A 55,423-nucleotide genomic window follows, 5' to 3' on the forward strand; every position below is an offset into this window, starting at 1 on the left:
GCAAAAAAATACAAGGTAGTAACGCAAATGGGGAATCAAGGGGCGTCCAATGATGGCCCTCGTGAGATAAAGGAATGGTATGAAGCGGGTTTGATTGGTGATGTACATACGGTTTATTGTTGGACAGACCGTCCGGTATGGCCTTCAGGTATTCCATGGCCGAAACAAACGGCCGAGGTGCCAAAAGAACTGGATTGGGATTTGTGGTTGGGAACAGCTCCGAACAAAGATTATATCGAGAAATTAGTGCCTTTTAACTGGCGTGGATGGTGGGATTATGGTACAGGAGCATTAGGAGATATGGGGTGTCACTTACTGGAAGTACCATTTAGTACGTTAGGCCTGAAGTATCTACAGGACGTGCAAGCAAGTGTAGGAACGGTGTATGCAGATGAGTTCAAACGTGCTTATTATCCGGAAAGCTGTCCGCCATCGAGCCACGTAACAATGACATTTCCTAAGACGCCAAAAACACAAGGACCAGTAACACTTCATTGGATGGATGGTGGTATTCAGCCTGCAAGACCAGATGAGTTAGAACCAAATGAAGTGTTTGGCGATGGTGGAAATGGTATTTTGTTAATTGGTACGAAGGGCAAGATTCTTGCGGATACCTACGGCGATAATGCACGTCTGTTACCTACGAGCCGTAAAGCAAATGTCGCACAGAAATATGCACGCGTAGAAGGCAAAGCAAATGGACATTATGGACAGTGGGTGGAAGCTGCGATCGCTGGTTATGGTAAAAAAGAGGTGAGTGCACCTTTTGAAATATCTGGACCGTTGACGGAGGCTCTATTAATGGCTAATTTAGCTATTCGCGGTGCTGATTTACGTATCGATGGTAAGTATCCTGGACGAAATCTTAAATTGTTATGGGATAATAACCAGATGAAAGTGACTAACTTTGATATAGTCAACCAATTTGTGAAACGCCAGTACCGTAGTGGCTGGGAGGTTAATTATACGATTTAAAAGTATTTAAAATGAATAGAAGAGAAGCAATTCAACGTGTCGCCATGCTTGTTGGTGGTTCGGTAATCGGTGCAAACTTGTTTCTAGAAGGATGTACACGATCGGCATCTAAAGATGTAGCGGCGTTGTTTGATAAGACAAATACAGACTTATTGGGAGATCTAGCAGAGGCTATTTTACCTAAAACGTCGACTCCAGGAGCAAAAGAAGCAGGTGTTGGTGAATTTATACCAGTGATGATTCGCGATTGTTATACGCCACAAGATCAGAAAGCTTTCTTAGAAGGTTTTGCCGGTTTGGATGAACGCGCGAAGAAAGAGTTTGGAAAGAAATTTCAAGAATTATCGAAAGATGAAAAACTGAAATTTGTGAATGCTTACGATAAAGAAGCGAAAGAGTTTCAAAAGACACGTGGTGAGAAACAAGATGCACTTTATGCTGAGGCTGAAAAAGCTGGAAAGAAAAAAGAAGATGTTGAGCAATTGCCAAATCACTTTTTCCAGATGTTTAAGCAACTTACCCTTACGGGCTTCTTTACTTCCGAAGTTGGTATGACACAAGCTTTACGGTATGTAAAGATTCCTGGCAGATACGATGGTAATTTCCCGTATAAAAAAGGTGATCGTGCTTTCGCATAAGCTTTACATGATGTAAATATTAAAAAAGGAGGCCTCTAGGCCTCCTTTTTTAATAAAGTCTATCGCTCTATTTCCATTAGAAAAACGGTTCGATCTTCTTTTGTAATGGCAAAATTAATTATGCTATCACTTATATGTTGTCTGATTTGAACAGCTTGTCCCAAACGCAATTCTTTAATATAATTGACATTGATCGCGTGAAATGGTTTCTCCAGTACCATCTCGCTATCTAGTGTGTCTAAGCACCAGTCCGTGTATTTTACATTATTTACGTGGTTTACAATATCTAAATCCGATAGCTTAGTTTCATAGGCGAAACTGTGGTCGTAATGTGTGGTGGCGTCAATACGTTTGTAGGGGAGACGTGTAGCTGTTTTTTCTTTTAGGACAATGTCTGGATCGATCTCCTTGTTCAGCTGTTCGGATTTTCGCTCTTTGGTGTTAAAGACGGCCCAAAAGCTTGTTACACCAATCATCTTTTTTCCGTTTACCGATACTTCGAATTCACGTGTGGATCGGTTACCCTGAAAATCATGTATCCATGTCTGCACCTCTATTTTACTTAAAAAGCGGGGTAATTTTTCGATTTCAAATCTGATTCGACTGAGTACCCAGGATTGGTGTGCTTTTGCCATTTCTAAGTAACCAAAGCCCAACTCTTCTGCATGATCGGCAGCCGTAAGTTGAAGCATGTTGCTTAAAGCACTATATTTTAGTAGTCCATTGGCGTAGCAGTGTGTGAAGTCGAGCGTAAATGATTTCGTATATATTGCTTGCTGCATAGTTTCTATCTTAAAGATTATGGTTCTCTATTTATTTTGTTTGATACTGGACATTCTGATTCTATTCTGTGAATATAACAGTATTGTAAATAATTTGTTGTTATCTATGAAAATTCAGTAACTAAATTTATATTTAACTATCGATGATTCGAGATATAGTATTTGAACGTCAACTTAAATTTACGCACTATGATAGGACAGATTATTGAGAAGGAGCATATCCAGGATTTTAAAATTATTCCAGCAGATGTAGATCGGTCATTGGTACTGCATGACATCCTTACCGCAGCACAACGTCTTGGAAATGAGTTTAAGTCAAAAACGACGATTGTCTTCCAGACGGAAGATGGACCAAAAAGGGTAGAGACCACGGTTTGGTCATTAACAGAAAACTACGTACAGATTAAAAATGGCGTATTGATTCCCTTAAAGGCAATAATTGAAGTGTCACTATAGAGAATTTTAGTATTAATGTGAAGGTAGGAATAGAAATATTTCTACCTTTTTTTGTGAGATCGAGGTCTACTTTTCCTTTTTTTAAGGATTTTCTGTTACAAATTAGGCTACAAAATACCTAGCCTACGTTAAATAAAACGTAGGTGCCGTGTTTTTTTTCCAAAAAAGCGAGAAATATCGGTTCGTACCGTTAACTTCGCTTAAATTTGAGAAATAGCCTTTTGATAGAGTGCCATACCAAACCAAAAATGCTTTCACTTGTTACGTCACTCGCCAAAGAAGGGGGCAAGAGCTCGTATACGCTAACGCCAAAATAATCGGCTATTTTGTACACTTGATCGACCTTAACCTTGGTTTCGTTTCGTTCGATTTTCGAATAAGCAGCTTGCGACATATCGAGCATAAAGGCTACCGCCTCTTGCGAAATTCTCAAACTTTCTCTTTTCTGTCTGATGTAAATACCAATTTCTGCCTGTGCCATTTGTAATAAAGTAACTTAGTCGGATAATACAAAGCTAAGAATATTACCTGAAGTTATAAAATATATGAGCAATAATACTATAAGTTTTACTATACAACTTTTAGTTGTACCCCTAGTTTGCTATTATATCGTTTTTTGTGGTGTACTATTAAAGATAAAACATCATGGAAAAGAAATTTGAAAACGTAGAATTAACAGCATTGACAATCGAAGAGCAAACGCAGATCAATGGTGGTGGCGAAGTAAGAGAAAATGAAAAACAAAAAAATCTAGTTGATTTTATTTGGTCATTGGTTACAGGTTAAATAAAAAGCGATAATACTTCCTTAAAGGAATTTGGACGTACAATAAACGCTAGAAGGCCGCCGAATAAAAAGGCGTACAGGTGAAGATATACGTTTTGACTGGTTGTTTTACGAACGCGAGTTAGTAGAAACAGTATAAGAAGTAGGGAGAGCCAGTTGAAGAAAAAATTGCCTACGAATGGAAGTACAAAGCTGCTTACAGTTTCTGTAGGAAAAAAAAGACCTGAAAATCCGTAAAGTCCAAATGATAAACCTGATGCACCCATGGTCGTAAAAAGAAAGTTTTCTTTTTTACGAAGGGTTTGAAGAATATTTGGAATGGTAATTAACACGATATAAATTATCGGGCTTAGACATATTGATACATTCTTGCCATAAATTTGTTTTACACATTCATAGGCATCATACGTCAGTACGTAAATAGCTAATAAATTAAACAACAAATGCCACCAATTACGATGCACGAATGCAGAGGTTAACAGTGTATGCCAACGTTTACCTCTGCAAACTTCGTAAGGATGCAGTACAAGCTTGTAAAAATAGGGTTTGTAGTAGAAGCCAATTATACTACTTACAAAGATTAAAGGTACGATTATGTACGTCCAAGGCGATTCTTGGAAAGTCGGTAGAACATCAAATATTGACATGCCTATTTATTGTTGTTTTTCATCGAATTAAGATAAGTTGAAGTTTTTAAAAAACCAACCTATAGTATCTGTAGGCTGTTTTTTTGTCTTCATACTTAATCAATTTAACCCTTGTTTTTTAGTTTTTGTTTTTCAAAAAATCACAAAAGGTGAAAATGAGACAAGGGGATCATATTTCATTATTGTAATCGGTATTACAGTAATAACGCTCCTTTTATATTTATCGCTACACGGCAAGAAAAATAAAAATTAATTCATCCAGAATTCACCGGACTACCCTCGATTTTTACTACTTTTAAGGCTTTTCACGTAAACAAATTAACCTTCTCCATGAGAGCGTCAACGCTATATATATGTTTATTGTTATTGGTGGTTGCAGTCTTTGTATCGTTACCGCTTATAAAGGTACCCATTACAACAGCTGCGCGCGGCAGTATACGAGCAGCAGATGAAAATACGGCCGTTATCTCTTTAGTAGCGGGGCGAGTCGTAAAGAGTAATTTAAGCCGTAATAATCAACTTGTACAACAAGGGGATACGCTGCTTGTCGTTACCACAGAAGGTCTTCAGAACAAACAAAGCAATCAAAATCAATTATTGGGAGAAATAAAAGCACAAGTTTCAGACCTAAACCATTTGTTGGCTGGTAGGTATAATCAGATAAGTACGGGACAGTATCGGCAGGAGCTATATGCTATGCAAGGTAAAATGGCAGAAGTAGAGACGCAACTTAATCTTTCCGAACGAGAGCGGGACCGTAACAAACAGCTTTTTGAGCGAAGGGTGATCTCGCAAGCCGAATATGACAAAAGTCATTATGCGTATGAGCAAATCCGTAAACAATTCCAATCAATCCCTATACAACAAGCTGCTATTTGGCAGGGAAAGAAACAAGAACTTGAGCAACGGCTCACAACGATGCAGGGAGATATACAAGACCTCTCCATAGAAAGCCAGAACTATGTCGTGACGGCGGCGGCAACAGGACGTCTAACTAATTTTAAAGGGTTACAGGCGGGTGGTCAGGTTGTTCAAGGTCAGCATTTAGGCGATCTATCGCCGGATCATGATTTAATTGCCGAATGTTTGGTCTTACCCAAGGATATTGGTTTTATTCACCCGGGACAAGCAGTGCGCTTGCAAATGGATACCTATAATTACAATCAGTGGGGGATGGTGGAGGCCGTTGTGCTAGATATTGACCCCAACGTTTCAGTAGCCGATCAGGCGGAACCTTTCTTCAAGGTTCGTTGTCAGCTGAAACAGGATGTATTGACCCTGCGTAATGGCTATCAAGCAAAAATTGGTAAAGGAAATAGTTTTGTAGCGCGTTTTTACCTATTAGATCGTACGCTGTGGCAACTTCTGTTTGATCGCGTGGACGATTGGTTTAATCCTGCACTTGGTAATACATCAAGCAATAAATAACTCTTAAGCTAACGAACGGAATGGGCAAAAGAAATTATGCAAAGGTAAAGCAACATGACGTACGCGATTGTGGAGCCGCTTGTTTATCGTCAGTAGCCGCTTTCTATGGCCTACAGATGCCTATCGCTAAAATTAGGCAGTTATGCCATACAGACACGCGTGGAACAAATGTATTGGGAATGATCCAAGGATTAACCGCGATGGGGTTTGTGGCAAAAGGGGTAAAAGGAGGGATTACAGCTTTGAAAAGTATACCTTTACCTGCCATAGCGCACGTCGAGTTTAAAGAGAATGTTCCTCATTATGTTGTTCTTTACAACGTAGATAAACGTCAGGTGACCTATATGGATCCGGCTACCGGAAAAATAGAAAAGCTATCGATAGAAAGGTTTGATAAAGCATGGTCCGGGGCCCTGATATTGATGGAACCCAATGTATACTTTGAACAAAGGAACGAAAAGACACAGGTTTATCAACGCTTTTGGAACCTGATAAAACCACACCGATCGATCGCTTTTCAAGCACTAATCGGTGCCATATTCTATACATTGCTCGGGCTTTCGACTTCTATTTACATGGAAAAGGTAACCGATTATGTTTTGGTGGATGGCAATTTGAGATTGTTAAATCTTCTCTCTGTGATTATGATCGTTATTTTACTTTTCCAACTGTTTATAGGAGGAATGAAAAGCGTGATGGTATTGCAAACGGGGCAGCAGATTGATCGGTATTTGATTTTGGGGTATTATAAACACTTACTGAGTCTTCCTCAACGTTTTTTCGATACCATGAAGGTTGGAGAGATCATTTCTCGTGTAAATGACGCGGTAAAGATACGGGCATTCATCAACGATGCAGCAATCCAGATTGTGGTAAATATCTTTATTGTCTTTTTTTCCTTTGCTTTAATGTTTTCCTATTACTGGAAGCTAGCTTTGATAATTGCGCTGGTCATACCACTTTACTTTTTAGTGTATTGGGTAACGAACAAACTCAATAAAAAGGTAGAAAGACGAATGATGGAAGAAGGAGCTGAATTGGAGTCCCATCTTGTGGAGTCTCTGCACGCGGTGCGCACAATTAAACAATTTGGTATCGAGCAATTTGCGAATGATAAGACCGATAGTAAATTTTCCTTACTCTTAAAGACCATATACAGGTCCGTGATGAATAGTTTGTTCTCGACATCGTCTTCTGATTTTTTATCTCGTATTTTCACGATAGTTTTGATTTGGGTAGGCGCACGGTATGTTATAGATCGTATTATTACGCCGGGTGAGTTGCTTTCTTTTTATGCATTGATCGGATATTTTACAGGGCCTGTCACTCAGCTCATTGGGATGAATAAGACCGTTCAAAATGCGATGATAGCTTCGGATCGTTTGTTTGAGATTATGGATCTGGAGCGGGAAGAATCAACAAACAAACTAGATCTTACGCCCGAAGGGATGGGCGATATCGTATTTAACCAAGTTTCTTTTAGTTACGGCTCCCGTATTGAAGTTTTTAAAGCATTTTCTTGTACGTTTGAAAAGGGGAAAACAACAGCGATTGTCGGAGAAAGTGGCTCAGGAAAGACCACAATCTCCGCTTTAATCCAAAATCTCTATCCCCTCAATAGTGGAAAAATAACTATTGGTGATTATGATATCAATTACCTTTCTAATTACTCGTTGCGTAAGCTGGTTTCGGTCGTCCCCCAGCAAATTGATTTATTTTCTGGAAATATTATAGATAACATCGCTTTAGGCGAAGATTTTCCAAATCTACAGCGTATCATCGACATCACCAAAAAATTGGGAATCCTTCCGTTTATTGAAAAGCTACCAAGTGGTTTTCAGACCTACTTAGGGGAGAACGGAGCTTTGCTTTCCGGTGGGCAGAAGCAGCGCATCGCAATTGCAAGAGCTCTATATCGAAATCCTGAAGTACTCATATTGGATGAAGCGACCTCTTCGCTTGATTCTGCATCGGAGGAGGTTATACAACAAACGCTCCAGTCCTTTAGAGATGCGGGCAAAACAATGATCGTTATTGCACATCGGTTGAGCACCGTTGCTCACGCAGATTGCATCATGGTTCTTGATGCGGGCAAGATTGCAGAGCAGGGGACACACAGCGAGTTAATGAAGTATGATTCTTTGTACAAAAAAATGTGGGAGAAGCAGCTGGTAAACCTTGGTGGGTAGGTCGTTATTTCAATTTTTTTTCAAAAAAATGAAAATATAACCTGTAGTTGTGGTGAGAGTTCTGCCGGCTTCGCATCTTTGTAATGTTGAAAGCGCGTATTATAGAAACGCAAGTGTCGAAAAGGTTTGGATCTTAGTGCGTAGATGTAAACATACTCGGCCATCTAGAAGCGATTTCTTTCAAATATGATGTGATTTATTTTTATGGGTAAAAATAATTTACTTTTAAGGAGGTGTCCGTTCAACACCTCCTTTTTTATGACCATTACTGATCAGGGCAAAACGCACACAAAATCAACTAGACTTTGACACTTTTTACTTAATCTTCGCCTTACCGGATTTTTTTCTGCTATATTTTTTGATGTTTTTCTCTTTTACATACTCCAAAGCACCTTCTTTACAGTACGCTGTTAAGTAAACAGAGAATTTGTTACTGTCTTTTTTGTCGATTTCCAACTCTCTTAATACGTCGGAAACACGTTTTGGTGTGTCAAAAAAGTTTGAATATACCAGTTCATCTAGTTTACGGGCTGTCTCATTGCGGTACCCGGCCCCAGGAGGGGCTTCAAAAGGTGGTGTGAGAACAAGATCTTTTACGAAAATATCACGTGGTTGGATACCTAATGCCTGACAAATCAACAAAAAATTGCTCAGCGATGTACCTCGACCCTTTTCAACGGAAAAAATGGTCGTGATGGTTAAGCCGGTCATGGTGGCGACATCGCCTTGTGAGAACGAACGTTCTTCACGATGTTTTTTGAGAAGCTTACCAATACGAAGGAGCGTTTCTTTGTTGTAGTTTGACACAAAGCAAATAAATAGTTTTTTTGCGCAAAAATAGTAAAGGAAAATAATAATATATTAATGTGCAATTAATGTTGTGTTTTATTTTATTTTTATTTGTCTATATGTTTCTAATTGCCTATATTTGAATTAGTGGGCTATCAGAAAGTAACCAAATAATGTGCGTCTGCTATACAATGTCTTTTTACCTACGTTCAATATAATACAGTATTGTAAGCTTGAATGATAACCGATAGGGCGTAGGGGCACAATATAAACAGTGTGGTTAAACAGCTATATATAGGTAGCAGATTAAGCTCTTTGATTTATGGGATGAGTATACGAAGTGATGGAAAGAAATTACCCATGAAAGTTAGATTTATCATTGCGGTACGTGTTATAGTTCCGCTTTGGTAAGTCTTCGTATCCGAAGTCCAAGCGTATTTTAAAATACACAAGCAATACAGGACGTCCGCTGGGGGTCTTTGCTGACAATCTGTATTGTCTTGTGTTATACATGAAGGGAGTTCCTTTTTTTTGTAGTTTTTGATTTACGACTTACCCAAGCCCGGTTTCCATAAAAATCCGTCAAGAGCCCCGGGGACTATATTTTATTATACCACAAATAAATGAAGTTTACTAAAAGTCGCTTTAAATATGAATAAACAAAGAAAGCTAAAAATATTAGTATGTTTTAGTATATTTGTGATTGATAAAATCGTGACCAAAATCGTGACCAATGTCTAAGAGAAAAAAGATAACAAAAGGTACTGTTAGTTTCATTTTGAAGTCTAATAGGCTTAGTAAAGAAGGTTATGCTCCGATCTACTTGAGGTATTCCTATAAAGGTGCGCCAGCTGAATATTTTACAGGGAAATCGATATTGCCCGACAACTGGGACGATGATGATAAGCAGCCAATTTTCTTAAGTAAAGCAATTGCGAAAAAGGTTAATCCCAATATCAAGTACACTTCTTTTTGCTCAACGAATGAAGTTGTTGAAATATTATCTCTTATGAACGAGCTAGAGCTGGAGATTAAAGACATCGAATCTAAGTTAGAAGTGTTTACTAGTAAGGATATTATTAAGGGGCTTAGGCATGATCCTACGCAAGTTCAGAGTAATGATAAACCGATGCTTGTTGGCTTTATAAATGACCACCTGGAAAACCACAAAGGTAAAACGAAAAATAGTACTTTGGATGTGTATACGACAGTGAAAAATATGATTGCTGATTATGAATTATCAATAAACAGAAGCTTTAAAATAAGCGAAATTGATTACGGATACATGAAGGGTGTGGCTGAGTACATGAATAGCTTAGGATTGTTCAATTCAACAATAAACAGAAGAATAAAGCACATAAGGGGATTTATATCCAAAGCAAGGAAAATGGGCTATGATGTTAATCCTAGTTATCAAGACTTCGGATGGTCTGCGGAGGAAACTGAAGTGATGGCCCTGACCATGGATGAGCTTAAAAAAATAGAATCTTTAGACCTTTCTGGAAACAGATTATATGATCTTGTTCGTGATGTGTTTTTGTTTGCTTGCTATACTGGGTTAAGGTATTCGGATTTTAGTAAATTAAACAAGACAAACATAAAGGACGGATTCTTGCGGATGACAATAACCAAAACAAAGAATCTACAAACGGTGCCTCTTACTAAAAAAGCAAAGTGTCTGATCAAAAAGTATCATTCTAATAATTCCGATTTTGTATTCCCTATGTGTGGTGCTAGAAAATTCAATGATGTTATAAAAAAGATATGCGAATTAGCTAAGATTGATGAGGTAATCGAAAAGGTGCGTTTTAGTGGAGTAAAGGAGGTCGTAGAATATAGGCCCAAGTATCAAATGATAACTGCACACGTAGCCCGCAAAACCTTTGTAACCCTTTCTCTAGAGCTTGGCATGCAAGCAGAGGAAGTAATGAGGATCACCGGACATAAAGACTACAAGAGCTTTAAGCGCTACGTCAACATAACAGAAAAGAGGGCGAAGGTTGCTTTGTTGTCGGCGTGGGAGAAGTAAGTTTTTTACTATATTTGGGTATTCATAATTTTATTATTACAATCTGATAGCGAAAGATTTCGATACTTGACGATGTAGTGTTTGTTGTGTTGTTACGGTTTCCCGTAAAATTTGCTTCGTATTTAAATGTATTTTTGACACGAGTAAATGTTGCGAATGGGTAGTAGCAGTTACTTCAACCCCCAACCCCGATTCTTTTACAAGAGTCGGGGTTTCTTTTTGATATAGAATTTAGTTTTTCTTTTGTTTGCTAAAATTGTTTAGCTACTTTTGATAAAATATTTAGCTTTATTTTAGCAATGGCAGGTAGACCGGAAACATGGGTAGAGGATAAGAAGCAAACAGCAATTGACACAATCATTCAAAGGATATGTGAGGGGGATAGTTTGCGTTCAATTCTCATGTATGCAGATAGGGAGGTTTTACCGTCCATGGGAGTATTCCTTAAGTGGGTAGGTGAAGATCAGGAATTGGAGAAGCAGTACGCGCGCGCTATGTCGGTTAGAGCTGAGTCTATGTTTGATGAAATTATAGAAATATCAGACGAATCCAATGCGGATGTTGATTTTACCGAAGAAGGCAAAATGAGGATCGTGGGTGAAGCTGTACAGCGTAGCAGACTAAGAGTTGATACACGTAAGTGGGCTTTATCAAAGATGAATCCGAAGAAGTACGGGGATAAGGTTGATATCACCAGTGATGGTGAAAAGGTCGTAACTAACATCATTAGTCTAGGGGCAGGTGTAAAACCTCAGGAGGATGAATGATAAAGCTACTGCCAAAGCAAGAGAATGCGGTATGGTACCTACGGGATAACGTTACCAATGAGATACTGTACGGTGGTGCTGCCGGTGGTGGTAAATCAGCTTTTGGCTGTATGTGGCTTATTGAAATGTGTCAACAGTATCCAGGTACTCGTTGGCTCATGGGGCGGTCTAAGTTAAAGACCTTAAAGGAAACTACGTTAAATACGTTCTTTGATGTAGCTGCAAAACTAGGGGTTACTGGACAGTATACCTACAACGACAAGGATAGCGCTATCTATTTCCATAATGGCAGTGAGATAATCCTAAAGGACCTGTTCCTGTATCCATCTGATAAGAATTTCGATAGTCTTGGTTCACTAGAGATTACAGGGGCATTTATAGATGAATGTAACCAAATCGTTTATAAAGCATGGCAGATAGTAAAGTCCCGGATCCGATACAAGTTAAATGAGTTCGGACTAATACCAAAGCTGCTTGGAAGCTGTAACCCTGCTAAGAACTGGACATACTCTAAGTTCTACCATCCTTTCAAGAAAAAGGAATTGCCTGGTTATAGGAGGTTCATTCAAGCATTACCTACTGATAACCCACATTTACCAGATAGTTATCTAGAATCGCTTAGACAACTAGACGAGAACAGTAAACAAAGGCTTTACTACGGGAACTGGGAATATGACGATGATCCGGCCGCTCTTATCGATTTTAGAAAGATACAGGACATATACACCAACTCTTTTGTTGTAGGTGGTTCTAAGTTCATCACAGCTGATATAGCGAGGTTTGGCCGTGATAAGACAGTCATTGGTGTTTGGGATGGATTTAGGCTAGTAAAGATTGTAGAATACGGGAAAAACAGTGTGACGGAAGCGGCTGAAAGGATTAAAAACCTCGCTGATTTTTATATGATTCCGATGTCCGATGTTATTGTCGATGAAGACGGAGTGGGTGGTGGAGTAGTGGACATACTGGGATGCAATGGGTTTGTTAATAACAGCAAGCCTCTTGATAACCCAGAGACGAAGGAGCCGGAAAATTATATGAACCTAAAGAGTCAGATGTATTTCGCTCTTGCGAAGCTTATAAACGATTCAGGTCTATATGTTGAATGTGAGGATGGAAGTATAAGGGATATCATCACCCAAGAGTTAGAGCAGGTTAAGCAGCATAACATGGATAAGGATGGAAAGAAACAGGTGCTGCCTAAGGATGTAGTGAAAGAACTATTAGGACGTTCTCCCGATTATTCGGATATGATAATGATGCGGATGTGGTTTGAGTATAGATTTAAGTTTGAGTTTTCAGTTGCATAATATGGATAAAGCAAGAGTAATAATAATAACGATTCAGTTGGCCGTGTCCATATTGGTAGGCTATCTCCTTATATCCTTCATAATGATGGGGATTGATCCTAGCTACTGGGGTGTCGTTGCGCGAGTTGCGTTTTTGGTGGTTTCGGCTGCTTGTATGGTTGGATTAATAAAGTTGTCAAACAATGGCTAATTACTTTACAAAAGCTCTTGGTATAGCTCCAAGGACTGAAAAGAAGCACATCGATAACGTGCTAAACTCAATTCTCTACAGCAATTTAGTAGGATTCAACAATGTTGTTTTCTACAACTATGACCAGGAGGACTATATTAAGAAAGGGTATAAGTCTAACGCAGAGGTATACACCATTACTAATAAGATCGTAAGCAAAACTCTTGTGGCTCCCGTATATCTGTATGAGGAAAAGCCGGATACAAAGTCTTCTAAGTACCAGAAGTATAAGTTTACCAAGAAATCAAATGATCGGGTCGAAATCAATAAGCACAAGCTGTATGTAAGCAAGGCGCTGGAATTTTCTAATGGGGCTAAAGATTTACAGGCATTACTTGAAAACCCAAATCCAAAGCAATCATGGCGGGAGCTATCCGAGTTATCACGAATATTCTACTTTAACCAGGGAGAGACATTCTACTATCGTGAGACACCGGATGATTTAGATACAGCCATTGAATTGTACATAGCTCCTGCTAATCTTATGACACCTGTATATGGAGGGGGAGACGTAAACAACCCTATAGTGGGGTGGAAACTAAATCTATTGAATGGCAATGATCGGATTCTTGATGCAAAGGATGTACTGCAGATAAAAAGATCCAACCCTGAGTTTGATAGTTTTGGATCCCAAGATAGAGGGATGCCATTCTTGCAGGCAGGTCAAAAATATTTACAATTGAATGATTCAGCTTTAAAGGCCTGGATAAATAGTGAGGAAAACGAGGGAGCAAAGGGTATTTTAAGCCCAAATCACGCTGATCCTAAACTATGGCTAACACCGGACCAGGTTAAAGCTACACAAACGACATTAGATGAAAAGGTAAACGGATTTGATAACCGCAATAAGGTAATGACATCCGCTATGCCTTTGCAGTTTACAAGCATGGCGCTGAGCCCAACGGCCAACGCGGTAGTAGATGCTCTTAAATACTCAGGATTTAAGTTATCTCGATTATGGGGAGTAAGTCCTATTTTATTCGATGAAAACCCAACCTATACCAACCTATTAGAGGCAAAAGAATCGTTTGTAATTGATGTAATCATCCCGTTTCTAAACATTGAGGAAGACGCACTCAATAGATGGCTTGTAAAGCCTTTTGCCGACCGGGATAAGCGTGAATACATCCTAGACTACGATGTATCGGTATATGAGGAGTTAAGGCTTAAAACTGATGAAGTAGACGCGCTACTAAAAGTCTTGACCATAAATGAAGTAAGAGTAATGCTCGGATACGACGAGGTTGAGTCGGATACAGCAAACCAGGTGATGGTTAATTCGGGATTAGTCCCTTTGAATGAATTTGATATGGGAGTGGCAATAGGTGGTGAAGTCGATAAATCATTATCATACCTTGAATACGAGCCTATACTAAAAGCAGAAATAAAAAAAGGGTGTTTAATGTTCTACCCTGATATAGATATTAATGACTGGGTTAATGGTATCCGTAAACTTGTGCCAAACCATATAGTGGAGGAATATGAGTTTGAACCGCACTTAACAATTTTGTATGGTTTTGATGATTCAAAAATGAATGTCGGTAGGCTTAAGTACATCGTAAACGATTTCATTAAAGATAATCCAATATCAATTAAAGCGGATAGAATAGGTGTTTTTTCTAATGAAAACGATGTAATAAAGGTAAACGTGGAGGATTTAAATGGTAATCTTACGCAATTAAACAAGCTTGTTAAGTCAAATTTTGAATACCAAAATGACTACCCGGATTACAAGCCGCATATTACAATAGCATATGCCAAAAAAGGCGCTGGATTATATTTAGATGGCTCTTTAATTGATTTAAATGATTACGGTCTTAAAGATCTCAATACGGGAATCATGAAATATTCGGATTCAGTAAAAAGCAAAACAGTTATATGAACGCCAAACTGCAACTAAGAAGATACACGAGGCGAGAAGATAGATTGATAAAAGCATACGAAAGAAAGTATACTAAGGTCATTTACGATGTTCTCAATCACCAAATGGAGGAAGCTATACGCAATAATGGTATCTTCTTAGATGTATCCATGTATGATGTGTTAAGTGAGCTTTACAAGCGTGTCGGGGTTGACTTCGCAAATAATCAATTTGACTCATTCAGTACCTTAAAAACTAAAGCCTCAAACTTCTTTCTTGATACATGGCTTCATTTTATGACCAACTACGTATTGCAGAATATGGCGACACGTGTTTCATTGATCAACGACACAACGAGAGATAAGATCCAGGAAGCGTTGGCCATGGGTATGAACTTAGGTTTGCGAACGGACAAGATCGCGCAATTCATCCGGCAACGGGTTGGTAAGATAAATAGGTACCGGTCCATCATGATAGCACGAACCGAAATCGCTGAAGCTGCAAACGTAGCTAAAGATAAAAGTGCTGAAGACTGGGAAAACGAGTCGGGAGAGCGAGTTTATAAGTTATGGATCCACAGGTACGCCAATACCCCAAGACATTGGCACCAAGATCTAGATAATGATAAAGCCATCCCTAAAGAACAGGCTTTCATCGTTATAAACCCACGTACCGGAAAGACTGTTGAAATGATGCGTCCACACGATCATTCAGGAGGAGCAGAGAACAATATCAACTGCTCATGTACGGTGTTATATGTATCAGAAGGCTACGCTCGTAGACTCAATTCAACCAAATAAATATTCTTTGCTAAAACTTTAGCATTTTTCTTGCTAAAACAAACTAATTATTTTAGCTTTGAACTAAAATTGTTAGCTAAATGAGCGAATTGGTATATAAAAATGCTTCTGTTCCTTTCAAAGATATGGATGATCAAACAGGTTTCCTGATAGGTTATGCCAATATCTATTCTGTAAAGGATTTGGTTGGAGACATTTCGAATCCAGCCTCATTTGTGAAAACAGTATCGGAGCGTAAAGCAAAGATTAAGATTTACAAGAATCACGATAATAATCTATTGGTGGGGGTTCCGCAAGAACTAAATGCATACGATCCCGTAGGGCTGCACCTAACAGCAAAAATGTTAATGGATACAGCTTTAGGTAGAGATACTTACCATGAATCTAAGTTTCTTGTAGAAAACGGCTTTGAAAGTGGGTTTTCGATAGGCGGTTATATTGCTAAAAGAAATCCAAAAAACAGAGCTGAGGTCATGGAGTACAGGCTCAATGAAGTATCGGTATTGACTAAAGAACAAGCGAATCAAGGTTCTATGGTTCAAATTGTTAAATCGATTCAGCAGTTAGAGGATGTTACTCAAGATGCATTTTGGTCTATTATCATTAAAGCATACGATAATCACAAGTTCAGTGATGAGGTGCTTAAATCACTTGAAACATTTTTAAACAAGTCACTCGAAGAGGAGCCGGGCGATAATAATATCGACACCACTCTGAAACCTGAGCCGACACAGATAATTAAATCAATTTATTCACAGTTTTTACCATAACAAATGGAACCAACAGAAGAAGAAATCAAAAAAGCGGCTCAGGAGAATATCGAGAAGATTGCCAAGGGAGCAGCGCAAGGTGCCGTATTAGATACGGTTGTGCAAGAAGTTAAAAAAGCCCTAGAAGGCAAAGAGTATGTATCCAAAGAGGATGCAGACAAAGCTGTATCTGAAGCTGTAGAAAAAGCAGTAGCAGAGGCTAAAGCCGAGATGCAGACCAGTATCGATAAAGTGTCGGCACAAGTGAAGAAAGCAAGTCAAATAACTCCTCAGGAAAAAACAGAAAAGTCGTTTAACGATCATTTAGCCGACGCTATCCAAGAAAATGCAGAATCTATCCAATCCTTTAAAAAAGGCAGCCCTGAATTGACAATCGCTATGAAAGCGGTAGGGGATATGTCGATTGGGAACAACTTCCCTAATGCAACACCATGGATTCAGGATGTACGTACTGGGTTGATCGTTAACCCATACAATCGAGTATGGCTATCTGATATCATCCCTGGTGGAACATCGTCCGGCAACTCAATTATCTACCCTAAAGAGAACGGTGGTGAGGGAGAAGTTGGTCTATGGACTGATAAGTCGGTTGATAAGCCGCAGGTAGATTATGACCTAACAAGTCAGGCAGCGTTTTTCAAATGGATTGCAGGTTATGTAATCATTGAGCGTGAGATGCTTGATGATATCGCTTGGTTGTCATCTTATTTGCAGTCTAAGTTGCTTATTTCATACAAGACAGCAGAGAATAAGTTTATCCTTAACGGATCAACTGACGCAAATCCAGTACAGGGTATGCTTGCCGCTGCAACAGCCTACAATGGAACCTTTGACAATCCTGTAGATCGCATCATTGATGCGGGTTGGGGGCAAATTGTTGAGGATACTCATGAGTTCTACCAGCCTACACACACATTGTTGAATCCACGTTCAGCAGTTTCTTTAGGTCTGAACAAAGCTGACGGATCAGGAGAGTATGACTTACCTAACGGCTCTGTATCGTTTGGTAATGGTAAGTTATCAGTAGGCGGTCTTGATGTGGTTACAACCACAGGAATGGACAAGGCAGATTTCTTGACATTCGACAAGAATGCCCTTAGCTATGTTACTCGATTAGCTCCTGAGTTAAGACTATTCGAAGATGCAGCGTTGGCTAAGCGCAACAAGTTAATGTTCCGTATTGAAGGCCGGTCAACGTTAGCAATTTTCAACAACAAAGCGTTAGTGTCTGGTAAGTTGGTAGGTACACCGTAATTGACATCTGGTAAATGTGCTCATAATAAGGTAGGGTGGGGAAACCCACCCTTTCTTTTAAACTCAAAACAATGAAGAAGGTAAAATTTATCAAAGACCACGTAAACGGCATCAAGAAAGGACAAGTAGGTGAATTCTCCGATGGTAGAGCTAATTATCTAGTGCGTAATGGGGTAGCGGAATATGTAGAGGGGGCAGAGCCTAAACAAGCTGCAAAACAAGAAAAAGCAAAAGCGAAACAAGCGGTAAAGAAAGACGAACCCTGCAAAACCTGTTAATAATGGCATTACCTACACTCGAAGAAGTAAAATCGCACATGAACCTTACGGGGATAGATGATTTTGATACCATCTTATCTATTTACTTGGATGCAGCAAATTACGACGCTGAGAATATCACAGGCCGTAATTTCTCCAATCAATCTATAGACACCTATGAGGTTATGAATCCAGCGATAAAATTGGCTGTTCTCAATCGCGTGGCGACCTCTTTCGATAGTAGACAAGACAATGACGAAGCAGGGCAAAAGGAAGCCGTAAACGCATCTACTTACACCTTTAGACAATTCTCAAAGAGACCAATGTTTTAGCTATGAAGTTAGGCGCATACGATCAGAAAATAGAGTTTATCAAGTTTGGAAATACGCCAGACGGAGCGGGAGGTTATGACCCTGTTGAAGAATCCCTATTAACTACGTTCGCACAAATTAAGCAGCTAAAGCAAAGCGGAGACTTGGAGAAGGTGTATATGGGATTGCCTACCGCTTACCGGGTAAAGGTGATTGCAAGAAGTGGTTTTTCTATTGTAGTGGGGATGTTGATCAGGTGGAGAGGTGTTGTGTATCAGATTTTGAGTGCTCCCGACGTCGATAGTGTGCGTCTGCAAAAGGAGTGGATATTTGACATAGGACAGCAAGGTAATGGCTAGTAAAGGAGCTGTTTTCAATTCTGTGAGTAGCGATCTTGAGAAGTACAGGAAAGACACTGTAAAGAAGATAAAGGATTTGGTTGGGGTGGTAGTATCGGAATTGCTTCACAAAGCGCAGAGGGGTTTGGATGCGGCAAGTTACGATCGCGAAAACATGTCTCGCGCCAATATGGATAGTATGAACGCAATACATTTAGCATCAAAGGTTACCAAAGGAGGATTAAAGGGTGAGGTTGGTGTGTTCGGCGGTAGTGTAGATGATCCGGTTGTGATGATTGCTGCATACATCGAGTTTGGGACGGGATTAAGTGCTAAGGATATTCTCGCCAATTACGCGGAAGATATCAAAGCCATAGCGCGCTTGTACTTTAAGACTGGAGACGGAACGCTACAGGGAAGTCCATACCTATACAACAATTACCAAGCGGCTATTCCACAGTTTGAAAAGGATTTGAAAGCAATTTTGGACAAAGTAACTAAATCGTAAATGAACATATCGGAAGCAGTAAGACGGGCGGCGTTGACCGCAATAGGATCGGTAGTTATCGATGGGGTTACGATTCCGGTATTTGATGAAGTGGTCAATCCTAATGTTGTGATCCCTACGGTTAGAAATGCAAAGGTGTATATCATCCTTCAGGACCAGCAGGAGGCTGAAGGACGGCAAAACTTCTGTTCCTATCGCCAGCAGGCTAATTGGACCATAAAGGCTGTTACAATATTCAATACTGCCGGAGTGGCAAACAAGAGATTGTCCGAGGACGTCGGAGAGATCATCGAAAAACGAATCAAGCCAACGGGTAAGACGCATGCTTTGGTAGATGCAAATGGATATAGTTTTCAAGATACGAATAAGGTGTATAGCCGCAATAATACCGAGATAACAAAGAGTGCGGTATCATTCAGCAAGATTTTAATTTTTAACACAACAGTAAATAACTAAAGAAATGGCAGATACAAATACTTACATCAAAGGACACGAAGGTACATTGTCCGTTGCAGTTGGTAACGCATGGAAGCCCGTGGGCTGTTTAACATCGTCTTCTTTCAGTTCAGCAATGAATATGATCGAGAAGGTTAATATGTGCACAGGAGGAGAGACCGTGCAAACTCCTAGTAGCTTAACTCGTACGGTTCAGATTGAGGGTGAAATTGTTGACACTACCGCAGTAGGCGGAGCAACAATAGAACAGAGTTATGGAGAGTTAAGAGAGTTGCAAGAAGATCACGCTAGTACACGAGTTGCTAGCAAATGGAGGTTGTCACAAGGAGCAATAGGTCATCTTTATTTTGAGGGATTTATCTCTGATTTATCCAACAATTTTCAAGCAGGTGAAGATGCAACATTTAGCGCAACCTTGACGGTACAGAAAAAACCAACAGAAACAGACCCTCTAACACCATAATAGCATGAACAGAACTGAAATAACATTGAATGGGGTTTCCACTCCCTTAACATTTGGATCATGGGTAATGGGGCAGTTAATAAAGTCGGGGTACCAGTTGTCGGAGCTTCAAAAAGCAATAGCAGATAACCCTTTTGAATTCTTTCCGCTTCTCGTATATCTAGGGGCGGTTAATGCTACAGCTTCTAAGGACAAGGACGCATTTTCAGTGAATCAATTTTATGATTGGCTTGATGAGGTAGGGGGAGTAGGTTCCGACGAGGTGTCGAGAGTGATTAAGTGCTTTACTAATTCGCTGGGCACTGATGTCCCAGACACAAAAAAAAAGGAAGTGAAGAACACGGCGAAAGTCGGGAAATAAATTGGGAAATAGATCATGTAGCCTTTGCGTGCGGAGAGCTGGGATTGAGGCTACATGAGTTCTATGATATGCCTTGGTGCGAATATATTATAAAGTCATACGCATACTATAGGATAGATGACAATGACTGGAAGAAATCGAAATACATAGCTTGGCATATCCTTACCTCATCGATGGCTATCGACTCAAAAAAGTTAGTTAGCCTTCAAAAATTTGTTACAGGAGAAAGCAAGAAGATAAGTAAAGCTACCAATGAGGCTAAAAAAGTCTTTATGGAGCAGTTCTTACAGTATCAAAAAAATACAGAAAAATGAGTTTTGTAGCATCCATACAGGCAGATATAAACAACTTTACCTCCAACCTTGATAAGGCGCAGGCTAGAATGGATGCGTTTTCTCAAGATATTGGGAGTAAAGTGGCGAAAGTCGGTCAGACCTTTCAAGCTATTGGAGGCGCGATATCTATTGGGGTAACGGCGCCATTGACGGCTTTAGGAGTGGCGGCCTATAATATGGCAGCTGATTTTGAGGATGCGCTCGGAGCTGTTGATCAGATATTTAAAGATGCGTCTGGAGCTACAAAAGATTGGGCGAATAGCTTACCTACATATTTCGGTATAGCAAAGAAGGAAGCACTGGAGTACTCCAATATGATGGGGTCAATGCTTGTCAATATCGGTGGGCTTACAGAAAAGGAGGCGAGCAAGCAAAGTGCCATGCTTATCGAATTAGCTGGTGACCTTACAGCAATGTATGGGGGCACAACTCAAGATGCTGTCCGTGCGCTTACCGGTGCTCTGAAAGGTAACAATACCATGTTGGACAACTATGGTATGGCGGCGAACGATGCTTTGGTTAAAGCTAAGGCCTTGTCTTTAGGATTGGTCGAGCAAGGGAAAGAGATGTCGCTATCTGCAAAACAGGCGGCTACGCTTGCCCTCATATACGAACAATCAGGATCCGCACAAGGTCAGGCAGCACGTGAAGCAGAAGGAGCCAGCGGGTCAATGCGTGCTCTTAGAACAGAGATTACAAACCTTACCACAGAGATAGGCAACAATCTATTGCCGATTATAACACCAATTGTTACGCGCTTAAAGGAAATGGTTGCCGGATTTCGGGAAATGTCTCCTGAAACGCAGCGCATGATCGTGATGATAGGCGGTGCTGTAGCCGCTCTCGGTCCATTCATGGTTGCACTCGGAGGTATCTTGAAATTGGTGCCACTAGTTGGAGCGGCATTCTCGGTAATGACCGGACCCATAGGTATTGCCGTCGCGGCAATCGGAGCAGCGGCTTACGTAATTATAAAGAATTGGGATTCCGTAAAGGAATACTTTTCCAATGGTGCTGGTGCGAAATTATGGAATTCAATATCCAATGGTGCTAAAGCTCTTTGGGGGGCATTGAAATCTATTTTTAACAGCATACAGCAGTTTATAACCAATGTGTGGGATAAGATAGGCGCTGACGTTACAGCATCCGTCAAAGCTGCATGGGATATAGTTGTAGATGTTGTGTCGTTTGCAATAAACCTGGTAAGTAATGTCCTTAATGTGTTTACGGCCTTTATCAAAGGAGATTTCAATGCTATTGTGAGCAGTATAGGTACGCTATTTAGCGATACATTCTACGGTGCACTGAACATCGTAAATGATGTATTTAAAAAGATGGGTACTTCTGTCGCTAGTTGGCTTAAGCTTATTGGCGCCGATGGACTAGGTAAGGCCACACAAGACTTTGTCAACAGTATAGGACGATTTGAGACAGCTACCGATAAAGCAAATACTAAGCAAGAGGCATTTAATAAAAGTAATGTTGCTTATGCTGAGATCGCAAGGCAAGCTACATTCGACCTAGATGCCTTTAACAAGAGTAATGCAGAGTACGCCGCTCTACAAGATACTTCAAATGAAGCAACGAAAAGTATAATACCAACTACCGAAGCAGCAAAAAAGGCCACAAAGGACTATAGATCTGAATTAGATAATTTACTCGCGTCATGGGGAATTTACGAAGCACAATCGAAGGTTCTTTCGGCTTCATTTAAAGAAATCGATACAAATGCTAAACTAGCGGGGGCGTCGGTTGCCGAGTTTCAAACCATAGCATCTAAGCAGTGGGTTGATAAAGCTATACTAGAACTGGATAGGCTGAAAGATAGTTATAAATCGATAAGTCTTACCGGAGATTCATTACCAGGATTAAGCACTGGGTTTAATATTCCTGTTTCCCTTACCGTAGATGAAAAGAAGTCAACAAAATCTATTTCTAACCTAGGTGCAAAATCAAAAAAGGCCTTAGCAAAAGTTAACGCAGATATACAGCAAGTGCTACAGAGTGGTCTTAGTAACGGTATAGCAGATATGGCTTCCGCTATTGGAACAACTCTAATTGAAGGAGGTGGTTTTATCGATGCTGTTGGTAAATCCCTTTTAAGTAGCCTTGGTTCGGTCCTTACCTCACTTGGAAAAATGGCTATTGAGGCAGGTCTAGGGATATTGGCGGTTCAAGAATCACTAAAAACACTTAATCCTTACGTTGCATTGGCCGCCGGAGCTGCTCTTGTGGCTATCGGCTCGATGTTCAGCGCCGGAGCGAAAAACCTTGGTGGTAGTATGGGTAAAGCATCGGGGGGCGGTTATAATGCTTCAGGAATCACATCAACCTACAATCCTATTTCGAGCAGAAAGGAAATGGCAATAGATATTTCGGGCACTTTGACAGCTGAAGGTAAGAGCCTAAAGCTAGTGCTTGATCGAGAAAATACAACAGTAAAACGAACTTCTTAATGGCATACGGATTAAAATATTACTTGGATTACTGCGATCGGGATAATATCCAGTACAGATTGGAGATACTCGATAAGGACTATACTGGCGCCGCGTTTGCCGTTTCATCTGCTGGTAATCCATTCACCAAAATAACCAGGAATGAAGACGGGAATAAACTCACGGAGGTGCAGACAACATCTGCATCGTTTAATCTATACGAAGATGCGAACCTAAATATTGATTCGATGCTCAATAGTAGCGAAACAAGGTTCCTTGTAAAGCACTATATAGGTGGTGTTCTAGATTGCCAATTATTTATTGTCCCCGATCTGTATACATCGGATATAGATGGAAACTCTGTAGTTGAATTTACTGCTACAGATAGAACACCGTCATTAAAAGAGGCTGGTTTCGTATACCAAGAGGGTTCAGCTTCTTTTATCAGCATAATTTCGCAGGTCCTATCAAGCACCGGACTGTCTCTGAATATCAATGTCGTTGCAAACTTTACGTGTGACGAATGGGTAGCGCCTGTTGGGCGGTCCGCTAACCTGTTACAAGATACGTATGTATGGAAAGATAGGTTATTTGATGCTTCGGGAAGATCTGTATCGATGTACGACACCCTTAAGTCTATAATGGCCCAGTTCTTTTGCCGCGTATACATGAATGGCAATGAATGGTGGATAGTAAACAAGGAAGAAAACCAAGTCGGTGCAGGCCGTAAGGTGAAATTTAATTCTGCTGGTACTTTGATCGGTGAGGAAGCTTACAGTTTCCCTGTTAGAAATGTGGCAAACGTAGATACGGGAGGGTATAAGGAAATAAGTCCTGTTCTTGCTGTTTCTACAATTTATGCAGAGAATGGAACTCCCGTCAATCTTCTGAAAAATAAAAGGTTTCAAGGCTTTGCTGGTGGAGCTTTTCCAAACTGGAACAATAGGAACGGATATGTTGTCGGAAGTACAACGGTAGATCCTAAAAAATACAATACAGCAACAGGAGTAAATGTTGAGACGGAGACATTGACGGTTTCTGTCCCTTCATTGCTTCAAAATACAAGTGGTGTCGATTCATTAAATGTTAATCAACCACATATGGAGAGTGATCCAGTAACTGTTCCAGGCACTGATAATAAAGCGCGCCTAACGATAACGTTAAGAGGAGCCGATGATAGCGTTGTATACGCTATGGTTATTGCAAAAGTTACAGGAACTAGCGGTGTTAGTTATTTTTATTCTTTATCCGGTGAAGGGTCATTTTCTAGATATGACATAACTTCAGTAACGACTAATGCTTTTTTAGCTTTCCATCTCAAACAGGAAATGCGTGAAGGTGCAGTGTGGGGAGGTGATGCTATAGAGATGACCTTTAATGTCGAAGGATTGATTCCTAATGCGGATAGTCGCGGAGTGACAACTGAAGTATTTGTACGTATTTATGGTGTAAACAGACCTAATGGACGTCCATACCAAACAAACCTCAAGAACATATCGCTTGAATTTGCCACACAGAATGCAGGGCAGATAAAGGGTATAATATTTCAATCCTCCATAGCAGGAACCTACTCGTATAAGGTAGACGCTCAAACGGCAATCTTCAACGATTTTGTTCCAATATCTCGAGGGGCAGCAGGAGGTATTCGAATGGCAAATACCAGCTCCCTTAATTCCATAATGCATGCTTCAAATGGAGTGTTAACGGCAAACTGGAACTTTAGATCAGAGGCAAAGGATTATCAGATAGTGCAAACTATTAAGCAGATCAGTAGGTCAAACGGAAAGTCGCATTATAAGCTTTCAATCAATACGGAATCTCCGGTAGCTATAGCTTTGCATTCCCTTATTTCGGTTTGCGGTCAAAACTACATGGTCCTATCCTATGAAGTCAATTATCTGCGTAAAGAGGTAGAATTAGTTATCGCGGAATGTCTTATAGCACCTGTTCAATCTTCAATTATCATATTCGGTTATCTAGCAGGGGAAAACGACGGTATCAAAGGGGTGAATGGTGTTTCGGTCATTACTCCTGGAGGTTCAGCTTCAGCCACACCGCAAGACCTACAGTCAGTTACAGAGCAGGGCAACAAGACTACCCTTTCAATGGAGACAAGAGGTACCCACAACACCCACTTACTCGGTATCCCCACAACTCCACCTCCTGCAGGAGAGATGAAGAGCGACATGGCTTACATATCGTATAGCCAAACAGCAGCTGGGGGAGTAGATCCGGAGCCGGGAATGGACTTCTATATCAAGCAGGCGCAAGATGCTGATTTATCCAATATACAGAATGGTCAGCTTGTCTACTGGGATTCTACTGTAGGGAAGTTCAGAGGAAGAAACGAGCAGAGCCTTGCCGCTTATGCAACAATGTCCTGGGTATTAACACAGGGTTTTGCTACACAGAACTGGGTGAACAGCCAGGGCTTTTTAAAGTCCGAAAGCGATATTTTTGCTACACAGAACTGGGTGAACAGCCAGGGCTTTTTAAAGTCCGAAAGCGATACGTTGCAGAGTGTGACGGATAGGGGGAATCAGGCAAACAGAGATATTTTTGTGTCAGCAGGCAATGGGGAGGGTTTTAAGTTGGAAAATTCTTCTATAACTAGAGAGAATTCATTAGATATTGCTATTACGACTAGAAAACTTGGAGTTAATACGAAAATCCCATCAACAGAACTAGATGTTAACGGGATTATTACTGCTACGGGTGGTAATTCCACAAATTGGAACACGGCATACGTGCACACAGGTACGCAAGGCAACCCCCACAACACACAGTTCTCGCAACTCCTAGCTAAACCTACAACATTGGGAGGATATGGGATAACGGATGCAGTGGATTTGTTTAGCGCGCAGATTATTAGCGGAAGGAAGACCTTTACGGGAGGAAGTAGTAACGCATGGAATCAAACTGCTTTAGAAATTCAGGGTAATGGAACAACATCTAAGTATCCTGGTATTGCATTTCATCAGCCGGGAATCGAGGCTAGAGTGCTAAACATGCGTCATGATGCACGTATGTACCTAGATGATTGGCGTATCTACGATACTAGGGATTTTACATTCGATATTAACGCCACGCCTTATACTATGGTTCAGAGAGATGGTAGTGGTTACATACATGCTCAATACATAAGTCTCCAACTGACGAAAGCTGGCTTTAATCCCGCGCTAATCAATGGACTATTGGGTTTTAATAATGTAAACGGAGATGAATATGCTTATCAGTTTTCACAATCTGCTGTCAACCAATTTCTAGGCATGCCTGCTGGTGGGGATACCCTGCAGAGTGTGACAAACCGAGGTAGCTTTACGACAAGTTTTGTGAAGTTTGGCGGCTTGTCAAACATAGTTAACGGGGATGGAATTGAATTTTTCTTTGACACATCAAGCAATACGGGTGTAATACAAGCATATGGAAGGGGGACAAGTAATGCTTATCAACAGTTAGTTATTGGCGCATCTGTACTAACCTTAAGTGCGCCTCTTATCAGCGCTTCAGGCAAAATAACCTGCCCCGTAATCGAGCCGACAGCATTTATACTTCCAACGGCTTCACCGAGCAACCCCGAAGCAGGTAAATGGTATCTAACTATTGAAACAAATTAACATGGCAGCACCAGGGTATCTATACACACATAAACTACCTGCCTATAACTTAAATGAGGCAGTGAAACGAGTTCTGCTTACCTCCTCTAGCGAAACAGTAGAAACTTTGAAATCTAGGTTCTACCTGGATGGGTTCATACGTGCTCGGAAAGATGGAGAATTGAAATGGGCAGGATTCTGCATTGTCGGATCTGCTAACTACTACATGCACAATACAGCGAGACATGGTTACATGCGAGCTAAGCATAACGGACAGGACATCGTTGTGTTTTGGGATGCTGGCCTTAATACGTTAGGTATAACAAGTGATGTTCTTGAAAATACATCTTTGGAATTTGACAATATCGATGTGTCGTACTTGTATAAATCAGCTTATTATGTAGATACCGACAGCTGTGGGGTTAGTTATAGAGTGTCAGAGGATAATGGCGTTACGTGGTCAGGATGGGTTGATATTAGTAATGGTTTTTTGCAGGAAAACAATTCAGCTACATATCACAATGTTGTCAAACTTGCTAATAATGTTACACCGACTGGAGTTCAAAAGATGGTGCAATTTAGAGCATTTAATACCAATGCTGAGGGAACCTATTACTCAGACACACATTCTGTAATTGTGGAAGATAAAAAGGTAATGTTGGCATTCGACAACGATCGTGCGATGAACTCCTGTGTATTGGCCAATAATCCGGTAAACCTCGAAGGATTCTTCACAGATTCTGCTTTAATGGAGGGACGATACCTTTATGCATCACCCTTTAGAATGCCTGCAGCTGATGGGTACTATTCGGATAAAATTGATTGGTGGCTAGTTTCTGGTGGGCAGGGGTTAATTACTGCATCTTGGAAATGTAGCTCTACGCCAACAGAACCAAACTATTTTATATATGTGTCCTACGTTCCAGGAACTGATGGGGCGGCAATGGACCTTATGGCGGCAAACCTAAGGGCAGGTGGGGATAATCTCAATATAACGATGTGGGAATCTATCTACGAGCCAGCATGGTTTGAAAATTATCAAGAATATCCTCACCCAACATTTACGAACCCTAAGGCATCAGGTTGTTACGGTAAACTAAACAGAGTAAATACTGGTGGAGGTATACCTATAGAACCAAATCAAGGGGAGGTTATTACGATAGGAACAGATGGGATGCAATTACAACGATATACTTTTTGGTTATAAAAAAAATGAAAAAGAACATAATAGCAACGCACAGCCCTAACGAGGTTACGGGATTGCAACAACAAAAGAAGTTAACAGGATTTACAGTAAACCCTGAAACGGGATACGCTGCACTTTCGTACAAAATTGAGCAGCTCGATTTAAAGGGCAACCCTCTACCGGTTCAAGGGGAAAACGGTAATATCACATTCGATAGTAACATTCTCAACACAGCCGATGGTCAAACTGGTGGAGAACTTCCAGCGGATGTACTGGCTGTAGTACGTCAGGTGTACGACCTTGTCGAGCCGTTATTCAAGACTTACGGAGACATTAAAGAGGAGGAAAACAATGAAGAATAAGGAACTACAAGCGGTAAAAGCGGCTTTGTACGCAATGCAATTCAGCACTTACGGTGAGATTAAAGCAGTTGCCGATGCTGATTCGAAGATAGACGCAGCAACACAGGCCGCGCAGGTAAAGTACAACGGAGTATTCGCTGCAAACAAGATCAAGACAGCTAACGGGCGTTATGACATCTCGCCCGAGCACAAGTTATTCGCGAAGGTAGAGATGGAGTTGCAGGCAAAGGGCAACGAGGAAAGCGGAATCGATATCGCTTTCCTTACTCCCGAGCAGTTCGAACGGGCAATCGCTACACGGGAGCCGATACCGACGGAGTTATTAACAATAGCGGTTAAGTATTTGGTAAAGTCATGAAAACAGGAAAAAAAGGATTATCACTGATCAAGAAGTTTGAGGGCTTCTTTCCAAAGCCGTACAAGGATCCTATCGGAATTCCAACGATAGGCTACGGTGTAATAAAGTACCCGGATGGAAAAAAGGTAACGATGCAAGATGCGGCTTTGACGGAAAAGCAAGCCAGTGATATGCTCGCACAGTTGCTAACACAAACCTATGAAAAGGATGTGCTCCGGCTGGTGAAGAAGCCGCTGACACAAAACCAATTCGATGCACTTGTAAGCTTTACATACAATTTAGGAGGTGCAAACCTGGGTAAATCCACTCTTTTGAAGAAGGTTAACTCAAACCCTAACGATCCATCCATCGCGACTGAGTTCGTTAAGTGGAACTTGGCAGGGGGAAAGGTATTTGCTGGGCTTACACGAAGAAGAAAGGAAGAAGCTAAACTATATTTTATGAAGTAGTATGAATGAATTTCTACAAGAACATGTTTTACCCAACTTATGGGGCGGTGGGGTTGCTGTAATATCCGCATTGTGGTTCTGGTACCGGAGCAAGCCAAAGGAGAAGATAGAAAACGACGGTGGGATAGTCGATAATGCTAAAAAGGTGCTGGAGATGTCCGAGGATATTGCGGAAAGATTGGAAAAGCAATTACTTGCGGCTGACGAAGTAATACTTCAGTACAAGGAGAAGCTCCGTATTGCACTTGAAAACGAAAACACCTGTCAAAAGGCACTAAAGGCGATGCGACAAGAATACGAAAACTTCAAGAATCTATTCGAGGAGCAACGGATCGAGCTGGAAGCATTGAAGGACGAATGTAGATTGTTAAGGATAACATTAGAGAAAAATGGCAAGAGTGATATTATACCTAATGATTTGCGGGCTAATTAGCTCCTGCGGATTATTCAAACGCACCGAAAAGACCAGCTTTTCCAGTAAGGCTGGTTATAGTATGGAGCTAAAGGAGGAGGTGAAGGGCGAAGTACATTCTACATTGTCCACTTTGGAAACACGGGAAGTCGATCGGCTGTCGTATAGTGATGGAGAGCATGATATTACAGCCGATGAGGTGCACGTTGATGCTGCAGGGAATGTTTCCGCAAAAGGAGGTGTGAGCTATAAGGGTAAGATAAAAACAGGGCAAAAAGGGAAAGAAAAGGAGACCGTTGCCAGTACTTCCACAGTTGATAGCAACGTTACATCGACAGTATCAGAAAAGGGGAGTAGTACAGCCGTTGTAAAAACCACTGAAAAGAAAGCGGAGCCATCCGGCCAAGGAATTATATTTGGTGCAATAGCAGTATTGATCGTAGTCTTAGGCGTAATGTATTATTTGGGAATTAAACGTAAAAAATAGGAGGTAAATATGTATGAAATTGTAACAAATGAGGGGAGTATAAATGTTCTTTCGAATGGGAAAGTAGCACGTACAATCCCTAAAGGACAGCAAACGGCCACCGAACAGGCAGAAGTCGTGCAGCTTGCAGCGCTGGGTACTGCTATCAGCTTTAATCTACCAGTCAGTACGACAGTAGACGGTGTTGCTTCTGCGACATTAGGTGAGCTTGCTAGTAAGCTAAGTTCTTTTAAACGCGGTGGGGGTGGCGGCGGAGGGGCCACAGTTGACTTCGTAAATCAAAGGGCACCGTTATTAGGTAACGGTATGTTTCTGGTAGGTTCTGCTGAAGGTAACGTCGGGAGAAGGCCACGTCCAAGTGACAATGGTCTGACGGCAGTAAGTAACGTATCCGTTAAAGCATCGGGTTCCGATACTTATGAAATGGTTGCATTTACAGCAGCTGCAACAAATTTCTCGCTAGCTTACCGGGGTAGTAGTGGCACATTCGCGGTTAGCGATGCTAATGCAGTAGGAAATCCGGTTACATTGGGGCAGTACCAAGGCATAACCAATAACGCATTAACCTCGACAGAGACTAACGCAACTCTTAACGCGATGTATCCATCCATTGCCATAAATTCAGAGGTAAGGAGTATTACAAACAAAATTAAGTATATAAAAAAATCAGCTACACAATGGGAACCAATACCAATGAACGTAATGCCTTAATAGAGGTAGAAACAATTACCCCCGTAATAGATACGGACGGATACCCTAAGACACACCTGTACTACGACTCAAGGGATGGAAACAAGTTCTATAGAGGCATGGAGCCAGTCGAAGTTGGAACAGAACAAATAGAAGGTGAGGATGGAGACTTTGTCACCGTGCCTGTGCATGAAGACAGGCCGATCCTTGTTGCCGTCATTAAGGAAAGCAACATTGTGAGAGTAGTTGGGGTGTAGGAATAGTAAAAGCCACTAATGATAGTGGCTTTTTGCTTATTTCTTAGACACCTCTATTCTGGTCCCGTGTCTCCGTCACCACCTCCCGCAAAGCGTGAATAGTTTACGATATGAGCTACAGGAAGACTTTGACCACAAGGCCCTGTAATGGTTAGATAAGCAGTAAAGTATCCTGTATCTGGATCATTGATTGATTTTTGTGGTAATTGAATTGTCAATGATTGTGCAGTTAATGATGAAACAGTACTTCCTGTAGGTAAACCATTGACTTCCCATGAATAAGTATAGTTAGGATCGTAACTTCCATTTAAAGTAACAGAAGAGTTATAGATCATTGATGAAGGGCCGTTTATTGAAGTAGAGTTTTTGCATGGTTCAAAAGTTTGTTCGGAAAACAAACCACATCCAGGTATTGAAGCCATTACCTTACCGTTTGGTATACCTTGGTCTACCACCTTTACTTGTACTGAATTACCGACATTACTTCCTGATATAATCAAATTTCCAGTAGTTGTCCATTCAAATGGATGGTCTACAATAAAACCATTATAAACGACTTTAAAGGTCGAGCCATTAGGGTCGTTAAAGTCTCCACTTTTAGAAAAGGAGAAGCTTTGAGCCAATTCTGTTATTTCAAGATAGGAGATTCCCATATCCACATGATAGCTTCCTGCCACAGGGAGAACATTAAACCATAGGTAGTCATAGCATTCATCAGCAAGTAACGTAATTGTTCTTGAAGAGGAGTTCACTGTAAACCCAGCATTAGATTTCGTATTCCTGTTTTGTCCGGCTACATCAGGTACATTACTATAAGGAATATTTAATGATGATTGATTTACAAAATTAGAGCATGTTGTTGGAAAATTACTGTCATTTGCTAAACCTACCTGCAATTTTGGAAATGTTTGTATGGCAGGTAGACCATCGTCCATATTGTACGAATTCACTTTACTGTGCCAAAATTTTATTATATAAGTTTTTCCCTTCTTAAATTTGTACCTTAACGCAAGGCCGCTTCCATGTAGAGAGTCTTTCGCGTTGTTGTATATTGCATTGTTTTCACGGAAATTGATGATTTCAGGATATGAGGGGCAATTCGTGGCATTGGTAGGAGTTATACTTGTTGTAGCAAGCTTTTGAAGGCCGGTATATTGTGATTTATCCCATGAATATTTTGCGATATTCATTTTTTCCTTTTCCATTTGTATAGCGTCGTTAAGAGATATTAATTTATCTTTAGACAAGGTTTCATTGGGTTTCGAACTGTCAATGTCTTTTCTACACGAGCTAAGACCTAGTCCTAACAACATGAATAGTAGTAGTATATTTCTCATAATAAATATTGGAAGGTAAGGACTGGAAAGCATGTATTATTACGGGTTTCCGTAAATTAAAAAAGCCCCAAATCAGGGGCTTTTACTTTAAAATCTACTCTTGTAATCTTCCTCACAAGCTACAGCAATTGTTTCCGATAGATTCTGCTGCATTGATCCGTAAGCAAGATAGAATGGTTCGCGCTTAATCTTCCGGAAGAAATACATTGTCGGTTGATTGTTGGAGTATACGATGTACTCAACTTCATCACCGAATTTATGCTTTATCTCAAACTCAACTGAACGATGTTTGCCATTGTACATAAACTCTAAAGTATAGTAGATAGCTCCTTCTCGTTTTGGGATTACCATAACATATTCCTTTACTATTTTGTTACAGCTTCATGGAATCTAACTAAGCGAATATAAGCTGGGCACTTCTCAATATCCTTTGTCCAGGCTGCGGCCATTTGGAATGATGTGTTCAAAAACAATTCCACATTGGTAACCAACTGATCTGGTCCTATTCTCACTTCACTTGGAAATTCCTTGCCTAGCAATTCTTTCTTTAACTCTTCGATTGACATTCGACAAATGTATCATTTAAAATGTTAAATTTCTTATTTTACTAAAATTATTAGTAATATTTGCATCATGGAAACACCAGCTTGGTTAAATAAAGAAAGAGAGATGCCGTATGGGGTGGATGTTCTCGTAAGAACGGCTAAGCAAAATAAATGCTTGATATTTTGCGTAAGTAATCGATGCTTTTATACGCCGCAGGAAATGCTGGATAGTTGGGAAAGTATATTCCCCAGACGAACGGAAATAAACGTTTTTGAGCGGTTCAAACTGAAAACTCCTAGCCAAGCCCTGGATATATGTAGTAAGTGGCAACACAAGGTGCAGGATATTATGGACTCCACAATTGAAAAGATTCGGGAAGTTGAAAACGCTAAATAGGATCTTGGATATCTGGTCTGTTTGTATCTTCACCTCGTGCTCCGGTTACGCGGTATACTTTGTGGCTGCCTAGCTCGCCATTGTAGGGCTTAATAAGTCTTTGTATTTCTGCTTTTCCCTCTGCGAATAACCATGCATCACGTTCGGCTGAGGGAATGATCAGTGGCATCCGTTTCTTTTCATTGTGTATTTCCTCTAATAGAGCATTGGCCGGTGTCGTAATAATGGAAAAGGTAGGGTAGGTATCACCAGTGTCTTGATCGGTAAAGTTCGTATAGACAATTCCTAATGTGAATATTTCCTTTTGCGGGGCGTAGATATAGTAATTGTCCGTTTCCTTTTGGCCTTTCACCTTATGAGGCTCGTAGAAGCCATTAACATAAAGTAACCCCCGTGTTTTCCCAATCGCATGTTTATAGGATGCTTTTTCGAAAATGCTTTCTCCTTCAGCGTTCAACGTATTAGCGTATTTAGCTGCGTCAGTTTCAGTTTTAACCCAGAAAGGTATCAACTTCCATCTTGCCGAAACAATTGCATCACTGTTGTTGTTAATTGTAACCGGAAGGAAGGGGCGAGCAAATCCCGATACGTGGTAGATCTGGTCGCTATTATAACCGATTTGCATCGTAGGAAACTGTTTTTTAAGTTCTCCCTTTCCTGGGTTTGCGGTGTGGTAGCACATAATTTTTGAGTTGGTTTTAACGAATAACAGTAAAACATGCAATTTGTTCGGTTATCGCATAAAGTTTTGGAGCAGCTTAAGGAAAAAGGGTATAATATCCTTACCTCCAACAATCCAGTATCTCACGAGAATCCGGTGTGGTATCCAGAAAGTGTGCCGGATGTATGGGATTATCTAATAGGATTGGATGTGCGGAAAATATCCGTAATAAAGGAACCTAATATACTTGTGATCCAGGACGCATTGGATAATATTAGGGATGAGGATTTGAGGGGAGTTGTTTTGGTGTAATTTATACAAATAAGGATAAGGCGGATCGTAAAGGGTATATTTGTTCATGAACCAATATATTTGACCATGAGTAAAATTAATTGCGATAGTAATGCTGTAGGTGCGATCAAAATATTACCTTGTACATCATGTCTATTTGCACTTATTGTTTTTTTGATTATTTTTAAATAATGATTAACGTCGTTTTATCTGTGATAACTTTACTGTGTAATGTTATTGTAGCGGCATATTATCTTTCTAAGCTTTTGGCAAAGAAGAAATAAGTCGATATCGTTAGACATGTGTCTAATGAAAAACAAAACGAAAAACAAAACAGAAGGCGACGTTTAAACATGTCGCCTTTGTAATTCAAACCAAAACCTAACCTCAACATCTCTTTCCTCCAGTAAGCTATAACGCTTCGCGAATTTGTACTGTGTACTATCTCTATTTAAAGATGGAATAAATCCCGCTATGACCTGTCGGAAAGATTCTAACGACAGGCTATTCTTTATAATGTTGCAGGAAGGACAAGAAGGGTTGAGGTTTTCCAATCGGTTGTTTTCCGGACGTTCACAGCCCCCTTTTACCCAGTCTCGTACAATTGGCTCTATGTGGTCGGCATGCCAACGTTCGGGCAATTCTACACCACAATATGCGCATCGACCCTCATACTTGTTGTAAAGGTCGATGCGCTGTTGTTTTGTTAGTTTCATAATATTTTGTTGTTTTGTGATAAATTAACCACCATTATATGAAGGATTTCTATAAAGAGAATAGACCACTATTTTATACTTTGATCGTTATTTTATTGCTGTTTTGCATATCATTTATTGTTTTTTACGGTAAAAGTGACTTGTTTAAGTTCCCGTTTGACTCGGGAGTTTGGGGAAATGCAGCTGATTGGTGTATGACTGTTGTAACTGGCTTTACCGCGTTTTACTTGGTTAAGACATTTAGAGAACAGCGAAAAACAACGGAAATAGAGCAATCTCGATTTATAGCTGAAATTAAACCATTTGTAGAATTAAAAATTGAAAATAATAATTTGGTTATCATGGTACGTAATAATACTGCCTATAATGTGGTCCTAATAAACAAAAGTACTAGGGATGTGGTAATTCGTAGTTTATTGGAAGATCAACATTTTAAATATTTACCCATGGGAACAAGTTTACTAATTGAAACCTTCTTTAAGATACCTTCAAGTCCATTAACTGAATTTGTAATTACTATTTTTTATTCAGACAAATTTGGGAATAATTATAAGCAGGATTTCATGTCATTTAACGGAAAAAACATAATTTCGATGGATGCTGAATCTATGGAGGAGAATCCTTACGATCCGGATAGAGAACAGAGCTATTTAACAAGTTTTTGACACATTCTCTTTCTTCGATTCCCTATACATCGAGAGGTTTTAGGTTGTTAAACAGCGATTTGATTGAACCTTTGTTTAATAAGGTTCATGTTACTGTTTACCAGGTTAACAATGTCTCTATTATACTCAGTTGCTAGGTTATTAAGACCTCTGCTCTGAACCACTTGAAAACTAGTAAGTGACACTTCAACAGTCTCGACTGGCTTCCCATTAATTTTTGCTGATAGGATAAGAGAATCGGCTTTTTTGTAATATTCGTTAACAAAGACACAATGGCCATGTGCGTCACCTTCCTGTAGAAACTCTTTCACGTCTTCAAGTACTTTGATCGTAATGTTTTTTCGAGAAAACTTTAGTCCGAAGAAGACACTCTTGTGTTCCATGTATTGTAGAGTTTCTTCGCCGATACGGTCAATCTTTTTGCGCAATTCATTGGTCTTGCGTTCAGCTTCTTCTCTTGCTCTCTGGCGGGACATTGCATCGATTTCTTTACGTCTTTTGGAAACAAGGATATCATGCTCCTTTTTAAGATTCTTAGGGCAAACGTATTTAGGACTACGCAAATCCTTTTTGTACCTATCGAGCAATTCAAGATAGTCATACCACATACTTGCATCAGTAACCTTATATCTGTTTCTTATCGCTATCTTAATTGAGTTCCAAAAACGATGTGCTCCATTTGTGTTTCGGGTCATTTCTGACCAAAACAATTCGGGTTGTTTCGATTTTAATAGTGTTTCTGCTCGATTATTATTGGGTAACGATGTAAAGAAGGTATATGACGATACCCAGTGTAGAGATCCTTTAAATCCTAGTTTTACATATTTTGGTTGAACTTTGTATTTAGGATAGACTTTATCTGTTACGTTCCTATAATCATATGCAATTTTCTGACTGCGAATTTCTAATTCACCAGTAAATGTATCGTTGTTAAAAAAGGAATTCCGTTGCCTTGCAATTATATGTGGAGCCTCATGTTCTGAAAACCAATGCTGATAGATTTCAAATGCGGAAAACTTGGCAGGACCATCAGCTCTTTTATGGGATTGAACGCGTATAGTTCTGGCAACCTGATAATCGCCCACCACATCAAGGATAACCATGTGCTTTGTTTGACTGAGTGTTTTCCTTCTTGTAATTTGGATATCTAACACTTGTCCGCAATGTGGACATTTAGATTTTTTAACTTTTGTGGAATCTTGCCAAAATTCTCCACAGTCTAGACATGTGATTCCCTTTTTTGTACGTGCTCCAATATGATGTAAGACTTTTGAAAACGCATACTCCTTTTGTTCTTTAGATATCGGGGGTAATTCGTTACTCAATCCCACTATCTTAAATTGTACTTTGGTTCTTGGTTTCATGGCTAAAACATAGTTAATTGATTCGGGGAAATAATCACATCCGATTTGGGTGTTGCTTTACCGACACGTTTAGTTTTTTGAGGAACAGCAACTCTTTTACCTTTAAAATCAGTGTGATTAACAACAATACTAGCTGATATGGGCTTGCCTACATCGATAGTTTTCTCGTCGTAGTAGTGCATTGCCATACCGAATATTTCGTTGTCAGCAAATCCGTTACATCCACTTTTATGAACTGTATTTAAAATGTATGTAATGCAATCCTCAATTTTCTTGCTGGGATTATCTAGTTTTTTAGCAAAAGCCAGGTCTTGAGCAGCCATGCTGGTAAGATGGTTTTGTATTACTAATTGAAATTGTTCTGTTCCTTTCATTTCCAATCAATTTGCGCCCTCAACAACCTAATGCTGGAGATGAGGGCAAGGGTTAGTATTATCATTGTTTACTGTGTTATTCTTGTTTATCACCAAATTCCGTGTTAATCTTCGACTGCATGGTTACCGGCACACCTTCCTTACCGAGGTACCCGCGGTAATCTGCGTACCACTTGGCTACTGTCTTTCGACTACATCCAATAAAGCGAGCAACATCTACAAAGGATACTCCCGAGGTTACAGATTCAATTGCCTGGACACGGATGTGGATAGGGTAGGTGTAGTTGGGCATGGCTAATTATCTAAAGATGTACCTGTCGTTATCCGATTCTATCGTTGTTTCAAATGGAAACGAAGATTGAGGTACTTGTTTAATTTGTTCGATTAATGTTTTAGAACCTGAGAAGCACACATACATTTGTCCATTTAGCTCGATTTGTAGATGCAAACAATCATTTTTGAAATGCTTTGAATCTTCTAACTTGTGTGAATGAACCGTGATGATTCTATTTAGGATCTTTGAAATTTTAATTTTGTCGCCAACAAATCCCTTGGATTCTATGACGATATTGAAATCACTGAACTTTCTCAATGTTGATGTACTTTTTGGTTAGGTGTTTACAGTTGGCATGTTTAAGCCATCCATGATAACTTGCTATCGATGCAGCTGGGGCTTTTTGTCTTACGGCCTTAATAAACCGTTTCTTGATCGTTTTACGTAGTAAGCGATGGCTGTTAAAATGAACATAGCCAAGAAAGTCAATGCCTCTAGATGACACTGGGAAAACTTGATAATTTTTCTTTACTTCCAGCTTTAGATTGACCTTTAAATATTCCGATATAAGCCTTAGGTACCGATGCAAAGTGTCTTTTTCTCCTGCCAGTATTACGATATCATCAGCATATCTGAAGTAGTATTTAACCTTTAAAATTTCTTTGACCCAATGGTCAAAATATGTCAGATAAAAATTAGCAAAATATTGACTTAGATAGTTTCCTATTGGAAGGCCAGGAGCACTGTCTATAATTTCATCAAGCAGCCAAAGCAGATCATTGTCCTTGAACTTTTTTCTTAATAATTGTTTTAGTATGTCATGGTCGACGCTAGGATAAAATTTTCTAATATCCAATTTCAAGCAATACCGTGTTTCCTCTTCGTTTTTGAGTGACTTGGATAAGTTACGAGAAGCCTTATGCAGCCCCATTCCTTTAATGCAGTTGTAACTATCGGTAGTGAAAGTTGAGACGAAAATAGGTTCTAATACATTCATGATGGCGTGGTGTACTATACGATCGGGGTAATAAGGCAAACGGTATACCTCACGCTCTTTCGGTTCGAAAACTTTGAAGATTGAATATTTGGATGTAACGAACGTCTTATTGATCAAATCATTTTGAAGCTTAAAAATGTTCATGTCCTGTTGCAGCATATGGTTAGCAATGCTGTATTGATTCTTTTTCCCTTTGCTAGCTAATGCGTCGGCTAGGTATATGTTTTGAATATCAATTATCCTTTCGTAAAGGTTTCTGTGTCTTTTCATTTTTAGCCTCTGTTTTTTCGGTCGCTTTCGGTTTATGCCTACCAACGCCCTTTTTAACATGTGTTTTTTTGCTATGCGAGCAAGGTGCCATCCATAGATATTTTTACAGATATGGGAACTGACATTCGAATTCGTATTGTCGTAGTTGTAGTCGTTGTACGAAAAACTGGACGACGAACCAACTCAGCGTCAATGGATGGACACCTTTTGTTTTTAGTCGATAACCATTAGATCACGGTATAGCTCTATGTGGTTTTTTCCTACGTATTTTGCTACCTCACTAGATGGATATACGAGGCGGGAACCGACAAACGAAGGCGTAACGTCGTAGAGGCAGTCGTCGTACGAAAAACCGGACGACGAACCAACCTTATCCGCTGACATATCAAACCAAGGGTAGTATTTTCGCTGATCCCAGTTGTACCAGTCTATTGTAATACCATCCCAAGAAGCTTGGCTAATAATGGATATTTTGTAAAACGCGACTACTGCTTTTTGTGATGCTTCTGGTAACATGGAGACATCTGGTAGTTTGGTTGGGTCAATACCTAAGTGTTGTGCTGCACTTTCGAATGATTCTATATTTTTCATTTGTGTTTGATTTGAAAGGTTAGTTTATGTATTTGTTGTAGATGTCTAAAAATTGATTACCTGCATATTTTGCGATATCACTAGTGCGATATGTGAGGCGGGAACCGACAGCCGAAAGCGTAAAGCCGAAGCTGTAGTCGCAGTACGAAAAACCGGACGACGAACCAACCGAATTGAAATACGGGTAATATTTGGTTACACCTGTGTCAGTGTAATCCATGTGGTTTCCACCGTTTAGAGCTTTGCTGATAACTTTAAGTTGCTCATAAGCATAAGTGTCCGGCGATAGGTTCTTATTAGTTTCGGAAAATTTTAAATGGTCTATTCCTACCACGATACAGGCATCTTCAAAAGTCTTGATATCGGTGTAGGATGCAAAAGTTTTTGTTGGATTTACCAGTGGAGTTTCAGGGTCTTTTACAGCCAATTTATCAGCGTTTATATACCGATCGTATGTTTCTAAAAACTGTTTTCCCAAGTATTTTGCTTTGTCTGAATTTTCAACACAGAGGCGGGAACCGACAAGCGAAAACGCAGAGTCGTCGTTGTAGCCGCGGTACGAAAAACCGGACGACGAAGATTTCGAATTAAACCATGGGTAATACCATCTTTCACCAAGTTCATTGCCTTGACGTATTGCCAACACAATTACTTCAAGTTCTTTGTAGGCTTTTTGTGCGTCGTCATCGAATTGTGTTCTATTGTTGAAGCTATCGAGAGATTCACCGATATAGTCTAGTGCGTCCTGTAAGCATTTGATGTCCGTGTAGCTGATTGATTGCTTTTTTGCTTCTGCAATTTGTGCTGGTGTAAGGTCTATCTGTACGTCCTTACCATTGTAGTTTATTGTTGTTTTCATTATAGTGGGTTTTTAAGATTTAGTTAATCGTGAAATTGAAAGCCCAATTCTTTTAGCTTCGTCGGGATGGGTTTCTATGTGTTGGTGATGTGGCCAGCAAAGGGCAGAAAAAAAGCGCTTATCCGTTAAGTAAGCGCCTATTCGACCTTTTTTGTGATGTAGTGTTACCTCGCTACTTTTGCATCCCGGGTATTGACATATAGGATTTTCCAATAGGTATTTGTCCCTTAGTGTTCTGTATCGCTTAAGATTGTCAAGTGACTTCTTGGAAAATTTTGCTATCTGTTTTTTTGGCTGGGGTAGGGGTGTTTTCTTTCTTTGCTTTTGGTAACAATAACCGCACATCTTTTTTGAGTAGATAAGCCTTGTGTTACCGCATTCGATACACTCGGCTGTTTTTCGCTTAATCATCTTCCATTGATAAATCTTCAGAGGCCTTTTTTCTCATTCTAATAATGGTCAATCTTGACGGTCTAGACACGTTATGAAGTTCATAAATACCCACTGCGTAAGGGTAGTTTGCCATCCATATATCAGTATCACCAAGATACGCCCCGAATTTATTATGGTTTGTAAACTTATGTTTATCCATTAGTTTGTTTATCCTCATATCGTGTATAGGGCAATAGGGTTCATTCATGAACCAAAATGATGGCCTGAATATAAATTGTAGGTTTTTTAAGAGTGTCAACATACTGTTTCAATTAAAAATTTAAAATACTCCTGACCTTTTTTGGTCAATTTTGTGAACACATGACCTTCAATAATATCCCTGTCATTAAACCCATATTTCTTTTGTAGGACGTCCTGAGCAGGTTTTACAGGGTTGTCCCAGTCTGCCAATTTTGACGATAATCCAAACTCATAGGTTACGCGATAAGGTGGGGGAGGGATAGTTATTTTTGGTAGTAAAAAAAGCAAGTCTCTTTCATACTTTTTGTACTTGGGTGTCTTGAACCGTTTACCCTGCCATGCTTCATTAACCGATAATGGTTTGATATCTACGTACACCATTTGCTAGAGGTTATTTCGTGTAGTATGGTGTGTAGATCAGAGGGGCCTAACGGCTCTACCATGTTGGGGTAAAATATCATATTGCTAATGCTTAGTGTAAAATCCCCGATTTCGGTAACAACACCGATCACCATGTTGCCCTCCTGATTTATTGACTTTACCCATGTTCCAATTTGTATGGGATTAGCACTTGCTTCATTCTTTGGGATTTCCTGATCATTGTACAATAGGATTTCAAAGAATGTGTTAAGGTCCACCTCGATGCTGTGATTTGGTGTCGGATCCTGGACTACCTTTGCCTCTTCGTCAAATACTAAATAGCTGTTATCATGGCAAAGAAAATCGTAGTGTATCTCTCTGTCAAAGGGAATGCTGTTCTTGCGAAGACGAGTAATTACTTCCTTCAGCATTTCATGCCCGTAGATGCAGACATGTACTTTTGTGATGTCTTTTTCTTTCATTTTTATTGGTCTGTTAGTAAGTCTTTTATTTCTGTCCCAAATTCTAATAGCTCTTTAAACCAGTTTATTAGTGCGATTTGTAGTGCTTCTTTGTAAACTAGTTTTATGCCGTCGGTGCCGGATTTTAACTCTGTTGCCTCGACTATCATTGTTCCGATTTTCTGCCTCTCCATAGGGCGTTGCAGTAGGTCATTCCTAAGCTTCTCAACAGCTTTTGTCTTACCGAGGTTTAAGTACTCTTTTTGCCTTTCGTCAGAAACCCTAAGTACTCCAAGTTTTTTAGCTGCAATCTTGTAGATATAGTTGCCATGATCCTCGAAAAAACCTTTTGATTTGAACCATTCAAAAGACTGTATCAACAGGTCTTTGTCACGCTCCAAAATCTCCGATTCCGTCGGTTCGTAAACTTTCGTAGTGCTGACTATTGATTGCTTTGCTAAATTTGCCCTGTTTGAGCTAGCGTAATGAAGTTTTACAAAGTTTGTGAATGTAGATACGTTTAAGCCAAAATACTCGCCGTAATCGCCTAATATTCCTTTTTGTACTGCAATGGGTATTTCTTCAATTCGAACAAATGGACACGCGAATAGGACAGAGTCTGCAAGGTTGTCCACGATATAGTCCATATCAACCGGATCTATCCTCTGTCCTTTGTCGCTGAAAGCCTTGTGAACAGCTGTAAGCAAAATCTTGTCAAGCTCAAGTTTTGGTACGTTGCATATCTTTTCCGACTGCAGTGCCTGTGATAGCATAGACACACTGGTATGCACCGACTGGTATTTAGTTAGCTTGTTTTCCATACTTTTTCAAAATTGATTGTTGCATTGCGGTCCTGGCGTCTATCTTTCCGTTTTGCTTTGTATCCGGTGGTTTGGTAATGGGGGAGCGTCCCTGCCTGATTTCCGACGCTATCCAAGACGCACAATATCTCTTAAACTCCTGTTCGGTTTCTTCGATTTTTCCTGAAGCTCCAAGATGCAGCGCGAATGCGTCGAACCATTCCAAGGTTTGGTCTCTCGAAAGATTGTTTTTCATTCCAATCTGATCGAGCCAAGTCGAATGGCCTGCGCAATTTTTTTTTAAAGAATCAATTGGCTGTTTATCGAAGGTTGGATAAAAATTTTGTGTGCGAGAATCCCCTATATTGTTTATCACACTATCTGTATCTTTTACTGTATCTGTTACTATACCTGTTACTGTATCTTTAACTATTACTGTATCTGTTACAGTTGAATTTGTTGAAGCTTGTTGAGACGTGTTGCCGTTTGTTGAAATGTGGTTAACAAAATCAACACTTGTTGACATTTGTTGAGCTTGATTTGCGCGCAATTCTGCCGATTTTTTGCCTGCCTCTGCTCTCTTTATTTTTATGGTTTCATACTTCTTTAAGTCTCTCTTTAGCTGCTTTTTAATAGGCTCAAACGCCATTGTTAATAGACGTTCATCTTTGCTAAATTCTGGGTCTTTGTCGTTGACGTAAGAAAATATATGCTTGATAAGCTTTCCGGCTTCTTCATCTGAAAGCAAATCAAATTGAGACTCCCAATCGGCGTAGACAACGAATGCTTTCTTCTCTTGTGCCATAGTTACCTCCTGTTATTGTAAATTTTGCAAGGGCTGTATGCAAGGACTTTAATTGTCATAAGACTGGTATCAATAAAAGATAAAATGCATTGATGCCCTTGGTTTGAAACCGCATTGAAATACTTCCTTGCTTCTTTTTCCGTAGATAGCCGGCACACTTCTAAACTGTGGGTTGGAGCGACTATTCGGTAAGGACGTTCTTTGTCTAGACTTGATCTATACAAAGTCTGTTTGTCTGCCCTTTTTTGAGCAGGCGTTCTGAATTGATTTCTATTTTCCATTTGATGCTAGGTTTTGTTGTTCTACTCCATCGTTAAATTTTCTTAGGTGTTCTGTATTGGTGAATGCAAGATTTTTCATTAACCTGTACACTTCGTATGCGTGCTCTCCTTGCATTAAATCTTCGTAGTTTGGGTCTATACCAATGAAAGGTTTTACGTGGCTTCTGAGACGTTTAAAAGCCCCTTCGACTGTTTGTATTGTAGCGCCCACTTTAGTGGATATTTCGGGACTTTTTAAGTCCTTTAGGCCGATGGTGAAGCATGTTCTTATCAGCTCTATAGACACATCTGCTAAGGATAGGTGTAACTTAACATTTTCCCTTAGGGCTTCTCTTGCTTCTTGGAGGTGCTTTTGTCGTGCAACCTCAGCTGCAGCTACGACTGGATTTATCATTTTCTTTATTCGCATTTTAATGGGGTAATTAAAAAAGTAGATACTTTTTGATTAGGATCTGGAATGTAAACATTAAGGAACTCTACCGCCCACCTCTGTATATCTTCCTTGAATAAAAAAAATTGAGTGTTGTTAAGGTTGTTTACCGACCTTGGTTGTATTATATAACGATTGTACTTATCACTCCAGATTTCAATAGGTGGGCAAAATCTTTCTCGAAGGTACATGTGTACGATCTCCTTTGGGCTCACTTCAGATTGCGGAATTCCTATATCAATAAGTCCTTGGCGAACTATTGGAACAATCGTACACATGTAATACTTCAATAGCTTGTCAGATAGCATCATTTAACAAGTGATACTCAATTTCTCCGCCTTCAAAATCTGGTCTCTCTATCAGCAATTGAAGATTATTTGTTGTCGCCCAAGTTTCAATCTCCTCCAAACTATTTTTATCTAGGTAGGAAGCGTCGAAGTGAAGTGTTTTAACTTCTCCAATATTAAGTGATGCAAGCTTTAATGCCGCAATGTAAATAGCTGAGCTGCTTAATTGTTCTTTTGTAAAAGCGTGACCTAGATAGGTGATACCGTCATCAGAGAAATCAAAACCTACAGGAAGCTTAGCGGACTTGATTAAGTCTGTTTTCTCCTGCTCAATAGTCTTTACTAAGGCATCAGCATCTTTAGCTTGCTTCTCTGCTTCTTGATATTCCTCTCTAATCTGAATAGCCTTTTTGTTGTCTTCTATCGATTTATTTATTTCGATGGCTGTTTGTAGCTTGGTGTTAAGCTCTTCGACTTCCTCGGTGGTTTTTGGTTGGTTTGCTTTTACTTCAATCCACTGATTGCCCTTTAAAATGTCGGAGTTAATATTGTCTATTGCCTCTTCTTTTTCTTTTATTTCTTTATGGACGCGCTCTATCTCAGACTTAAGTCTAGCGATCTCTTCTTCGTGTTCTTTTCGTTTCGACTTTCGGTCTTCTATTCCGTTTTTTGTGTAATTGTACTTTTCATTGTGGGCCTCAACACCTGCAATTTCTTGCTGAATAGGTAGTGTGTCGATAGGGGAGTCTTCCAAAGAATCATTTACTGGGATAAGTTTTGCTTTCGCTGCTTCTAGGCTCTTGTTGGCAAATGTTCTATTCTCATAAGCTTGCTTGTAGCGAGTGTCAACATCGGTAAAATCAAGCCCCACAATTTTCTGTAAGGTCTCTCTTTGCTTCTTTGGACCATCGTTAAGGAATTGATCAATATCAAAACCTTTAGGAAAGTATCTTTCCGCAATATCTTTTGTAAGTGACGTTTTGATATTATCTTTTGTTATGAAAATAAGCTTTTCACCAGCTTTTGTTTTTTTGTCGAATTGCCAAATAAGCTTTTCTCCTGTTGTTAATTCCCATTCTGCAAAACCTTCTTCTGCTCCTTCTTTTAGGATGGTATCTGGCTTAACAGATTTTAAGCGCTCTGGAAGAGATTTTAAGAAGGAAGATTTACCTTTATTATTACCTCCTGTGATAATTGCTGTGCAGCCATTAAAGTCTGCTGATAGGTTGCTAATTGCTTTTAAATTAGATACAGTGATTTTTTTTACTTTTGACATGATGGTTAGATTTTTATTTTTTAATTGAAATTTGGTATCCTAATGATCCTGTGCGAAGAGGCGGTTGTATAACTTCACCTGTATCTTCGTCAATGAATTCTTTGCGGAGGGTTTTGAGGAAATCCTCCCTGATTTTAAGTTTTGCTTTAATAGTTTCCATTTCTCTGTTTAAGGAGTCCCATTCGCCATCTTCACAATAAGAGAAATCATACTTAACTCCACTTTCCTTTTCCGTTATCGTAGCGTTGAACATTGATAGCTCTTCGCCTTTTTGAAGCTTTATTTTTCCAGAAACAGCTTGCCTCACCTGTGATTCAAGCTCCTTGAATAGTTCTGAACCTTTTTTAATTGCAACCAAAGCTTTCAAATGGTCCTCTTCACCTTCAAGAACTCGAGCAACAAAATCAGAAGCAATTGTTTTTATTTCTGATTTTGTTATGTTAAGTATCGAGCTACTCGATAACATTAAACTTTCTTTTTCGTGCATTATTAACTAGGGTTGTAATTCTTTTCTGCCGACTGTAATGTCGTTCTGTATGCTTTCTTCATGCGGTATTTTTTCTCAACCTTGTCGAGCCATTTCTCGCCTTTATTCACAAGCTTTAGATAATTGTTAAACTGTTCCTCTGTTAGCCAGGGACGTTTATCATCTTCCTCTTGTATGTTACTGGATGCTTTATTTCCGTCATCATCTTCCTCTTGTATGTTGAGTAAAGATTTTAGGCTGTATCGTCTGTAATAGGTTATGGCAGAGCCTATTTTTTGCGGGTCTGGCGAAACGGGTAGCGTAATTGATGAAGTGATCATTTGGCTTGTCTCAAGGTCGATTATCTGTGTAACTACCTGGTTATCTATTATTGGCTGTAGACACATTAATCCATTATCTCTAAGCAAGGGGTCGGTAAGCTCGATTAGTTGATTGATATCAGCGTATTTCGACTTGTAGAATGGGTTGCTTGTATCCTTTGATAGCTTTCCGATCTTTGACTTAAGATCATCTAGCTTTTGGTAAATGCTCATATCTTAAACTTTAGAAAGTACTAGAATGCCATAGGTCATGGCCATAGAAAAAAGAAAGGCCAGAAAAAAAGTCTGGGCTAAGAATGCCAAGCCCTCCTGTGATTCTTCTGGTAGGTAGAACCACCAGAGTTTTATCTTGTTGATTAGCTTTTTCATCGTTTTCGTTTGGTTTCTTTTAGTTGGATGATTTTATTAAAGTCGTACCGTATTGTGCCGTCTATTTGGATGTATGGTATTTCTTTCCTGTCCCTCCATTTTTGGAGGGTTACTCTTGTTATTCCGAACTTGGCGCACAGCTCATCGCCGGTTATGAGCATAACCTCATGTTGCTTTTCGCGTTCAGCGGTTACCGCTCGATCAACAGCGGTGTTAATGATTGCTTCTAAAGCGCTTTGGTCAATTTGAACCTGTATCATAATTAGCCTCCATGTATCTGTTTATTAATTCGTCTCTGTTCTCTTTCAAAAACTCATCAATGAAATCTTGATGGGTTTCAAAGTCAGGGTAGAAGGGGATATCCTCGTCGGTGACATATTGCCTTAGCTCTATGTCCCATATCTCCACCTCAATTTCATCTATAAGCACAGTAGTACTCTTAGTGTCTTGTTCTAAAATTTTGTAGTGCATAACATTTTTTTTTTTTTTGCACCTACCATGGGTAACGATCCCATGCCTAGACTACCATAGTAGTAGGTGTGTTTGTTCGATAGCTGCCCCGATACCTCCGTTAGACACCCTTTGTTTCCGCATTGGTGGAGTCTTACATGGCGACACTACTACTGCATCACTGCTGTATATTACTATCTATATGTCAAAGAGCAGCTTTTGATTATAGTCCCAAACGTGCTATTCGGACTTTGGAAAGAGGGTGAGGAATCGAACCTCATGATAAGCCCAAGCGCCCTCTTTTTGAGCAAAATTTTAGGCATAGCTCACGCCTGATTATCTATTTTTTATAGATTAACTTATTGTATTTCAGGTGTTAATGTTTAATGGTTTTTTGTTGTTACTTTTGAATTTTAAGCTTTATTATGAAAAATACTTTCAATTGGATTTCTAAACATTTTGCTGTTATTCAGTTTATAGTTGTTTATATTTTTCTGCCTAGTATTACCTTAATTACAGAATTTTGTGATAACAGATACACGATTCCTGTATGGTTGTTGATATTCCTGACTTTATCGCCATTATCCCTGTACGTACTAATTAATTACCTTGTAGGACTACAAAAACGTAAGTTTAAACATGGTGATCAAGTAGTGTTTAAAGGCTCAAATGGCTTTCTTCAATATTACATTTATGGATATTCATTTTTTAAAAAAGGGATTGTTATAATCAACGACCAAGAAGGAAAGCAAATAACTACTCACGAGGATTCTTTAGATCGTTGCATTTCATAATATCGCTCAAGAATTGTTTAAGGTATTCATACTCTTTATTTCGGGTTTTTAGCATGGCTTGAATGAACTCTTTGTTATGTTTCATTTTGACAAACACTATAGTTATAACAGCATTCCAAACCAAGAATACTATCAAAAAAACTGCTTGAATAATCTCTTTTAATTCCATGATGTTACTTTGTTTTAGTTTATGTAAGTACAGATGGTACTTTATTGTGTCTTTTGGCCCACTCTTTACGCATGATCAGTTTGAAATGCTCCCAGTTGGCTATGAAACCGTTTTCTATATAATTACAGGCGTCACGCTCTAGCTGCTGCAAATCCTCTTGTTGCTCAGGTGTAGCTTGATTCCTCAACTCTTTCTCGTGCTCCCCGAAAACAACGTAGTTTAAAATCTTTCCTACCTCGCGATAGTCAACATCTTTAAACCTTGAAAGGAGAGAGCAAAGCTTGTTGTAGAAAGTGCCAGATAGTTTTCTGTGTTGGATTAATTCATCGTACACAAATTTGATTACCTGTAATTTGAAAGACGGGTTAAGCCACATTGCAAAATCAATGAATAAGTAAGGGTGCATCCAAGTCCCACCGTTTTTTCCTCTTGATTGTAAAAGAACGGAATTACGTTGTTTAGAATTTTGGTCTTCCAATAGTGCGCTTATAAACTCTTGTGTAGACTCGTTGTCAGTGTAATGAACCATTTGCTTTTTCTGACCACTGCTTTTATTCCATTGGCTCAATAAAGATGTAGCATTAAACATCCCGTCCTTTGTCCTTTGAGTAACTTCAAAGTCGTTTAGCTTCCTTGTTAGGTTTACGTTGGTCTTCATTACGCAGTCCTCCCTATAAAAACTTTGATTGATTTTTTTTGCGATTCGCTCATTTGTCTATACTTGTGAGCTGAGATCTGTGGTTCAGTCCAATACTCGTATTGATTTTCGGTTGCCTCGTTGAGTTGTGACTTAAGGTTTATGGCCCATCCTAAAGTTTTAACAGGTAGAGCCTGGCCAACTTTTAGTGCTTTGCATCTAGGTTTTAACCCTTTTGGATCCTTGCTAAGGACTCGTTTAGGTATTTTTGTCACAGAAATGTCATCTGTATGCATAATAGTACATGTTTATATTTACTTTTTTGAAAAAAGTGAACGAAAAGTGTACATTTGCATTGCGATTTAAAAATATACTTAACGTTCACTGATTCAAAGGTACGTATAGTATTTACATTTACAAATAAAAAGTACATATAATACGTACTAATATATTTATATGCTTGATTATCAGGGTGAAAAATTTCGTTTATGGTTAGACGAGCAGTTTGAAAAGGATAAAGGTAAGCCTTCGTCCGATCGATTTAACATGAAAAAGGCTATAGAGATGATGGGAGTTTCAAAAACGAACATGTATCAATATTTTAAGTCTGCAAACCTTAAACGAGAAACTGTCAACACAATTACCTCAATCTTTAATGTTAAAGAGGAGGAGATATGGGGGGACGATCTAAGTAAGTCTAATGGTAGGCCTGCTAGATTTAAAGGTAATGGTGAGCCTAATATGTGGGTTGTTCCTATAAAGGCACAAGGTGGATTTTTAGAAGGTTATGGCGACACTGTGCTTATGGATAGGAATATCGAAAAAATTTACTTTCCCTTTATTGGATCAGAATGTTTTGCATTTGAAATTGAAGGATTAAGTATGCTTACAGAATATGTTCCTGGGGAGTATTTCGTAGGGACACCAGTTGAGAATTTCAACCATTTAGTTAAGGGACGAGTATATGTATTCCAGACAATTGATGGGATTATCATAAAAGAGTTTGCGAAAATTGAGGACGAAAATATTTATCTTAGGTCATTAAACGAGGATTATAACCCGGTAAAACCTATCCACCTAAAAGAAGTTAAACGGGTTTACCAAAGAGAAATGATTATTAAAAACTAACAAATAATTATGAGTAAATTATTATTTTCAATAGTCGGAGTCATTATGGCTATCGCGGTTAATGCTCAAAACACACTGCCATTAGTAGGAGAAAAAGTTGTATTCGAAAGAATTATTACTAGAGATGGTTTTTCAAAGGATGAACTATACGCGGCAACAAAGAAGTATTTCGTTGATAATTTCAAGAACTCAAATTATGTAATAAAGTCAGAGGATAAAGAATCCGGTCAAATTATAGGCAAAGGATTTATGGATATGTCTTTCTTCAAAGATGGTTCGATTCTAGGTAAAAATTATCCCTATCATTTTACAATTCAAACCGATGTTAAGGAAGGTAGAGCTAGAATTAAAATATATGATGCCTATTATGAATTAACACACGCTCAGTATGGAGTGTTAAAGTCTTCAACGATCGAAGAGGAAAATGCAGTTCAAAGTAAGGGTATCGAAAAGAGTGAAAAGAAGAAGTCGAAGTACATCAGCTGGGTAAATCACATGAATTCTTGTTTTGAAGGTCTAATAAACTCTTTTGAAGAATCTTTGAGAAGTGCACCTTCAAAGAATGATGATTGGTAACATTTTAAATAAGTAGTCATATGAGAAACTATTTAATAATTACTTTTTCGATTTTATTGCTACTTTCTTGTACTAAGGATAACGAGTTTGATAATAGTTTAAAAACAAAAATTGATTTTGTTGAGAATCTATCTGAGTCGACAAAGATTGCAGAATCAGAATTTGGAAAAAGATATGAAGATGCACTTCCGAAAGGTGGCAAGATTTACGATCTTAAAATTGGGGAATTTTTGTATATCTATACTTATCAAAAAATTGGTGGAGTTGAGACAGATCCGAATAAGACTCTTGGTCCGGATGGTAAGGCTGCAAAATTCGGTTTTAAGATAAATGGTGTAACATACGAATTTCTACATGGTGATGAGATATTCTTACACAAGAAATCTTCAACCGAGTATGTAGTTGACTATCTAAGAAAAAGAGGTGACCCATGGTTGCCTGGAGAGTAATGGTTTCTACGTTTTGTGAAAAATCGTGACCAAAATCGTGACCATTTAATGTTGTAGAATTATAATGCATTGACAAATAGGTGTTTGTGGAGGTATTAACTAGAGCCCCGGGCTCGGCGTAAGTCAATTTGGTTCATATGGACCGCTAAGAGGTCGTAATGTAACCTGTAGAGCCTGTTTCAGCAATGGAACAGGCTTTTTTTATAGTCGCATTGACCATTCCATCTAGGGAGAATCGCTATGATGGAGATGTATGTGCATGTAAAAGAGTGTGGGCAAAACCATAACAACCACTGCCTATGTCAAAGAGTGTTAATTTTTTCTTCGATCTATCATTTATCAGTAGTTTCGTCTATCCTAATTGGTTTTATATTAAACAGTTGTTTCTTAATTTTTTATGATCTTTAAGTTTGTTTTTAGTAGCCTAGTGCTCTACATCTTTTGTCTATCGGTTCAGGCACAGATTTCATTTGTAGATGCCGTGCATAAACAAGGGATTCCAGCACTGAACGTGTACCATAAGAATGGTACTCTTATTGGCTTTACGGATAAGGATGGTATTTTTAATTTTTTAGAGGGCGCCAAAGAATCTATTCCAAAGCCGTGGGAGGTTGTTGTGCAACATGTTTCTTACGAGCGGGCAAGTTTCACGCTCTTAGAAAACCAAAAGACACAAATCCTTGAACTAATACCACGTACAAATACTATTGCTGAAATTGTGGTGGATCGTAAGCACCGGGATGTGGTCGTGCTAAGGGGGTATTACAGAGCGTTGGAGACCTTTAATTTACAACATAAGTATTACTCGGATGGCATTATAGTGTATTATATCCCACTTACAAAAGGAAAAATGAAGTACCAATTGATAGATTATCGCGTATATCGAGATTCATCCGTTGTTCGGGATTACGACAAAAAGATGTCTGGCTTTTTTCAGATTCAGCGCGTCCCAAGCCTTTCTACTAAGGGGCTACTGGAACGGTTAGAAAAATTGAACCTCCGAGAGGAATCCAACACTGGGATAACTAAGATCTTAAAAAACGATGTTGAGGTTGGAAATATTAGGCCTAGTTCGGATGGAGAGACGATGCAATATTTTAGAGACGGCGTGCTTCCTGATTCCATTCGTCACACTAAAATATTTCGCCTAGAAGCAAAGATTAAAAACGCGGTTAATCTGGAAACTTTTGTCAAACGTCCATTGGCGGCGAGCAGTCCGGCCGACTTACAAAATATATATCAAAATGTAGTTGGCAGTATTAAGCGAAAAAACGAGTATGGACATATTCCATATGAAGGTCTAGCGGAATTCTATGTGATGGAACGATCTTTTTTAACGGCGGAAGAATACAAAAAAATAGAGAAACAATTGGAACGTAATATTTATAAGACGCCAATGAAGAGCCAATTTAAGCGTAAGTTTTGGGAAGATTTGAAGGCTCATCAAATTCCTGATGTCAGTGAGGCATTGGGTCTACATTTGGGAACTAAACTGAAGCTTATCGAATAAAATAAAAATTGAATCTGTGATTACAAGGAGCTTAAGCTCCTTGTAATGCATCATAGGTAATCCGATAGGATTCCAGTTTCTTGTCTATATCAAAAATATAGTTTGTTGTGATTATCTCATCCACGCCATACTGCGCAACAAAGCCGGATACTTGCTCCCGAATAGCTTCTTTATCTCCTACGAAGGTGCAGGAAACCATACTTTGTACCGCTTTTTCTATTTCTGGAATTCCATGGTAAATCACCTGATCTGTCGGCGGTGAAAGTGGTCTGCGAAGGTTGGTTACTATACCCGCAAAAAGGTTAAACAAAGAGGTTGCCAAAAAGGCCGCCTCTTCCGTCGTTTGGGCAGCAACAATATTAACGCAGACCATGAAATACGGCTTATCCAGATAGGGTGAAGGCTTAAAATTTGCTTTATATATTTCTGCCGCTTGGCCTAGCATGGCCGGTGCAAAATGTGCGGCGAAGGCGTAGGGAAGACCGAGTTCCGCAGCAAGGTAGGCAGAGTCGGTACTTGAACCCAATATGTAAAGGGGAACATGTAGCCCCTCTCCCGGAAAGGCACGTACTTTTTCCGTAGGGTTTTCATTTTCAAAATAATGTTGTAGCGCTTGGATATCATCCTTAAAATAAAAGGAGGTGTTGAGATTATTCCGACGAAGTGCCATTGCTGTCAACTGATCTGTTCCCGGAGCACGTCCAAGACCCAAATCTATCCGTCCAGGATATAAGGTTTCTAAGGTGCCAAATTGTTCTGCAATAACTAACGGCGCATGGTTCGGTAGCATAATTCCTCCAGAACCGACACGGATTTTATGTGTCTGACTGGCAACATGCCCGATAAGTAAAGAAGTCGCTGAGCTGGCGATATACTCCATATTATGGTGTTCAGCGAACCAGATGCGTTCGTAACCTAATTGTTCTATATATTGAGCCGACTGTACCGATCTATCAATCGCTTCTTTGGTATTAGACCCCTTACTGATGGTGGCTAAATCCAATGCGGAAAGTTTGAGTGTGTTCATACGTTAAAAGTACGAGGTTATGTGTAAATCAATGTAAGGCTTTTGTCAATTACGGGAGTGCGATAAAAACATGACGTATGGGAGACGAATAATGCGAGTCAGACCTTTTAACATTAAAGTTTGATTAGAGTTTTTCTTGTGCTCACGATAAACGAATGAATTTGGCTATTTTTGTACAAATTAGGTTGCTATGCAGATTCTTGTAGTTGAAGACGATAAGCGTATTAGTACTTTTTTGGTTAAAGGATTAGAAGAATGTGGTTATCTCGTGACGCTTTGTAAAAGTGCAGAAGAGGTAATAGAGAAAAACTATATCCAAATGGATTGGGATCTGATTATTTTGGATGTCATGTTACCAGGAATGGATGGTATACAATTGGTGCAAACTTTGCGTTACAAAAAGCTTTACACCCCTATATTGATGTTAAGTGCGCTCAATGCGGTACAGGATAAAGTGTCGGCGCTCGATTATGGGGCCGATGATTACCTAACGAAGCCTTTTCACTTTGATGAGCTACTTTCAAGGATTAAGGCACTAACGCGCCGGCAACAATATCAGCAGCAAGAGCAACCTAAATCTACTTTTACTTTTGGAAGTCTCCAGGTAGACTTAGAACAATATAAGGTAACTCTAAGTGGTTCTAATGTGGACCTCTCTCCTCGAGAGTATAAATTACTGATGTATCTCATTGAAAATAGAAATAAGACCGTAAGTCGTATTCAGATCTTAAATGCTGTCTGGGGAATTACCTTTGAAAATCATACCAATGTTGTGGATGTATATATATCGTATTTACGAAATAAGATCGAGAGCGAGAGCGAAAAATACATCTTTACCGTGAAAGGCGTCGGGTATATATTTAAAGCATAGTTATGAAATTAAGACACAGACTATCGTTATACGCTGTATTGGTTTTTACTGTCGTTATGCTGGTCGTTGCGTTCCTGATCTACTTTTCTTATTACGCACAGATGGTGCAGAAAGAGCACAAGTCATTGGAAAACAAATCCTTGCTGGCCGCTATCTATTATTTAGAGCAAGACGAACTCCCCGTGCTAGAGCATACGCATATTAAAAACCAATTGAACAAAGCCATATCTCGAAAGAATATCGTAGTATTCGATAGCTTGGGGCATAAATTTAATGGTGATATGACACTGGACGGTGAAATTCCAAAGGATTTTATAAAGCTTGTTGAGCAGCAGAAAAATGCTTTTTTTGATTCGCCTGATTTTTTCTATAATGGTATCTTTTATGAAGATAACCAAGGTGATTTTGTCGTGATTACCCGAGAGCCGCGGGAAGAGTTTAATGGACAGATGGCCTCGCTGATGAAGGTGCTTTGGATTGCTTTTTTTATCGGTTTACTGATCATCTTTCTCTCTTCACAATATTTGGGGTATATCGCATATCAGCCCATCATAAATATTGTAAAGCAGATCAAAGAACGGGATAGTAAAAATTTTAATGAGCCGCTGAAATTAGCGCGGTCGTATGCGGAGATTGAAGATCTAGTGACCACATACAATCATTTTGTCGATCGTATTGCGCAAACATTCACCATTCAAAAAAACTTTATCGATTATGTCTCCCATGAACTACGTACACCGATTACCGCTCTGCTCGGAACATTAGAGGTAACAAGTAGTAGACCTCGCTCTATCGAGGTTCACGAGGAAGCTATACGCCAATTGAAGCAATATACAAGTGATCTTCAGGAAACCTTGGACCAGATGATGTTGCTCTCCGGGGCAAAAACAAGTTTCGAGTTTAGAGAGGTTCGTGTAGATGAGATTGTTTGGCAAGTGATCGAGAATATGATCCTATACCATCAAGCGCAAGTAGAAGTAGAAATCCTGGT

67 protein-coding genes (2 of these 67 cut by a window edge) are annotated in these 55,423 nt (G+C 39.5%); 39 read left to right on the forward strand and 28 right to left on the reverse strand.

Translation table 11 applies throughout. From position 1 onward, the window contains the following. On the forward strand, positions 1-975 hold the 3' portion of the coding sequence (locus E2P86_RS07805) for a Gfo/Idh/MocA family protein (protein WP_134432141.1). It extends 453 nt beyond the left edge of the window; only the last 975 of its 1,428 coding nucleotides appear in the window; its start codon lies beyond the left edge, outside the window; the stop codon is at positions 973-975. 11 nt (positions 976-986) lie between these two features. Continuing rightward, the gene (locus tag E2P86_RS07810; RefSeq protein WP_085472863.1) at positions 987-1,613 is read left to right on the forward strand and encodes a gluconate 2-dehydrogenase subunit 3 family protein; all 627 of its coding nucleotides are present in this window, start codon (positions 987-989) and stop codon (positions 1,611-1,613) included. 59 nt (positions 1,614-1,672) lie between these two features. On the opposite strand, the gene E2P86_RS07815 is transcribed toward E2P86_RS07810, so the two are convergent. Continuing rightward, entirely contained in the window at positions 1,673-2,395 is a 723-nt protein-coding gene (locus tag E2P86_RS07815) for an acyl-[acyl-carrier-protein] thioesterase (protein ID WP_134432144.1), read from the reverse strand. Positions 2,396-2,584: 189 nt separating this feature from the next. On the opposite strand from E2P86_RS07815, the gene E2P86_RS07820 reads away from it, so the two are divergent. After that, positions 2,585-2,851 carry a hypothetical protein gene (locus E2P86_RS07820; RefSeq protein ID WP_085472865.1) on the forward strand — a complete coding sequence of 89 codons (267 nt, stop codon included), beginning with the start codon at positions 2,585-2,587 and terminating at the stop codon, positions 2,849-2,851. 190 nt (positions 2,852-3,041) lie between these two features. Here E2P86_RS07820 and E2P86_RS07825 read toward each other — a convergent pair whose 3' ends face one another. After that, positions 3,042-3,332, reverse strand: coding sequence for a helix-turn-helix domain-containing protein (locus tag E2P86_RS07825; RefSeq protein ID WP_085472866.1), 291 nt, complete (start codon positions 3,330-3,332; stop codon positions 3,042-3,044). Between the two features lie 164 nt (positions 3,333-3,496). On the opposite strand from E2P86_RS07825, the gene E2P86_RS18145 reads away from it, so the two are divergent. After that, positions 3,497-3,637, forward strand: coding sequence for a hypothetical protein (locus E2P86_RS18145; RefSeq protein ID WP_159451832.1), 141 nt, complete (start codon positions 3,497-3,499; stop codon positions 3,635-3,637). Here E2P86_RS18145 and E2P86_RS07830 read toward each other — a convergent pair. Next, on the reverse strand, positions 3,634-4,284 hold the full coding sequence (locus E2P86_RS07830) for a rhomboid family intramembrane serine protease (RefSeq protein WP_134432147.1): 651 nt from the start codon (positions 4,282-4,284) through the stop codon (positions 3,634-3,636). The genes E2P86_RS18145 and E2P86_RS07830 overlap by 4 nt on opposite strands. Positions 4,285-4,614: 330 nt before the next feature. Here E2P86_RS07830 and E2P86_RS07835 point away from each other — a divergent pair, with 330 nt between their 5' ends. Next, complete coding sequence (locus E2P86_RS07835) at positions 4,615-5,712, forward strand: HlyD family secretion protein (protein WP_085472868.1); 1,098 nt, start codon at positions 4,615-4,617, stop codon at positions 5,710-5,712. A gap of 20 nt (positions 5,713-5,732) precedes the next feature. Further along, positions 5,733-7,901, forward strand: a complete 2,169-nt coding sequence (locus E2P86_RS07840; RefSeq protein ID WP_134432150.1) for a peptidase domain-containing ABC transporter — start codon at positions 5,733-5,735, stop codon at positions 7,899-7,901. Positions 7,902-8,216: 315 nt separating this feature from the next. On the opposite strand, the gene E2P86_RS07845 is transcribed toward E2P86_RS07840, so the two are convergent. Further along, a complete protein-coding gene (locus E2P86_RS07845; RefSeq protein WP_159451833.1) occupies positions 8,217-8,708 on the reverse strand; it encodes a helix-turn-helix transcriptional regulator in 492 nt (163 codons plus the stop codon). A gap of 715 nt (positions 8,709-9,423) precedes the next feature. Here E2P86_RS07845 and E2P86_RS07850 point away from each other — a divergent pair. The 24 genes from E2P86_RS07850 to E2P86_RS18150 all read left to right on the forward strand — a co-directional run bounded on the left by E2P86_RS07850 (position 9,424) and on the right by E2P86_RS18150 (position 30,971). Then, positions 9,424-10,719 carry a site-specific integrase gene (locus E2P86_RS07850; RefSeq protein WP_134432153.1) on the forward strand — a complete coding sequence of 432 codons (1,296 nt, stop codon included), beginning with the start codon at positions 9,424-9,426 and terminating at the stop codon, positions 10,717-10,719. A 299-nt stretch (positions 10,720-11,018) separates the two neighbouring features. Continuing rightward, positions 11,019-11,486, forward strand: a complete 468-nt coding sequence (locus E2P86_RS07855; protein WP_134432155.1) for a terminase small subunit-like protein — start codon at positions 11,019-11,021, stop codon at positions 11,484-11,486. Beyond that, on the forward strand, positions 11,483-12,796 hold the full coding sequence (locus E2P86_RS07860) for a phage terminase large subunit (RefSeq protein ID WP_134432158.1): 1,314 nt from the start codon (positions 11,483-11,485) through the stop codon (positions 12,794-12,796). Before E2P86_RS07855 ends, E2P86_RS07860 begins: the two co-directional genes overlap by 4 nt. 248 nt (positions 12,797-13,044) lie before the next feature. Beyond that, positions 13,045-14,907, forward strand: a complete 1,863-nt coding sequence (locus tag E2P86_RS07865) for a phage portal protein (protein WP_166785167.1) — start codon at positions 13,045-13,047, stop codon at positions 14,905-14,907. After that, positions 14,904-15,686, forward strand: a complete 783-nt coding sequence (locus E2P86_RS07870; protein ID WP_134432163.1) for a phage minor head protein — start codon at positions 14,904-14,906, stop codon at positions 15,684-15,686. Before E2P86_RS07865 ends, E2P86_RS07870 begins: the two co-directional genes overlap by 4 nt. 80 nt (positions 15,687-15,766) lie before the next feature. Then, the gene (locus E2P86_RS07875) at positions 15,767-16,456 is read left to right on the forward strand and encodes an HK97 family phage prohead protease (RefSeq protein WP_134432165.1); all 690 of its coding nucleotides are present in this window, start codon (positions 15,767-15,769) and stop codon (positions 16,454-16,456) included. A gap of 3 nt (positions 16,457-16,459) precedes the next feature. Then, entirely contained in the window at positions 16,460-17,710 is a 1,251-nt protein-coding gene (locus E2P86_RS07880; protein ID WP_134432168.1) for a phage major capsid protein, read from the forward strand. Between the two features lie 71 nt (positions 17,711-17,781). Further along, positions 17,782-17,988: a hypothetical protein gene (locus tag E2P86_RS07885; RefSeq protein ID WP_134432171.1), complete on the forward strand. Its 207-nt coding sequence runs from the start codon at positions 17,782-17,784 to the stop codon at positions 17,986-17,988. A 2-nt stretch (positions 17,989-17,990) separates the two neighbouring features. Further along, the gene (locus E2P86_RS07890; RefSeq protein WP_134432174.1) at positions 17,991-18,299 is read left to right on the forward strand and encodes a head-tail connector protein; all 309 of its coding nucleotides are present in this window, start codon (positions 17,991-17,993) and stop codon (positions 18,297-18,299) included. Between the two features lie 2 nt (positions 18,300-18,301). Next, positions 18,302-18,637: a head-tail adaptor protein gene (locus tag E2P86_RS07895; protein WP_134432177.1), complete on the forward strand. Its 336-nt coding sequence runs from the start codon at positions 18,302-18,304 to the stop codon at positions 18,635-18,637. Then, positions 18,630-19,124, forward strand: a complete 495-nt coding sequence (locus E2P86_RS07900) for a hypothetical protein (protein ID WP_134432180.1) — start codon at positions 18,630-18,632, stop codon at positions 19,122-19,124. The genes E2P86_RS07895 and E2P86_RS07900 overlap by 8 nt, the downstream gene beginning before the upstream one ends. Further along, on the forward strand, positions 19,125-19,580 hold the full coding sequence (locus E2P86_RS07905) for a hypothetical protein (RefSeq protein WP_134432183.1): 456 nt from the start codon (positions 19,125-19,127) through the stop codon (positions 19,578-19,580). It abuts the gene before it with no gap. 4 nt (positions 19,581-19,584) lie between these two features. Next, positions 19,585-20,043: a hypothetical protein gene (locus tag E2P86_RS07910; protein ID WP_134432186.1), complete on the forward strand. Its 459-nt coding sequence runs from the start codon at positions 19,585-19,587 to the stop codon at positions 20,041-20,043. A gap of 4 nt (positions 20,044-20,047) precedes the next feature. Beyond that, a complete protein-coding gene (locus tag E2P86_RS07915; protein WP_134432188.1) occupies positions 20,048-20,404 on the forward strand; it encodes a hypothetical protein in 357 nt (118 codons plus the stop codon). 310 nt (positions 20,405-20,714) lie between these two features. Further along, positions 20,715-23,195 (forward strand): phage tail tape measure protein, encoded by a 2,481-nt coding sequence (locus tag E2P86_RS07920; protein ID WP_134432191.1) that lies wholly within the window; start codon positions 20,715-20,717, stop codon positions 23,193-23,195. Next, entirely contained in the window at positions 23,195-26,791 is a 3,597-nt protein-coding gene (locus E2P86_RS07925) for a hypothetical protein (RefSeq protein WP_134432193.1), read from the forward strand. Before E2P86_RS07920 ends, E2P86_RS07925 begins: the two co-directional genes overlap by 1 nt. A gap of 1 nt (position 26,792) precedes the next feature. After that, entirely contained in the window at positions 26,793-27,977 is a 1,185-nt protein-coding gene (locus E2P86_RS07930) for a hypothetical protein (protein WP_134432195.1), read from the forward strand. Positions 27,978-27,982: 5 nt separating this feature from the next. Further along, positions 27,983-28,318, forward strand: a complete 336-nt coding sequence (locus tag E2P86_RS07935) for a hypothetical protein (RefSeq protein ID WP_134432197.1) — start codon at positions 27,983-27,985, stop codon at positions 28,316-28,318. Beyond that, positions 28,308-28,676 (forward strand): hypothetical protein, encoded by a 369-nt coding sequence (locus tag E2P86_RS07940; RefSeq protein WP_134432199.1) that lies wholly within the window; start codon positions 28,308-28,310, stop codon positions 28,674-28,676. The genes E2P86_RS07935 and E2P86_RS07940 overlap by 11 nt, the downstream gene beginning before the upstream one ends. Further along, positions 28,673-29,125 carry a lysozyme gene (locus E2P86_RS07945; RefSeq protein ID WP_134432201.1) on the forward strand — a complete coding sequence of 151 codons (453 nt, stop codon included), beginning with the start codon at positions 28,673-28,675 and terminating at the stop codon, positions 29,123-29,125. The genes E2P86_RS07940 and E2P86_RS07945 overlap by 4 nt, the downstream gene beginning before the upstream one ends. Position 29,126: 1 nt before the next feature. After that, positions 29,127-29,558, forward strand: a complete 432-nt coding sequence (locus E2P86_RS07950; RefSeq protein WP_134432203.1) for a hypothetical protein — start codon at positions 29,127-29,129, stop codon at positions 29,556-29,558. Next, entirely contained in the window at positions 29,515-30,024 is a 510-nt protein-coding gene (locus E2P86_RS07955) for a hypothetical protein (RefSeq protein WP_134432205.1), read from the forward strand. Before E2P86_RS07950 ends, E2P86_RS07955 begins: the two co-directional genes overlap by 44 nt. 9 nt (positions 30,025-30,033) lie before the next feature. Continuing rightward, positions 30,034-30,735 carry a hypothetical protein gene (locus tag E2P86_RS07960; protein WP_134432207.1) on the forward strand — a complete coding sequence of 234 codons (702 nt, stop codon included), beginning with the start codon at positions 30,034-30,036 and terminating at the stop codon, positions 30,733-30,735. Between the two features lie 98 nt (positions 30,736-30,833). Next, a complete protein-coding gene (locus tag E2P86_RS18150) occupies positions 30,834-30,971 on the forward strand; it encodes a hypothetical protein (protein WP_166785168.1) in 138 nt (45 codons plus the stop codon). A 53-nt stretch (positions 30,972-31,024) separates the two neighbouring features. On the opposite strand, the gene E2P86_RS07970 is transcribed toward E2P86_RS18150, so the two are convergent. The 3 genes from E2P86_RS07970 to E2P86_RS18155 all read right to left on the reverse strand — a co-directional run bounded on the left by E2P86_RS07970 (position 31,025) and on the right by E2P86_RS18155 (position 32,874). Then, entirely contained in the window at positions 31,025-32,176 is a 1,152-nt protein-coding gene (locus tag E2P86_RS07970) for a hypothetical protein (RefSeq protein WP_134432211.1), read from the reverse strand. A 219-nt stretch (positions 32,177-32,395) separates the two neighbouring features. After that, on the reverse strand, positions 32,396-32,659 hold the full coding sequence (locus tag E2P86_RS07975) for a hypothetical protein (RefSeq protein WP_134432213.1): 264 nt from the start codon (positions 32,657-32,659) through the stop codon (positions 32,396-32,398). A 14-nt stretch (positions 32,660-32,673) separates the two neighbouring features. Then, the gene (locus tag E2P86_RS18155) at positions 32,674-32,874 is read right to left on the reverse strand and encodes a DUF6965 family protein (protein ID WP_166785169.1); all 201 of its coding nucleotides are present in this window, start codon (positions 32,872-32,874) and stop codon (positions 32,674-32,676) included. A gap of 67 nt (positions 32,875-32,941) precedes the next feature. On the opposite strand from E2P86_RS18155, the gene E2P86_RS07980 reads away from it, so the two are divergent. Further along, positions 32,942-33,250, forward strand: a complete 309-nt coding sequence (locus E2P86_RS07980; RefSeq protein WP_134432215.1) for a hypothetical protein — start codon at positions 32,942-32,944, stop codon at positions 33,248-33,250. On the opposite strand, the gene E2P86_RS07985 is transcribed toward E2P86_RS07980, so the two are convergent. Next, complete coding sequence (locus E2P86_RS07985) at positions 33,243-33,932, reverse strand: SOS response-associated peptidase (RefSeq protein WP_134432217.1); 690 nt, start codon at positions 33,930-33,932, stop codon at positions 33,243-33,245. The genes E2P86_RS07980 and E2P86_RS07985 overlap by 8 nt on opposite strands. 36 nt (positions 33,933-33,968) lie before the next feature. On the opposite strand from E2P86_RS07985, the gene E2P86_RS07990 reads away from it, so the two are divergent. After that, a complete protein-coding gene (locus tag E2P86_RS07990; RefSeq protein ID WP_134432219.1) occupies positions 33,969-34,223 on the forward strand; it encodes a hypothetical protein in 255 nt (84 codons plus the stop codon). Between the two features lie 326 nt (positions 34,224-34,549). Here the strand turns inward: E2P86_RS07990 and E2P86_RS07995 are convergent, their stop codons facing one another. Continuing rightward, positions 34,550-34,918 (reverse strand): HNH endonuclease, encoded by a 369-nt coding sequence (locus tag E2P86_RS07995; protein ID WP_134432221.1) that lies wholly within the window; start codon positions 34,916-34,918, stop codon positions 34,550-34,552. A 38-nt stretch (positions 34,919-34,956) separates the two neighbouring features. On the opposite strand from E2P86_RS07995, the gene E2P86_RS08000 reads away from it, so the two are divergent. Further along, a complete protein-coding gene (locus tag E2P86_RS08000; RefSeq protein WP_134432223.1) occupies positions 34,957-35,583 on the forward strand; it encodes a hypothetical protein in 627 nt (208 codons plus the stop codon). 47 nt (positions 35,584-35,630) lie between these two features. Here the strand turns inward: E2P86_RS08000 and E2P86_RS08005 are convergent, their stop codons facing one another. From E2P86_RS08005 to E2P86_RS08095, 18 genes are all read right to left on the reverse strand, one after another. Continuing rightward, entirely contained in the window at positions 35,631-36,947 is a 1,317-nt protein-coding gene (locus E2P86_RS08005; protein ID WP_134432225.1) for a PcfJ domain-containing protein, read from the reverse strand. Between the two features lie 2 nt (positions 36,948-36,949). Then, the gene (locus tag E2P86_RS08010; RefSeq protein WP_134432227.1) at positions 36,950-37,321 is read right to left on the reverse strand and encodes a PcfK-like family protein; all 372 of its coding nucleotides are present in this window, start codon (positions 37,319-37,321) and stop codon (positions 36,950-36,952) included. A gap of 76 nt (positions 37,322-37,397) precedes the next feature. After that, a complete protein-coding gene (locus tag E2P86_RS08015) occupies positions 37,398-37,613 on the reverse strand; it encodes a helix-turn-helix domain-containing protein (protein ID WP_134432229.1) in 216 nt (71 codons plus the stop codon). A gap of 283 nt (positions 37,614-37,896) precedes the next feature. Continuing rightward, positions 37,897-38,862 carry an RNA-directed DNA polymerase gene (locus E2P86_RS08025; protein ID WP_134432233.1) on the reverse strand — a complete coding sequence of 322 codons (966 nt, stop codon included), beginning with the start codon at positions 38,860-38,862 and terminating at the stop codon, positions 37,897-37,899. Positions 38,863-39,075: 213 nt separating this feature from the next. After that, the gene (locus E2P86_RS08030) at positions 39,076-39,453 is read right to left on the reverse strand and encodes a hypothetical protein (protein ID WP_134432235.1); all 378 of its coding nucleotides are present in this window, start codon (positions 39,451-39,453) and stop codon (positions 39,076-39,078) included. A 19-nt stretch (positions 39,454-39,472) separates the two neighbouring features. Further along, complete coding sequence (locus tag E2P86_RS08035; RefSeq protein WP_134432237.1) at positions 39,473-40,312, reverse strand: hypothetical protein; 840 nt, start codon at positions 40,310-40,312, stop codon at positions 39,473-39,475. A gap of 687 nt (positions 40,313-40,999) precedes the next feature. Beyond that, positions 41,000-41,326 (reverse strand): RusA family crossover junction endodeoxyribonuclease, encoded by a 327-nt coding sequence (locus E2P86_RS08040; protein WP_134432239.1) that lies wholly within the window; start codon positions 41,324-41,326, stop codon positions 41,000-41,002. Further along, entirely contained in the window at positions 41,314-41,787 is a 474-nt protein-coding gene (locus E2P86_RS08045; RefSeq protein WP_134432241.1) for a hypothetical protein, read from the reverse strand. The genes E2P86_RS08040 and E2P86_RS08045 overlap by 13 nt, the downstream gene beginning before the upstream one ends. Before the next feature lie 2 nt (positions 41,788-41,789). Further along, on the reverse strand, positions 41,790-42,587 hold the full coding sequence (locus E2P86_RS08050) for a hypothetical protein (RefSeq protein WP_134432243.1): 798 nt from the start codon (positions 42,585-42,587) through the stop codon (positions 41,790-41,792). Next, positions 42,568-43,371 carry a DUF6291 domain-containing protein gene (locus E2P86_RS08055; RefSeq protein WP_134432245.1) on the reverse strand — a complete coding sequence of 268 codons (804 nt, stop codon included), beginning with the start codon at positions 43,369-43,371 and terminating at the stop codon, positions 42,568-42,570. Before E2P86_RS08055 ends, E2P86_RS08050 begins: the two co-directional genes overlap by 20 nt. A gap of 270 nt (positions 43,372-43,641) precedes the next feature. After that, positions 43,642-44,061: a hypothetical protein gene (locus E2P86_RS08060; RefSeq protein WP_134432247.1), complete on the reverse strand. Its 420-nt coding sequence runs from the start codon at positions 44,059-44,061 to the stop codon at positions 43,642-43,644. A 318-nt stretch (positions 44,062-44,379) separates the two neighbouring features. Further along, positions 44,380-45,645, reverse strand: coding sequence for an AAA family ATPase (locus E2P86_RS08065; protein WP_134432249.1), 1,266 nt, complete (start codon positions 45,643-45,645; stop codon positions 44,380-44,382). 13 nt (positions 45,646-45,658) lie between these two features. Further along, positions 45,659-46,132, reverse strand: coding sequence for a hypothetical protein (locus tag E2P86_RS08070; RefSeq protein WP_134432251.1), 474 nt, complete (start codon positions 46,130-46,132; stop codon positions 45,659-45,661). 2 nt (positions 46,133-46,134) lie between these two features. Next, on the reverse strand, positions 46,135-46,665 hold the full coding sequence (locus E2P86_RS08075) for an ERF family protein (RefSeq protein WP_134432253.1): 531 nt from the start codon (positions 46,663-46,665) through the stop codon (positions 46,135-46,137). A 152-nt stretch (positions 46,666-46,817) separates the two neighbouring features. After that, positions 46,818-47,081 (reverse strand): helix-turn-helix domain-containing protein, encoded by a 264-nt coding sequence (locus tag E2P86_RS18375; protein WP_134432255.1) that lies wholly within the window; start codon positions 47,079-47,081, stop codon positions 46,818-46,820. After that, positions 47,062-47,292, reverse strand: a complete 231-nt coding sequence (locus E2P86_RS08085; protein WP_134432257.1) for a hypothetical protein — start codon at positions 47,290-47,292, stop codon at positions 47,062-47,064. Before E2P86_RS08085 ends, E2P86_RS18375 begins: the two co-directional genes overlap by 20 nt. 735 nt (positions 47,293-48,027) lie before the next feature. Next, on the reverse strand, positions 48,028-48,234 hold the full coding sequence (locus E2P86_RS08090) for a hypothetical protein (protein WP_134432259.1): 207 nt from the start codon (positions 48,232-48,234) through the stop codon (positions 48,028-48,030). Between the two features lie 19 nt (positions 48,235-48,253). Continuing rightward, a complete protein-coding gene (locus E2P86_RS08095) occupies positions 48,254-48,892 on the reverse strand; it encodes a KilA-N domain-containing protein (RefSeq protein WP_134432261.1) in 639 nt (212 codons plus the stop codon). Positions 48,893-49,417: 525 nt separating this feature from the next. On the opposite strand from E2P86_RS08095, the gene E2P86_RS08100 reads away from it, so the two are divergent. From E2P86_RS08100 to E2P86_RS08115, 4 genes are all read left to right on the forward strand, one after another. Next, positions 49,418-49,999 carry a S24 family peptidase gene (locus tag E2P86_RS08100; protein ID WP_166785170.1) on the forward strand — a complete coding sequence of 194 codons (582 nt, stop codon included), beginning with the start codon at positions 49,418-49,420 and terminating at the stop codon, positions 49,997-49,999. 9 nt (positions 50,000-50,008) lie between these two features. Further along, positions 50,009-50,575, forward strand: a complete 567-nt coding sequence (locus E2P86_RS08105) for a DUF4468 domain-containing protein (protein WP_134432265.1) — start codon at positions 50,009-50,011, stop codon at positions 50,573-50,575. Between the two features lie 20 nt (positions 50,576-50,595). Beyond that, positions 50,596-51,024: a hypothetical protein gene (locus tag E2P86_RS08110; RefSeq protein ID WP_134432267.1), complete on the forward strand. Its 429-nt coding sequence runs from the start codon at positions 50,596-50,598 to the stop codon at positions 51,022-51,024. Positions 51,025-51,421: 397 nt separating this feature from the next. Next, on the forward strand, positions 51,422-52,534 hold the full coding sequence (locus E2P86_RS08115; protein ID WP_134432269.1) for a peptidase associated/transthyretin-like domain-containing protein: 1,113 nt from the start codon (positions 51,422-51,424) through the stop codon (positions 52,532-52,534). 31 nt (positions 52,535-52,565) lie between these two features. Here E2P86_RS08115 and E2P86_RS08120 read toward each other — a convergent pair whose 3' ends face one another. Next, positions 52,566-53,561, reverse strand: coding sequence for an LLM class flavin-dependent oxidoreductase (locus E2P86_RS08120; RefSeq protein WP_085472872.1), 996 nt, complete (start codon positions 53,559-53,561; stop codon positions 52,566-52,568). Positions 53,562-53,751: 190 nt separating this feature from the next. Here E2P86_RS08120 and E2P86_RS08125 point away from each other — a divergent pair, with 190 nt between their 5' ends. Then, positions 53,752-54,432 (forward strand): response regulator transcription factor, encoded by a 681-nt coding sequence (locus E2P86_RS08125; RefSeq protein ID WP_085472873.1) that lies wholly within the window; start codon positions 53,752-53,754, stop codon positions 54,430-54,432. A gap of 2 nt (positions 54,433-54,434) precedes the next feature. Then, on the forward strand, positions 54,435-55,423 hold the 5' portion of the coding sequence (locus E2P86_RS08130; RefSeq protein ID WP_200811781.1) for a sensor histidine kinase. The gene runs 346 nt beyond the window's last position; the window shows 989 of its 1,335 coding nt (coding positions 1-989); it begins with the start codon at positions 54,435-54,437; its stop codon lies beyond the right edge, outside the window.

It is taken from the genome of Sphingobacterium psychroaquaticum, from assembly GCF_004421025.1.
In the GTDB taxonomy this organism is placed as follows: domain Bacteria; phylum Bacteroidota; class Bacteroidia; order Sphingobacteriales; family Sphingobacteriaceae; genus Sphingobacterium; species Sphingobacterium psychroaquaticum.

Bases quoted from the DNA above. Each gene is read 5' to 3' on its own strand.
- E2P86_RS07940 (WP_134432199.1), top strand. From the start codon at position 28,308: ATGAAGAATAAGGAACTACAAGCGGTAAAAGCGGCTTTGTACGCAATG.
- E2P86_RS07950 (WP_134432203.1), top strand. From the start codon at position 29,127: ATGAATGAATTTCTACAAGAACATGTTTTACCCAACTTATGGGGCGGT.
- E2P86_RS07840 (WP_134432150.1), top strand. From the start codon at position 5,733: ATGGGCAAAAGAAATTATGCAAAGGTAAAGCAACATGACGTACGCGAT.
- E2P86_RS08060 (WP_134432247.1), bottom strand. From the start codon at position 44,061: ATGCGAATAAAGAAAATGATAAATCCAGTCGTAGCTGCAGCTGAGGTT.
- E2P86_RS07920 (WP_134432191.1), top strand. From the start codon at position 20,715: ATGAGTTTTGTAGCATCCATACAGGCAGATATAAACAACTTTACCTCC.
- E2P86_RS08040 (WP_134432239.1), bottom strand. From the start codon at position 41,326: ATGGTGTACGTAGATATCAAACCATTATCGGTTAATGAAGCATGGCAG.
- E2P86_RS08045 (WP_134432241.1), bottom strand. From the start codon at position 41,787: ATGAAAGAAAAAGACATCACAAAAGTACATGTCTGCATCTACGGGCAT.
- E2P86_RS07810 (WP_085472863.1), top strand. From the start codon at position 987: ATGAATAGAAGAGAAGCAATTCAACGTGTCGCCATGCTTGTTGGTGGT.
- E2P86_RS08070 (WP_134432251.1), bottom strand. From the start codon at position 46,132: ATGCACGAAAAAGAAAGTTTAATGTTATCGAGTAGCTCGATACTTAAC.
- E2P86_RS07855 (WP_134432155.1), top strand. From the start codon at position 11,019: ATGGCAGGTAGACCGGAAACATGGGTAGAGGATAAGAAGCAAACAGCA.
- E2P86_RS07960 (WP_134432207.1), top strand. From the start codon at position 30,034: ATGTATGAAATTGTAACAAATGAGGGGAGTATAAATGTTCTTTCGAAT.
- E2P86_RS07935 (WP_134432197.1), top strand. From the start codon at position 27,983: ATGAAAAAGAACATAATAGCAACGCACAGCCCTAACGAGGTTACGGGA.
- E2P86_RS18145 (WP_159451832.1), top strand. From the start codon at position 3,497: ATGGAAAAGAAATTTGAAAACGTAGAATTAACAGCATTGACAATCGAA.
- E2P86_RS08015 (WP_134432229.1), bottom strand. From the start codon at position 37,613: ATGCCCAACTACACCTACCCTATCCACATCCGTGTCCAGGCAATTGAA.
- E2P86_RS08120 (WP_085472872.1), bottom strand. From the start codon at position 53,561: ATGAACACACTCAAACTTTCCGCATTGGATTTAGCCACCATCAGTAAG.
- E2P86_RS08100 (WP_166785170.1), top strand. From the start codon at position 49,418: ATGAAAAAGGCTATAGAGATGATGGGAGTTTCAAAAACGAACATGTAT.
- E2P86_RS07815 (WP_134432144.1), bottom strand. From the start codon at position 2,395: ATGCAGCAAGCAATATATACGAAATCATTTACGCTCGACTTCACACAC.
- E2P86_RS08030 (WP_134432235.1), bottom strand. From the start codon at position 39,453: ATGAAAAATATAGAATCATTCGAAAGTGCAGCACAACACTTAGGTATT.
- E2P86_RS18155 (WP_166785169.1), bottom strand. From the start codon at position 32,874: ATGTCAATCGAAGAGTTAAAGAAAGAATTGCTAGGCAAGGAATTTCCA.
- E2P86_RS07830 (WP_134432147.1), bottom strand. From the start codon at position 4,284: ATGTCAATATTTGATGTTCTACCGACTTTCCAAGAATCGCCTTGGACG.
- E2P86_RS07985 (WP_134432217.1), bottom strand. From the start codon at position 33,932: ATGTGCTACCACACCGCAAACCCAGGAAAGGGAGAACTTAAAAAACAG.
- E2P86_RS07970 (WP_134432211.1), bottom strand. From the start codon at position 32,176: ATGGAAAAGGAAAAAATGAATATCGCAAAATATTCATGGGATAAATCA.
- E2P86_RS07900 (WP_134432180.1), top strand. From the start codon at position 18,630: ATGGCTAGTAAAGGAGCTGTTTTCAATTCTGTGAGTAGCGATCTTGAG.
- E2P86_RS07980 (WP_134432215.1), top strand. From the start codon at position 32,942: ATGGAAACACCAGCTTGGTTAAATAAAGAAAGAGAGATGCCGTATGGG.
- E2P86_RS07890 (WP_134432174.1), top strand. From the start codon at position 17,991: ATGGCATTACCTACACTCGAAGAAGTAAAATCGCACATGAACCTTACG.
- E2P86_RS18375 (WP_134432255.1), bottom strand. From the start codon at position 47,081: ATGATACAGGTTCAAATTGACCAAAGCGCTTTAGAAGCAATCATTAAC.
- E2P86_RS07860 (WP_134432158.1), top strand. From the start codon at position 11,483: ATGATAAAGCTACTGCCAAAGCAAGAGAATGCGGTATGGTACCTACGG.
- E2P86_RS07910 (WP_134432186.1), top strand. From the start codon at position 19,585: ATGGCAGATACAAATACTTACATCAAAGGACACGAAGGTACATTGTCC.
- E2P86_RS07885 (WP_134432171.1), top strand. From the start codon at position 17,782: ATGAAGAAGGTAAAATTTATCAAAGACCACGTAAACGGCATCAAGAAA.
- E2P86_RS07880 (WP_134432168.1), top strand. From the start codon at position 16,460: ATGGAACCAACAGAAGAAGAAATCAAAAAAGCGGCTCAGGAGAATATC.
- E2P86_RS07825 (WP_085472866.1), bottom strand. From the start codon at position 3,332: ATGGCACAGGCAGAAATTGGTATTTACATCAGACAGAAAAGAGAAAGT.
- E2P86_RS08075 (WP_134432253.1), bottom strand. From the start codon at position 46,665: ATGAGCATTTACCAAAAGCTAGATGATCTTAAGTCAAAGATCGGAAAG.
- E2P86_RS07905 (WP_134432183.1), top strand. From the start codon at position 19,125: ATGAACATATCGGAAGCAGTAAGACGGGCGGCGTTGACCGCAATAGGA.
- E2P86_RS08000 (WP_134432223.1), top strand. From the start codon at position 34,957: ATGAAGGATTTCTATAAAGAGAATAGACCACTATTTTATACTTTGATC.
- E2P86_RS08095 (WP_134432261.1), bottom strand. From the start codon at position 48,892: ATGAAGACCAACGTAAACCTAACAAGGAAGCTAAACGACTTTGAAGTT.
- E2P86_RS08055 (WP_134432245.1), bottom strand. From the start codon at position 43,371: ATGGCACAAGAGAAGAAAGCATTCGTTGTCTACGCCGATTGGGAGTCT.
- E2P86_RS08115 (WP_134432269.1), top strand. From the start codon at position 51,422: ATGATCTTTAAGTTTGTTTTTAGTAGCCTAGTGCTCTACATCTTTTGT.
- E2P86_RS07820 (WP_085472865.1), top strand. From the start codon at position 2,585: ATGATAGGACAGATTATTGAGAAGGAGCATATCCAGGATTTTAAAATT.
- E2P86_RS07925 (WP_134432193.1), top strand. From the start codon at position 23,195: ATGGCATACGGATTAAAATATTACTTGGATTACTGCGATCGGGATAAT.
- E2P86_RS08035 (WP_134432237.1), bottom strand. From the start codon at position 40,312: ATGAAAACAACAATAAACTACAATGGTAAGGACGTACAGATAGACCTT.
- E2P86_RS07955 (WP_134432205.1), top strand. From the start codon at position 29,515: ATGGCAAGAGTGATATTATACCTAATGATTTGCGGGCTAATTAGCTCC.
- E2P86_RS07990 (WP_134432219.1), top strand. From the start codon at position 33,969: ATGCAATTTGTTCGGTTATCGCATAAAGTTTTGGAGCAGCTTAAGGAA.
- E2P86_RS07915 (WP_134432188.1), top strand. From the start codon at position 20,048: ATGAACAGAACTGAAATAACATTGAATGGGGTTTCCACTCCCTTAACA.
- E2P86_RS07930 (WP_134432195.1), top strand. From the start codon at position 26,793: ATGGCAGCACCAGGGTATCTATACACACATAAACTACCTGCCTATAAC.
- E2P86_RS07850 (WP_134432153.1), top strand. From the start codon at position 9,424: ATGTCTAAGAGAAAAAAGATAACAAAAGGTACTGTTAGTTTCATTTTG.
- E2P86_RS07875 (WP_134432165.1), top strand. From the start codon at position 15,767: ATGAGCGAATTGGTATATAAAAATGCTTCTGTTCCTTTCAAAGATATG.
- E2P86_RS08010 (WP_134432227.1), bottom strand. From the start codon at position 37,321: ATGAAAGGAACAGAACAATTTCAATTAGTAATACAAAACCATCTTACC.
- E2P86_RS07975 (WP_134432213.1), bottom strand. From the start codon at position 32,659: ATGGTAATCCCAAAACGAGAAGGAGCTATCTACTATACTTTAGAGTTT.
- E2P86_RS18150 (WP_166785168.1), top strand. From the start codon at position 30,834: ATGGAGCCAGTCGAAGTTGGAACAGAACAAATAGAAGGTGAGGATGGA.
- E2P86_RS08090 (WP_134432259.1), bottom strand. From the start codon at position 48,234: ATGGAATTAAAAGAGATTATTCAAGCAGTTTTTTTGATAGTATTCTTG.
- E2P86_RS08065 (WP_134432249.1), bottom strand. From the start codon at position 45,645: ATGTCAAAAGTAAAAAAAATCACTGTATCTAATTTAAAAGCAATTAGC.
- E2P86_RS08110 (WP_134432267.1), top strand. From the start codon at position 50,596: ATGAGAAACTATTTAATAATTACTTTTTCGATTTTATTGCTACTTTCT.
- E2P86_RS07870 (WP_134432163.1), top strand. From the start codon at position 14,904: ATGAACGCCAAACTGCAACTAAGAAGATACACGAGGCGAGAAGATAGA.
- E2P86_RS08025 (WP_134432233.1), bottom strand. From the start codon at position 38,862: ATGAAAAGACACAGAAACCTTTACGAAAGGATAATTGATATTCAAAAC.
- E2P86_RS07895 (WP_134432177.1), top strand. From the start codon at position 18,302: ATGAAGTTAGGCGCATACGATCAGAAAATAGAGTTTATCAAGTTTGGA.
- E2P86_RS07995 (WP_134432221.1), bottom strand. From the start codon at position 34,918: ATGAAACTAACAAAACAACAGCGCATCGACCTTTACAACAAGTATGAG.
- E2P86_RS08125 (WP_085472873.1), top strand. From the start codon at position 53,752: ATGCAGATTCTTGTAGTTGAAGACGATAAGCGTATTAGTACTTTTTTG.
- E2P86_RS07835 (WP_085472868.1), top strand. From the start codon at position 4,615: ATGAGAGCGTCAACGCTATATATATGTTTATTGTTATTGGTGGTTGCA.
- E2P86_RS08085 (WP_134432257.1), bottom strand. From the start codon at position 47,292: ATGCACTACAAAATTTTAGAACAAGACACTAAGAGTACTACTGTGCTT.
- E2P86_RS07945 (WP_134432201.1), top strand. From the start codon at position 28,673: ATGAAAACAGGAAAAAAAGGATTATCACTGATCAAGAAGTTTGAGGGC.
- E2P86_RS08105 (WP_134432265.1), top strand. From the start codon at position 50,009: ATGAGTAAATTATTATTTTCAATAGTCGGAGTCATTATGGCTATCGCG.
- E2P86_RS08005 (WP_134432225.1), bottom strand. From the start codon at position 36,947: ATGAAACCAAGAACCAAAGTACAATTTAAGATAGTGGGATTGAGTAAC.
- E2P86_RS08050 (WP_134432243.1), bottom strand. From the start codon at position 42,587: ATGGAAAACAAGCTAACTAAATACCAGTCGGTGCATACCAGTGTGTCT.